Source organism: Burkholderia sp. lig30 (genome assembly GCF_000687455.2).
Taxonomy (GTDB): domain Bacteria; phylum Pseudomonadota; class Gammaproteobacteria; order Burkholderiales; family Burkholderiaceae; genus Burkholderia.
Map to the genome: position 1 here is coordinate 1 of NZ_JGVW01000073.1, position 55,885 is coordinate 55,885.

General features: G+C 69.3%; 53 protein-coding genes and 2 pseudogenes (1 of these 55 cut by a window edge). 38 read left to right on the top strand and 17 right to left on the bottom strand.

The features are described 5' to 3' along the window. Window positions 1-348: 348 nt before the first annotated feature. Window positions 349-708 (top strand): annotated as a pseudogene (tssL, locus tag LIG30_RS11525) (type VI secretion system protein TssL, long form); the annotation flags it as partial. Between the two features lie 89 nt (window positions 709-797). Here the strand turns inward: tssL and LIG30_RS11530 are convergent. From LIG30_RS11530 to fabV, 4 genes are all read right to left on the bottom strand, one after another. Further along, window positions 798-1,283 carry a lytic transglycosylase domain-containing protein gene (locus LIG30_RS11530; RefSeq protein ID WP_038712298.1) on the bottom strand — a complete coding sequence of 162 codons (486 nt, stop codon included), beginning with the start codon at window positions 1,281-1,283 and terminating at the stop codon, window positions 798-800. A gap of 57 nt (window positions 1,284-1,340) precedes the next feature. After that, window positions 1,341-1,703 carry a hypothetical protein gene (locus LIG30_RS11535; protein ID WP_038712210.1) on the bottom strand — a complete coding sequence of 121 codons (363 nt, stop codon included), beginning with the start codon at window positions 1,701-1,703 and terminating at the stop codon, window positions 1,341-1,343. A gap of 4 nt (window positions 1,704-1,707) precedes the next feature. Next, a complete protein-coding gene (locus tag LIG30_RS11540) occupies window positions 1,708-2,085 on the bottom strand; it encodes a hypothetical protein (protein ID WP_038712212.1) in 378 nt (125 codons plus the stop codon). Window positions 2,086-2,481: 396 nt separating this feature from the next. Continuing rightward, window positions 2,482-3,687 carry an enoyl-ACP reductase FabV gene (fabV, locus tag LIG30_RS11545; protein ID WP_038712214.1) on the bottom strand — a complete coding sequence of 402 codons (1,206 nt, stop codon included), beginning with the start codon at window positions 3,685-3,687 and terminating at the stop codon, window positions 2,482-2,484. A 170-nt stretch (window positions 3,688-3,857) separates the two neighbouring features. On the opposite strand from fabV, the gene LIG30_RS11550 reads away from it, so the two are divergent. Further along, the gene (locus LIG30_RS11550; RefSeq protein WP_038712215.1) at window positions 3,858-4,484 is read left to right on the top strand and encodes an HAD family hydrolase; all 627 of its coding nucleotides are present in this window, start codon (window positions 3,858-3,860) and stop codon (window positions 4,482-4,484) included. Window positions 4,485-4,514: 30 nt separating this feature from the next. Here LIG30_RS11550 and LIG30_RS11555 read toward each other — a convergent pair whose 3' ends face one another. Continuing rightward, window positions 4,515-5,393, bottom strand: a complete 879-nt coding sequence (locus tag LIG30_RS11555; RefSeq protein ID WP_038712217.1) for a helix-hairpin-helix domain-containing protein — start codon at window positions 5,391-5,393, stop codon at window positions 4,515-4,517. 289 nt (window positions 5,394-5,682) lie between these two features. Here LIG30_RS11555 and LIG30_RS27240 point away from each other — a divergent pair, with 289 nt between their 5' ends. Continuing rightward, window positions 5,683-5,883 carry a DUF2905 domain-containing protein gene (locus LIG30_RS27240; protein WP_038712219.1) on the top strand — a complete coding sequence of 67 codons (201 nt, stop codon included), beginning with the start codon at window positions 5,683-5,685 and terminating at the stop codon, window positions 5,881-5,883. Continuing rightward, on the top strand, window positions 5,880-7,016 hold the full coding sequence (locus LIG30_RS11565; RefSeq protein WP_051994972.1) for a CapA family protein: 1,137 nt from the start codon (window positions 5,880-5,882) through the stop codon (window positions 7,014-7,016). Before LIG30_RS27240 ends, LIG30_RS11565 begins: the two co-directional genes overlap by 4 nt. A 35-nt stretch (window positions 7,017-7,051) precedes the next feature. On the opposite strand, the gene LIG30_RS11570 is transcribed toward LIG30_RS11565, so the two are convergent. Further along, window positions 7,052-8,575, bottom strand: coding sequence for a sigma-70 family RNA polymerase sigma factor (locus LIG30_RS11570; RefSeq protein ID WP_038712220.1), 1,524 nt, complete (start codon window positions 8,573-8,575; stop codon window positions 7,052-7,054). A 437-nt stretch (window positions 8,576-9,012) separates the two neighbouring features. Here LIG30_RS11570 and LIG30_RS11575 point away from each other — a divergent pair, with 437 nt between their 5' ends. Together LIG30_RS11575 and LIG30_RS11580 are read left to right on the top strand one after the other, a co-directional pair. Next, on the top strand, window positions 9,013-9,450 hold the full coding sequence (locus LIG30_RS11575; protein ID WP_038712302.1) for a hypothetical protein: 438 nt from the start codon (window positions 9,013-9,015) through the stop codon (window positions 9,448-9,450). 129 nt (window positions 9,451-9,579) lie between these two features. Next, window positions 9,580-10,413: an SH3 domain-containing protein gene (locus tag LIG30_RS11580; RefSeq protein ID WP_038712222.1), complete on the top strand. Its 834-nt coding sequence runs from the start codon at window positions 9,580-9,582 to the stop codon at window positions 10,411-10,413. A 39-nt stretch (window positions 10,414-10,452) separates the two neighbouring features. Here the strand turns inward: LIG30_RS11580 and LIG30_RS11585 are convergent, their stop codons facing one another. The 6 genes from LIG30_RS11585 to LIG30_RS11615 form a co-directional block, all read right to left on the bottom strand. Then, a complete protein-coding gene (locus tag LIG30_RS11585; RefSeq protein WP_235510284.1) occupies window positions 10,453-11,073 on the bottom strand; it encodes a hypothetical protein in 621 nt (206 codons plus the stop codon). A 529-nt stretch (window positions 11,074-11,602) separates the two neighbouring features. Beyond that, window positions 11,603-12,136 (bottom strand): cytochrome b, encoded by a 534-nt coding sequence (locus tag LIG30_RS11595; RefSeq protein ID WP_038712228.1) that lies wholly within the window; start codon window positions 12,134-12,136, stop codon window positions 11,603-11,605. Window positions 12,137-12,461: 325 nt separating this feature from the next. Next, window positions 12,462-13,481: an Ldh family oxidoreductase gene (locus tag LIG30_RS11600; protein ID WP_038712229.1), complete on the bottom strand. Its 1,020-nt coding sequence runs from the start codon at window positions 13,479-13,481 to the stop codon at window positions 12,462-12,464. Continuing rightward, window positions 13,474-15,066 carry an aldehyde dehydrogenase (NADP(+)) gene (locus tag LIG30_RS11605; protein WP_038712232.1) on the bottom strand — a complete coding sequence of 531 codons (1,593 nt, stop codon included), beginning with the start codon at window positions 15,064-15,066 and terminating at the stop codon, window positions 13,474-13,476. The genes LIG30_RS11600 and LIG30_RS11605 overlap by 8 nt, the downstream gene beginning before the upstream one ends. A 71-nt stretch (window positions 15,067-15,137) precedes the next feature. Continuing rightward, window positions 15,138-16,763, bottom strand: coding sequence for an APC family permease (locus LIG30_RS11610; protein WP_038712235.1), 1,626 nt, complete (start codon window positions 16,761-16,763; stop codon window positions 15,138-15,140). Window positions 16,764-16,945: 182 nt separating this feature from the next. Further along, window positions 16,946-17,866 (bottom strand): dihydrodipicolinate synthase family protein, encoded by a 921-nt coding sequence (locus LIG30_RS11615; protein ID WP_038712237.1) that lies wholly within the window; start codon window positions 17,864-17,866, stop codon window positions 16,946-16,948. Between the two features lie 250 nt (window positions 17,867-18,116). On the opposite strand from LIG30_RS11615, the gene LIG30_RS11620 reads away from it, so the two are divergent. From LIG30_RS11620 to LIG30_RS11695, 16 genes and pseudogenes are all read left to right on the top strand, one after another. Next, window positions 18,117-19,049: a 4-hydroxyproline epimerase gene (locus LIG30_RS11620; RefSeq protein ID WP_038712240.1), complete on the top strand. Its 933-nt coding sequence runs from the start codon at window positions 18,117-18,119 to the stop codon at window positions 19,047-19,049. Further along, the gene (locus LIG30_RS11625) at window positions 19,031-20,173 is read left to right on the top strand and encodes an NAD(P)/FAD-dependent oxidoreductase (RefSeq protein ID WP_442856853.1); all 1,143 of its coding nucleotides are present in this window, start codon (window positions 19,031-19,033) and stop codon (window positions 20,171-20,173) included. Before LIG30_RS11620 ends, LIG30_RS11625 begins: the two co-directional genes overlap by 19 nt. Continuing rightward, entirely contained in the window at window positions 20,170-20,403 is a 234-nt protein-coding gene (locus LIG30_RS11630) for a 2Fe-2S iron-sulfur cluster-binding protein (RefSeq protein ID WP_038712242.1), read from the top strand. The genes LIG30_RS11625 and LIG30_RS11630 overlap by 4 nt, the downstream gene beginning before the upstream one ends. Then, a complete protein-coding gene (locus LIG30_RS11635; protein ID WP_038712244.1) occupies window positions 20,400-21,821 on the top strand; it encodes an NAD(P)/FAD-dependent oxidoreductase in 1,422 nt (473 codons plus the stop codon). The genes LIG30_RS11630 and LIG30_RS11635 overlap by 4 nt, the downstream gene beginning before the upstream one ends. Window positions 21,822-22,400: 579 nt before the next feature. Next, the gene (locus LIG30_RS11640; RefSeq protein WP_038712246.1) at window positions 22,401-22,592 is read left to right on the top strand and encodes a pilus assembly protein; all 192 of its coding nucleotides are present in this window, start codon (window positions 22,401-22,403) and stop codon (window positions 22,590-22,592) included. A gap of 78 nt (window positions 22,593-22,670) precedes the next feature. Continuing rightward, window positions 22,671-23,141 (top strand): annotated as a pseudogene (locus tag LIG30_RS11645) (A24 family peptidase); the annotation flags it as partial. Window positions 23,142-23,304: 163 nt separating this feature from the next. Then, on the top strand, window positions 23,305-24,285 hold the full coding sequence (gene cpaB / locus LIG30_RS11650) for a Flp pilus assembly protein CpaB (protein ID WP_038712248.1): 981 nt from the start codon (window positions 23,305-23,307) through the stop codon (window positions 24,283-24,285). 21 nt (window positions 24,286-24,306) lie between these two features. Next, a complete protein-coding gene (locus LIG30_RS11655) occupies window positions 24,307-25,728 on the top strand; it encodes a type II and III secretion system protein family protein (RefSeq protein ID WP_083493996.1) in 1,422 nt (473 codons plus the stop codon). 17 nt (window positions 25,729-25,745) lie between these two features. Then, on the top strand, window positions 25,746-26,147 hold the full coding sequence (locus tag LIG30_RS11660; RefSeq protein ID WP_038712251.1) for a CpaD family pilus assembly lipoprotein: 402 nt from the start codon (window positions 25,746-25,748) through the stop codon (window positions 26,145-26,147). A gap of 17 nt (window positions 26,148-26,164) precedes the next feature. Continuing rightward, window positions 26,165-27,391, top strand: coding sequence for an AAA family ATPase (locus LIG30_RS11665; RefSeq protein ID WP_038712252.1), 1,227 nt, complete (start codon window positions 26,165-26,167; stop codon window positions 27,389-27,391). Continuing rightward, entirely contained in the window at window positions 27,391-28,836 is a 1,446-nt protein-coding gene (locus tag LIG30_RS11670) for a CpaF family protein (protein WP_051994973.1), read from the top strand. The genes LIG30_RS11665 and LIG30_RS11670 overlap by 1 nt, the downstream gene beginning before the upstream one ends. Continuing rightward, the gene (locus LIG30_RS11675; RefSeq protein ID WP_038712255.1) at window positions 28,833-29,807 is read left to right on the top strand and encodes a type II secretion system F family protein; all 975 of its coding nucleotides are present in this window, start codon (window positions 28,833-28,835) and stop codon (window positions 29,805-29,807) included. The genes LIG30_RS11670 and LIG30_RS11675 overlap by 4 nt, the downstream gene beginning before the upstream one ends. Beyond that, a complete protein-coding gene (locus LIG30_RS11680) occupies window positions 29,804-30,745 on the top strand; it encodes a type II secretion system F family protein (protein WP_038712258.1) in 942 nt (313 codons plus the stop codon). The genes LIG30_RS11675 and LIG30_RS11680 overlap by 4 nt, the downstream gene beginning before the upstream one ends. 48 nt (window positions 30,746-30,793) lie before the next feature. Beyond that, a complete protein-coding gene (locus tag LIG30_RS11685; protein ID WP_051994974.1) occupies window positions 30,794-31,660 on the top strand; it encodes a tetratricopeptide repeat protein in 867 nt (288 codons plus the stop codon). Window positions 31,661-31,857: 197 nt separating this feature from the next. Then, window positions 31,858-32,211, top strand: coding sequence for a TadE family protein (locus tag LIG30_RS27245; protein WP_235510286.1), 354 nt, complete (start codon window positions 31,858-31,860; stop codon window positions 32,209-32,211). 103 nt (window positions 32,212-32,314) lie between these two features. Then, entirely contained in the window at window positions 32,315-33,295 is a 981-nt protein-coding gene (locus LIG30_RS11695) for a pilus assembly protein TadG-related protein (protein ID WP_038712317.1), read from the top strand. A 22-nt stretch (window positions 33,296-33,317) separates the two neighbouring features. Here LIG30_RS11695 and LIG30_RS11700 read toward each other — a convergent pair whose 3' ends face one another. Continuing rightward, on the bottom strand, window positions 33,318-34,262 hold the full coding sequence (locus LIG30_RS11700; protein WP_038712260.1) for a LysR substrate-binding domain-containing protein: 945 nt from the start codon (window positions 34,260-34,262) through the stop codon (window positions 33,318-33,320). A gap of 275 nt (window positions 34,263-34,537) precedes the next feature. On the opposite strand from LIG30_RS11700, the gene gtdA reads away from it, so the two are divergent. The 8 genes from gtdA to LIG30_RS11740 all read left to right on the top strand — a co-directional run bounded on the left by gtdA (window position 34,538) and on the right by LIG30_RS11740 (window position 40,985). Next, entirely contained in the window at window positions 34,538-35,584 is a 1,047-nt protein-coding gene (gene gtdA / locus LIG30_RS11705; RefSeq protein ID WP_038712263.1) for a gentisate 1,2-dioxygenase, read from the top strand. Window positions 35,585-35,670: 86 nt separating this feature from the next. Continuing rightward, a complete protein-coding gene (locus LIG30_RS11710) occupies window positions 35,671-36,369 on the top strand; it encodes a fumarylacetoacetate hydrolase family protein (protein ID WP_038712266.1) in 699 nt (232 codons plus the stop codon). Between the two features lie 30 nt (window positions 36,370-36,399). Next, window positions 36,400-37,041 (top strand): maleylacetoacetate isomerase, encoded by a 642-nt coding sequence (maiA, locus tag LIG30_RS11715; RefSeq protein ID WP_038712269.1) that lies wholly within the window; start codon window positions 36,400-36,402, stop codon window positions 37,039-37,041. A gap of 24 nt (window positions 37,042-37,065) precedes the next feature. Next, a complete protein-coding gene (locus LIG30_RS11720; RefSeq protein ID WP_038712270.1) occupies window positions 37,066-38,274 on the top strand; it encodes a 3-hydroxybenzoate 6-monooxygenase in 1,209 nt (402 codons plus the stop codon). 69 nt (window positions 38,275-38,343) lie between these two features. Next, complete coding sequence (locus LIG30_RS11725) at window positions 38,344-39,690, top strand: MFS transporter (protein ID WP_038712273.1); 1,347 nt, start codon at window positions 38,344-38,346, stop codon at window positions 39,688-39,690. Window positions 39,691-39,735: 45 nt separating this feature from the next. Next, window positions 39,736-40,086: a metalloregulator ArsR/SmtB family transcription factor gene (locus tag LIG30_RS11730; protein WP_038712275.1), complete on the top strand. Its 351-nt coding sequence runs from the start codon at window positions 39,736-39,738 to the stop codon at window positions 40,084-40,086. Then, window positions 40,076-40,510, top strand: coding sequence for a YeeE/YedE family protein (locus LIG30_RS11735; RefSeq protein ID WP_038712277.1), 435 nt, complete (start codon window positions 40,076-40,078; stop codon window positions 40,508-40,510). Before LIG30_RS11730 ends, LIG30_RS11735 begins: the two co-directional genes overlap by 11 nt. Window position 40,511: 1 nt before the next feature. Then, complete coding sequence (locus LIG30_RS11740) at window positions 40,512-40,985, top strand: DUF6691 family protein (RefSeq protein ID WP_051994975.1); 474 nt, start codon at window positions 40,512-40,514, stop codon at window positions 40,983-40,985. Between the two features lie 81 nt (window positions 40,986-41,066). On the opposite strand, the gene LIG30_RS11745 is transcribed toward LIG30_RS11740, so the two are convergent. From LIG30_RS11745 to LIG30_RS11765, 4 genes are all read right to left on the bottom strand, one after another. Then, window positions 41,067-41,339: a hypothetical protein gene (locus LIG30_RS11745; protein WP_038712280.1), complete on the bottom strand. Its 273-nt coding sequence runs from the start codon at window positions 41,337-41,339 to the stop codon at window positions 41,067-41,069. A gap of 102 nt (window positions 41,340-41,441) precedes the next feature. Beyond that, window positions 41,442-42,680 (bottom strand): cytochrome-c peroxidase, encoded by a 1,239-nt coding sequence (locus LIG30_RS11750; RefSeq protein WP_051994976.1) that lies wholly within the window; start codon window positions 42,678-42,680, stop codon window positions 41,442-41,444. Window positions 42,681-42,927: 247 nt separating this feature from the next. Next, on the bottom strand, window positions 42,928-44,391 hold the full coding sequence (locus LIG30_RS11760) for a metallophosphoesterase family protein (RefSeq protein WP_038712322.1): 1,464 nt from the start codon (window positions 44,389-44,391) through the stop codon (window positions 42,928-42,930). Between the two features lie 157 nt (window positions 44,392-44,548). Further along, window positions 44,549-46,561, bottom strand: coding sequence for a BCCT family transporter (locus LIG30_RS11765; RefSeq protein WP_038712283.1), 2,013 nt, complete (start codon window positions 46,559-46,561; stop codon window positions 44,549-44,551). 343 nt (window positions 46,562-46,904) lie between these two features. Between LIG30_RS11765 and LIG30_RS11770 the strand changes: the two genes are divergently transcribed. From LIG30_RS11770 to LIG30_RS11805, 8 genes are all read left to right on the top strand, one after another. Then, complete coding sequence (locus LIG30_RS11770) at window positions 46,905-47,849, top strand: MurR/RpiR family transcriptional regulator (protein WP_038712284.1); 945 nt, start codon at window positions 46,905-46,907, stop codon at window positions 47,847-47,849. Continuing rightward, window positions 47,846-48,838 carry an isoaspartyl peptidase/L-asparaginase family protein gene (locus LIG30_RS11775; protein ID WP_038712286.1) on the top strand — a complete coding sequence of 331 codons (993 nt, stop codon included), beginning with the start codon at window positions 47,846-47,848 and terminating at the stop codon, window positions 48,836-48,838. The genes LIG30_RS11770 and LIG30_RS11775 overlap by 4 nt, the downstream gene beginning before the upstream one ends. Window positions 48,839-48,865: 27 nt before the next feature. Further along, window positions 48,866-50,806 (top strand): dipeptide ABC transporter ATP-binding protein, encoded by a 1,941-nt coding sequence (locus LIG30_RS11780; RefSeq protein ID WP_038712288.1) that lies wholly within the window; start codon window positions 48,866-48,868, stop codon window positions 50,804-50,806. A gap of 127 nt (window positions 50,807-50,933) precedes the next feature. Continuing rightward, on the top strand, window positions 50,934-52,490 hold the full coding sequence (gsiB, locus tag LIG30_RS11785) for a glutathione ABC transporter substrate-binding protein GsiB (protein ID WP_038712291.1): 1,557 nt from the start codon (window positions 50,934-50,936) through the stop codon (window positions 52,488-52,490). Window positions 52,491-52,554: 64 nt separating this feature from the next. After that, window positions 52,555-53,475: a glutathione ABC transporter permease GsiC gene (gsiC, locus tag LIG30_RS11790; protein WP_038712292.1), complete on the top strand. Its 921-nt coding sequence runs from the start codon at window positions 52,555-52,557 to the stop codon at window positions 53,473-53,475. 7 nt (window positions 53,476-53,482) lie between these two features. Further along, window positions 53,483-54,376: a glutathione ABC transporter permease GsiD gene (gene gsiD, locus LIG30_RS11795; RefSeq protein ID WP_038712294.1), complete on the top strand. Its 894-nt coding sequence runs from the start codon at window positions 53,483-53,485 to the stop codon at window positions 54,374-54,376. Further along, window positions 54,376-55,449, top strand: a complete 1,074-nt coding sequence (locus tag LIG30_RS11800; protein ID WP_051994977.1) for a DmpA family aminopeptidase — start codon at window positions 54,376-54,378, stop codon at window positions 55,447-55,449. Before gsiD ends, LIG30_RS11800 begins: the two co-directional genes overlap by 1 nt. 2 nt (window positions 55,450-55,451) lie before the next feature. Next, window positions 55,452-55,885, top strand: partial view of a M55 family metallopeptidase gene (locus LIG30_RS11805; RefSeq protein ID WP_038712295.1) — the 5' portion only. The gene runs 394 nt beyond the window's last position; 434 of the gene's 828 nt are visible here — the first part of the coding sequence; the start codon lies at window positions 55,452-55,454; its stop codon lies off the right edge, out of view.

Consider the following 55,885-nt stretch of genomic DNA (forward strand, 5'->3'; position numbering starts at 1 on the left):
GCACGACAGCCGCTGCTGGTTTCGCGTGCCGTACTTCCACGAATATACGCCCGGCGGGTACGGCTGGCCGCGCGTGGTGTTCGTCGGCAAGAAACGGGTGTCGTGGCTTGGAGTCGATCCGCTGGCGGTCGCGCTCCATATGTTCGATGCGCCACGGACGGCCGTGGCCTGACACGGGCTTAGCGGCCGTGTTGTCCACGGCTATCGGGGACGGCGTGCTGGCGATGATCCGGTACTTCGATCCCCGCAGTACCGGAGCAGTGTTTCGGGTATGGGGCGATCAGATTCTCGACGTCGTCACCAGGGAGCCGATCGAGCGATGGATGTATCGCGGCCGACATGCCGGCTGCTCGCCGCAGCACGGTGACGCTCCGCGGCGACGCGATGTTCCAGCCCGGCGGCGCGTCCGTTCAGGCAGCGATGAATCCGCTGATCTCGAAGATCGCGGGCGAGATCGTCAGGGTGCCGGGCAAGGTAACGGTCCTCGGCTATACCGACAACGTGCCGATCCGCAGCCGCCAATTCGCATCGAATCAGGCGCTGTTGGAAGAGCGGGCGGCCCGAGTCATGCAAATGCTGCAAGCCGCAGGCGTGCCGGCGAGCCGTCTCGAAGTCGCCGGCAAGGGCGACGCCGACCCCGTCGGCGACAACCGCACCGCGCAGGGGCGCGCGCAGAACCGGCGCGTCGAGATCCGCGTCGCACAGTAAGCCGGATTCCGCGCGAAGCCCGACCGAGTGCTGTTCGGGGTCATGCAGTCCGGCGACGACCGGCGCCCCCTCCGCCCGGGGCGGGTGCCTTACTGCCTCGCCTGCAGCTCGCCCCAGCCGGCGAGGATCTCCTGAATGCTGCGCGCGTACGCGTCGCGCTCTTTCGGCGACTCCGAGTGATAGGCACCGATCGCGCGCCACGTATTGCCGTACTTGACCATTTTCTGCTTCAGCAGCCACGCGGCCACGAAGATGTTCACGCACGAATCTCTGAGCGCGCGGTGCGGTATGCCCTGGCGGGCCAGGTCGGAGAAGTGGATGGAATTGATCTGCAACTCGCCGACGTCGATCGAGCCATTGGCGTTCCGGTTGATCGCCGTCGCGTCTCCTTTCGATTCGCGCCACGACACGGCGCGCAGCACGAGCGGATTGACGCCCTGATACGCGCCCGCCCGTTCGAAGCAGTCTTCGGCGTGCGCGGCGGCGCACGCCAGCGACAGGGCCAGCGCCGCGCATGCGGCCCGGATGTGGCGGACATGCCGCGGCGCGCGTGTCGCGGCCGCAGTGCTTTGCATGAACATGAGTCGCTCCCGTGCGAAGGTGGTCGAATTATCTGCAGCGCGCCGCGGTGTTCATCGCGACAACGCTACGTCGAGCTGGTGCTCGATGTCCTTCAGGTACGCGCGCGATGCATCGGACACCACGAGGCGGGCCACGGGGGCGCTGCCGCCGCCGCCACCGCCGCCACCGCCGCCACACTTGCTGCACTCCGCCACGTGCCGTGCCTTTTTTTTCCGCGAGGCCGGCGCCGAGTGCGACAGCGGCTCCTCGTCGTCACCCGACGAAGGGGGCAGCATCGTCAGCGTCGGCAGAGGGGGGTAGACCTTGTCCGCGGAGGCGCCCGACGGTTGCAGCGATGCGACGGTCTGCACCGTGCCTGCCCACGCGGACGTGCCGAGCAGCAGGCCGGCGCTTATTACGAAAATGCGGCGCATGGTGTCAGCTTCCCGATTGCATCGACTTGATCGACACGCTGTACGACTGGTTGCCACCGGCCGTCAGGTTCTCCAGCGTAATCCTCGCCGCGCGCTGCGCGGGCACGCCTTTCCAGATCGCGTGATTGATGTACGGCAAGTCCTGGCCGAGGGCCGTGACCTGCACGATCGTGGGTTGCTTTTGCGCGGCCGCGAGCGAGCCGGCTTTCGCCAGCAGCGCGCTCAGCTGCGGATCGCGTGCGCCGAGCGCGTCGGCGGGGATGTCGAAACGGATGACCTCGCTTGCCCCCGCCGACCGGTCATTTTGCGCGGTGAAGCTCGCCGGCAATTGCGCGCAGCCGGTCACGGCAAGTAGCGCGAAAGAATAGACTGCCCACTTCACATGCAACTCCCAGGATGATCGTGACTACAGGCGCGTTTTCGGCACGATCCCTGCCAACCTTGATAGCGGGGCCGGAAACGTTTGCCAAATAGGAAGACTTACCTCCGGAACCGGGTCTTTGAGGGAATCCGGCACGCCAATCGGCCGCACACGGGTAGTGAAATGACGCAGGCAATTTGCCGCATGGGGCGGACGCTCGCGCGGGGCGCGCGGATGCGCCGACAGGCAGGGTTGCGTAGGGAGATGATTTGCCGGCCAGCCTGCGCATGCCGTGCAATCGTCGTCGAGAGCTGGGCAAGCGGCGCGATCGTGCGCCGGGAAGGACGCCGGCGCGCGTGCGCCGGCGGCATGTGACTTTCGGTCAGGTCAGGCCGCCGCGCGTCGCGCGCGGCGGCGTTAACCCGCCTGAACCTGCACGAGGTTGGGGATCTGCACGTCCGGATTCACGTCGGCGTCGTAGTCGACGCCCGCGATCTCGAACCCGAAGAGGCGCAGGAATTCGGTCTTGTAGCCGGCGAAGTCCGTCAGGTCGTAGAGATTCTCGCTCGTCACCTGATTCCAGCCTGCCAGCACGCGGGCCTGCACCGCCGGATCGAGTTCCTTCTCGTCCGCGCGCAGGCGGTCCTCGTCGTCCAGATGCGGCGCTGCACCGTACAGGCTGTCCCGGTAGAGCCCGTAGACCTGCTCGATGCAGCCTTCGTGCGTGCCGTTCTCCTTCATCGCCTTGAACAGCAGCGACAGGTACAGCGGCATCATCGGAATGGCCGAGCTTGCCTGCGTCACCACCGCCTTCAGCACCGACACGCGCGCATCGCCGCCCGTGCGCGCCAGCTTCTCGCGGATACCGAGCACCTTCGCGTCCAGATCCTTCTTCGCGGCGCCGATCGAGCCGTTCCAGTAGATGTCGTGGGTGATCTTCTCGCCGAGATAGGTGAAGGCGGTCGTTTTCGCGCCATCGGCCAGCACGCCCGCGTCGAGCAGCGCGTCGATCCACATCTGCCAGTCCTCGCCGCCCATCACGGCGACCGTCGCGTCGATTTCCTCCTGCGTCGCGGGCGCCAGCTCGGCTTCCCGGACGACTTCCTTGTCGGTATCGATGCCGCGCAGGCTGACGGCCTTGCCGATGGGCTTCAGCGTCGAATTGAACACCTCGCCGGTGCGCGGATGGATCCGCCTCGGCGCAGCCAGGCTGTAGACGACCAGATCGACCTGGCCAAGATCGCGCTTGATGGCGTCGATCGTCACGCGCTTGACTTCGTCGGAGAACGCGTCGCCGTTGATGGTGCGCGCGTACAGGCCCTGCGCGGCGGCGCGTTTCTCGAACGCGGCGGTGTTGTACCAGCCGGCGGTGCCGGGCTTGCTGTCGCTGCCGGCGCGCTCGAAGCACACCGCGAGGGTGTCGGCGCCGCAGCCGAACGCGGCGGTGATGCGGGCGGCCAGGCCGTACCCGGTGGACCCGCCGATCACCAGCACCTTCTTCGGGCCGTCGGCGACGCGGCCGCGCGCGGCGACGTAGTCGATCTGTTCCCGGACGTTGGCGTCGCACCCGTCAGGGTGGGTCGTGACGCAGATGAACCCGCGCACACGCGGTTTGATGATCATGAAGGCCCCTTGCGTGAAATGACGAAATCGTCGCTTGGCACGAAAAATTGCGTGCATTGTAATGGAAGCGCGAAACGGCCACTGCCGAGCCGCCCCGTCCGCAGCGACGCGGTGTCGGCGGACGGGCGCGGGGCGATGGCGACGGGCTTCTTCGACACACGAGGGGCGTGATGACCTTACCGATCAGTCTGGTGCTGTTCGACATGGAAGGGGTGCTGTCGCATTACGATCGCGGCGCGCGGGTCGACAGCCTGTCGGCGATGACCGGCAAGCCGCCGGACGCCGTGCGCTATGCGATCTGGGGCTCAGGTCTGGAAGCGCGCGCCGACGCCGGCGAACTCACCCCCGACGAGTATCTGGGCGCGCTCGGCGACCTGCTGCGCTGCAGGATCGACCGCGACGCATGGCTGGCTTCCCGCCACGCGTCGATCACCCCGAACGTCGCCACGCTCGCGCTTGCCGCCCGCGTGGCGCAGCGGCACCGCATCGCCGTGCTGACCAACAACAGCCGCCTCGTCACCGATCACCTCGACTACCTGAATCCTCCGGTCGCGCGGCTGTTCGGCGACGACGTGTATGCGTTGGCTGCGTTCGGCGCGGTCAAGCCGGCGGCGCAGGCCTATCTGGGATGCGTCGCGCATCTCGGCGCGGGCCCCGGCGAAACGCTGTTCATCGACGACACCGACGCCAATGTGGCCGGCGCGATCCACGCCGGCCTTCACGGCTACCGGTTCGTCGATGCCGACGCGCTCGAGGCGGAGCTGACACGCCGCCGGCTGATCGAGCGCGGCCGCTGATCGCGCCCGCAGCGAAGGTTCAGGCGGCGTTCAGACTTCGTAGTACGCGCGGCACTCCATTTCGCGCCCGCGCACGACCCGCTTGCCGATCAGCCCGCCGCGCGTCTCGGTGACGACGGTGCGCTGCTTCTCGGCCTGCATATCGTCATAGAAATAGACGACAACCCAGTCGGCCGTCCGCCCCAGCTCGTGCGCGCGCCCGGTGTTCGAGAACAGCGCGGTGAAGTGCCATCCGCCACGCGTCAGATGCAGCACCGGCAGCCATGCCTTGCCCTCCGGATTCAGCCGCTTCGGCGCGATGGTCGGGAGCGCGCTGGCCGCGGCCTTCTCGCGATAGACGCGATCGACGTACAGCAGCAGTTCGACGGGCGGCTCCTCGTTCGGTGCGCTTCGGCTTGGCGGCCCGTGCCAGCGGCGTCTGCGGCTCAGCACCTCGTCGAGCGCCGCGCGAATCCCCGCCGCGCGGCGCGGCCCGACGCCGCCGACGGCTTCGAGCCGGCCGTCGCGCGCGGCGATCTCGAGGTCTTCGAGGGTGTCGATGTGCAGCGTGTCGTGGATGCGCATCGCCAGTCCCGGGCCGATGCCGGGCACGCTCTGGAACGCCGACGTGAAGCCGGCTTCGCCGCGCAGCCGCTCGAGCTGGCGCCAGCGGCCGGTGATCAGTAGCTCGGCGATCGCCTGCGCGATGCCGGTGCCGATGTGCGGCAGCGCGTCCAGCGCGTCGACGCCGCCCGCGTCGAAGAGCACGCGGATGTTCTGATCGAGGGTATCGACCGTGTCGGCGGCGGCACGGTAGGCGCCGGCCCGGAACGGGTTGGCGCCCTGGTCGGCGAGGCGTTGCCCGGCTTCCCGCAGGCACGCGGAGATCTGCCGGTTGTCGTCGAAAGCACGGGTGGGGGACGTCTGCATGGGCGACGGGGCGCGTGTGGGTGCAACCGGTGACGGGAACGGCGCGCGACGCGCTTGCCGGCTCGTTTTGATTGTCCGGGACGCGATCCCCGGAATGTTGACGCGCGTCAACGGCAGGCGATGCGGGCGGCCCGACGCCGGCCGTGGGCGGGTGCCGGCCACACATGCGCGCCGTGCGGCGGTACGCTAGAGGCTGTTTACATCTGGCGCGGCTGTTCTCGTGGCAATGCATGCACGTTCCACGTGTAAACAGCCCCTGGGCACGAATCGTCATTCGCGAGGAGTTGCCATGCAACGAACGCTTCTGATCTGTGGCGTGCTGCTGATCGCGGCGGGCCTCGGCTGGCGATGGCTCGCGCGGACTCCGTTCGGGCGCCTGCCGGGCGACATCCACATCGTCCGCGACGGATTCAGCTTTTACTTTCCGCTCGCGACGTGCGTGCTGGTGTCGGTCGTGCTGACGATCCTGTTCTGGCTGTTCCGGCGATGAGCACGGGGCATGGTGGGGCGCTGGGCGGCTGCGTGCGGCTGTTTCTGTGCGGGGACGTGATGACCGGCCGCGGCATCGACCAGATTCTTCCGCACCCCGGCGATCCGGCGCTGTACGAGCCGGTGTGCCGCTCGGCGCGCGACTACGTGCGGCTCGCCGAGCGCGCGAACGGCCGGCTGCCGCCGCATCGCGACGACGCGTATCCGTGGGGCGACGCGCTTGCGGTGCTCGAGCGCATGCGCCCGGACGCGCGGATCGTCAACCTGGAGACGGCGGTCACAGCGAGCGACGACCGGTGGCCCGGCAAGGGCGTGCTGTACCGGATGCACCCGGACAACATCGGCTGCCTGACGCGAGCGCGGATCGATTGCTGCGTGCTGGCGAACAACCATGTGCTCGACTGGGGGCGTGCCGGCCTCGATGACACTGTCGCCGCGCTTGAGGGGGCGGGCATCCGGCCCGTGGGCGCGGGGCGCGACGCGCAAGCGGCCGCCGCGCCCGCGATCGTCGCGTGCGCGGGCGGGGTGCGGGTGCGGATCGAGGCATTCGGTGCCGCGAGCGCCGGCGTGCCCGACGCGTGGGCCGCGCGTGCATCGCGAAGCGGGGTGAATCTGCTGCCGGATCTCTCGCCGTCCCGCGCGGAGGCGATCGGGCAGCGCATCGCGGCACAGCGGCGCGACACCGGCGACGTGGTCGTGGTGTCGCTGCACTGGGGCGCCAATTGGGGATTCGAGGCCGACAGCGACGAGCGGGCTTTCGCACATCGGCTGATCGACACAGGCGGCGTCGACGTCGTGTACGGCCACTCGTCGCATCATGTCAGAGGAATCGAGCGCTATCGCGAGCGGCTGATCCTTTATGGCTGCGGCGATTTTCTGAACGATTACGAAGGCATCGCCGGCTATCACGCCTATCGGCCCGACCTGGCGCTGATGTATTTTCCGCTCGTCGACGCGGGCAGCGGCGCGTTGCGCGATCTGCAGATGGTGCCGATGCAGGTCCGCCACCTGAGCGTGCGCCGCGCGCCGGACGACGGCGTGTCGTGGCTCGCGGACACGCTCGAACGCGAGAGCGCGGCGTTCGGCACGCACGTGAAACGCGACGAGGCGGGCGTGCTGTCGCTGCGCGACTGACGGGAAGACGGGCCGACGCTCCGTTCCGGCACCCGTCACACCTCGAGAAACGCATGCGCGTCGCAAGCCTGCGCGGCCGCCCGCAATGCCTCGAGCGCGCGCCGCTCGATCTGCCGCACGCGCTCGCGCGACATGCCCGCCCGCTTGGCGATCGCGTCGTAGGTATCCGGCTCGGTGCCGCCGATGCCAAACCGGCGTCGCAGCACGTCGGCCTCGACCGGCGAGACCGACTTCAGGAGCGCCGCGACGCATTCGCGCATGCGCGCATCGGCCAGCGTGTCGAACGGGCTGCGCGACGACTGGTCCTCGATTAGCTCGCCAAGCCCCACGTCCGCGTCGGGCAGCGGCGTGTCGAGCGACACCGGTTCGCCCGGCAGCGAAAGCAGCGCGCGCAGCTTGTCCTCGCGCAACCCGCTTTCCTCCGCGAGCTGCGCATGTGTCGCCTTGCGGCCGGTTCGCTGGCGGATGCGCTGCGAAGTGCGCCGCACGCGGCTCAGGTCGTCGCCGACGTGAACCGGCAGACGAATCGTGCGTGCGCGATCCGCGACCGAGCGCACGATCGCTTGCCGAATCCACCAGGTCGCGTAGGTCGAGAACTTGAAGCCGCGCCGGTATTCGAATTTCTCGATCGCGCGCATCAGGCCGATGTTGCCGTCCTGGACGAGATCGGAGAGTTCCACGCCGCGGTTCGCGTATTTCTTGGCGACCGACAGCACGAGCCGCAGATTGGCTTCCAGCATCTTGCGCGTGGCTTCGTGCACGCGGCGCTGGCCGTCGTGCAGCGCGGCAGACAGCGCATGTTGCGTCTCGCCGCCCGGCGCGTCGTCGTCCGGCGTGGCTGCGTGCGGCAAACGCGCGGCGTGCGCGTGCGCGATGCGGCACGCATGTTCGACGGCCGGCGTGGGCCACGCGATCGTTTCGAGCAGTGTGGCGAGCCGCGAACAGGCGTTTCGGCATCCTTTCGAATCGAGGCCATGCGCGTGCCGTGCGCGCCGCACGGACGCGACACCCTTTCGCAACGCCGCCTGCGTGGCGACCGCGGGCGAGCCGGCGGCGTCATCGGATGCATCGGCCACATCGGTCGCGCCGAGGTGCGCGATCAGCGCGTCGACCGCCTCCGGGCATCCGGCGAGCGCAATCAGGATCTGCCGGCGACCGGCTTCGAGCGCCTGCGCCAGCGCGATCTCGTCTTCGCGGGTGAGCAGCGGCACCGCGTGCATGCGGCGCACGTAGACGGCGAGCGGGTCGGTCGAGGCGCTCGCGCCGCGCGCGATCGCGTCGAGCAGCGTACCGCCGTCGTCGAGCGCGTCTCGGTCGACGTCGACGGGGGCGGCTTCGGCAAACGGCGCGGCCTGCGGCCGCTCGTCGAGCACGGCAATGCCGATGTCCGCAAGCGCGGCGCGCACCGCGTCGAGCGCGTCCGGCGCGCCGCGCTCGGGCGGCAATGCGTCGATGAGATCCGCGTGAATCAGATAGCCCTGCTCGGTGGCCAGCGCCAGCAGCCGGGCGACTGCGTCGAGATGGTTGTCCGCGCGTGGCGCGCGGCATGGCGTGTTCATGTTGCGTGCGGCATTGCCGCCTTGCTGCGTCGGCGGGGGAACCGCCGTTTCCGGCTGCCGGGTCAGTGCGGACGCCCGTCCGCTCCCGCAAGCCTGTCATCCCCAACGTAAGGGCGGCTGCGCCGACTTCAATGGCGCAGCGCCGGGCCTCGTGGCCGAGGCGCGCGACCGCGGTGGATCGGCCACTTGCGTCGCCGGCGCGTTCGCGCCGATCAAAAGCCGCCCGCATTGATCGAGATCGACGAAGCACGAGCCGTGCGGCGCTACGCTCGAATCGCTTGCCTGCCCGGATGGCCCGGCTGTTGCGCGGTTGCCGGGCGACCCCGGAGCAGGAAACAAACGGTAACGGATCATACCGACGTGATACGTGCCGGAGACGTAAGCTAGAAACATGGACGGATGCGAGATGACCGTTCCGACGCATGCTGGAGCATTACATGAACCCGATTTCCACCGCGAGACTCGCCGCTTTCGCTTTGACCGCATTTGCGCTCGGCGGTTGCTATTACACGAGCCCGTACGGCTATGCGCCGTATTACGCGCCCGCGCCCGCGCCGGCGACGCTGTCGCAACGCGAGGCGCCCGTCACGCCGGGCGATACCGCGTCGAGCCCGCCGCCGGTAGAGGCCGCGCCGTCGTACGCGCCCGCGTATGCCGCGCCGGCAGTCGTGCCGTATCCGTACTACCCGTATTCCTACCGCCCGTACTACCCCGGATATTACGATTACTGGGGCTGGCCGCCGGTGTCGATCGGCTTCGGGTTCTGGGGCGGCCATTGGGGCGGCCACGGCGGGCATGGCGACTTCCGCGGCGGCGGACACGGACATTGGGAGGGCGGGCATGGCGGCGGGCACGGCGGTGGCCGCGGGCATTGACCCGCGCGCGGGCCGCGTGGCGCGCGCGCACGCAGCACGCGCCATGACGGCTGCCCGCGGCGGCGATCGCCGTGCGCCGCCGAATCGGGCGGCGCGCGATGCGACCGTTGCGCCGCGCAGGAGGACATCATGAAGAAAGCAATTCTCCGATGCATCCGCATCGGCTTCTTCGGCCTGCTGGTCAGTGCCGGCACGGCGTTCGCGCAAACCGAGGCGTATACCAACAGTCCCGCAAACCTGCGCGCGGGACCGGCGCCGGACTATCCGCTTGTCGCGCAGATTCCCGAGGGGGTGCTCGTTTCCGTGATCGGCTGCCTGAGCGATTACTCGTGGTGCGACGTCGCGCTGCCGAACCTGCGCGGCTGGATCTATGCCGGGCTGCTCAGCTATCCGTACGACGGCGGCGAAGAGCCGCTGCTCGATTATGGCGCGACGATCGGCTTTCCGGTGGTGACGTTCTTCATCGGGTCGTACTGGGATCGCCATTACCGCGACAGGCCGTGGTATCACGACCGCGATCGCTGGATGAACCGTCCGGTGCCCCGCTTCAGGCCGGGCGGCGTGCCGCCGGCAAGCGAGCATCTGCATGGCGGGCGTCCGGAAGGCGGTGCGGGTGGCAGGCCGTTCGACCATGAACGGGGCGGCCGGCCGCAGGGGCCGCAAGGCGGCGTCGGTGTCCAGCCGTTCATGCCGCAAGGCGGCGGTCGGGCACCGGGTCCGCAAGGTGGCGTGGGCGTTCAGCCGCAGGTGCCGCAGGGCGGCGCTCACGTACCGGGGCCGCAAGGCGGTGCGGTGCATGTGCCCTCGGCGACCGCCGGCGGGGCGATCATGGTCGTGCCGTCACCGGGGCGCGGCGGGGGCAGCGGGGGAGGCGGTAGTGGAGGCAGTGGTGGCGGCAGCGCGCATGGCTCCAGCCGGGAAGGCGGCGCGGGCGGCCACGGGATGGAGATGCGGCATGATTGAGCGGACGCCCGGCTCCGGGCGAGCGTATGGCCAGGCGACCTATTTGCGGGACAGCGCGGGGAATTGCGGGTTCGTCACGATCTGCTTGAGCAGTTCCTGCACGGCGGGGCCGAATGCGTCCGCGACGTTCTTGCACGCGCCCGTGGCAGTAAAGCTCGTGCTGAACGGATACTTGACCGAGACCTTGTAGCCCTCGTCCACGGGCGACTTCACGGCCATCGTGATCTGCCAGTACGCAGGGGACACCGAACTGAATCTCAGTTCCTCGATGCGGCCCTCGATCGGGGTGCCCTTTACGTCATAGGCTTGCGCCATCAGGAGTTCTTCCTGGAAGGCGTCCTTGATGTACTGCGACGGCGTCTTGCCCGGCGCCACCTTTACCGGCCCCATCAGACGGCACAGTGGGCTGTCGTCGATGCCCGGCGCCATCCCGATGTCACCAACGCTGACCTTGTTCGACTGCAGGCTCTGCTGGATGGCGATGACGTTAGCGGCTGAGGCCTTGTATGGGATCGAATTCGTCGTCTCGCATCCGGCCAGGAGAACGCCCGCTGCGCAGAGGGCCGCGATGAGAGCAATCTTGCCTTGCGCCATTTTCTTCTTCCAGTTGGGTGAATGGCCTGACGAGAGCCGGCAGACGCTGGAAATGCCCGTCAACATCGGCAACAGTTCGTCACGACGGGATGGACTGCAGCAAATATCACACCGCTTTTCAGCAGAAGCAGGTCCGGCTTTTTGGGAATGATCAGTTTAAAGCCGCCAAGCCGTGTGTACGTGGCACGGAGTACTTCGGCGGGCTGACCACGTCGGCACCCCCCTGCCTCTGCAATCAACTTTATATAGACGCCTTCCAATTGCCAAGGGAACTGGATGTCTGCCAAACAACGAAGGTTGTCGTTTTATCCGGCCAGTGGTGCAGGTCGAACCTGCTGGCCCCGATGGGATTCTGGCTCATCAGCCATTGATCGGCCGCTCTCCTCAAAGCGGCGTTGGGACTTGCCCAAAGACAGCAGCGCACAACGGTCATTCAATAAACGAAATGCGAAGGTCCGCAATGAGTGCGCAAGCGACACCCATGGAAATCCACAAAGAAAAAAAGCCCGGCAAGGCCGGGCTGAAAGCGGGCGACACGTCCGGCAGGCTCTGTATGCCGGCCGGTCACCGCATCGCTTCGCGTGGAGCGATACCGTCAGATCATCCGTTCGAGCACGTCGTCCTTGAAGACGAAGCGGTGCGCGAGCGCCGCGCACGCATGCAGGCCGATCAGGATGACGAGCGCGGTGGCCCATGCGCTGTGCAGCTCGCCGATCGATGCGCCGAGCGAATGGGGCGTGGCGAGCGCGGGCAGGGGAATCCACCCGGCGAGGCCCACCGTCCAGCCGCGGCCGTTCGCGTTCAGCCAGCCGAGCAGCGGCACGGCGACCAGCGACGCGTAGAGCAGCTTGTGCGTCGCGCTCGCGATGAAGGCGAGCGCCGGATGCTGGCGCACCGCGGGGACCTTGCGGCGTGCGCCCGACCACACGAGGCGCGGCACGGCGACCAGCAGCAGCAACACGCCGAGATCGACGTGCAGCAGCATCAGCCCGAGCGGCGACGTCATCGCATCGGCTTCGGGCATCGTCCAGCCGAGCGCGAACTGCACGGCGATCAACACGACCGTGCACCAATGGAACAGGCGGGTCGGCAAGTCATAGCGGGGTGTCTGGCGCACGGTATCGGACATGATCGTCTCGTCGGGACAATGAATGATGGGGGCGGAACGATGCGCGTCGGAACAGGCGTAGCGCAAACGTATCGCGGGTGAGCGCATCATCGGGCAGCCCGCCTTATGGGAACCTTAAGGTGTGCGAGAGAGGGCGGGGCGCGTGCGTGGCGGCGTCAGTGCGCGACGCGACGGCAGGTATTGGCGGGCGTGGGCCGAAGTTTGCCAGGAAACGGCGCCGTTCCCGTGCGCGGCGAGCGGAAACGCAAATGGAAGCGAGAATGAAAAGCAGCTGCGCGTCGCATCGTCCGCGGGCGTCATCACCCGCGGACGATGCCGCCGCGCGTCAGTCGAGCAACGTCAGGATTTCTTCATACAACGGCCGGGGAATCCGCACGCCGTTCGCGATGCTGCGCGCCCGCGCGTCGAAGCGCCGTTGCGACGGCAGCCGCGCGCCTTGCGCGACGATCGCGTCGAGCATGCGTTCGCCGCGCGCGAGCCCGGCGTCGAGCGCGTCGCCGAGGAACAGCTTCGGATCGAGCGCGATCACCAGTTCGCCGTGGCACGGCGTCGCGCCGACGCCTTCGTCGAATTCCATCGACTCCAGGCTCGTCATGTCGCCGATCAGCGCGCCGCCGAGCAATTCGACCATCGCCGCGAGCGCCGAGCCCTTGTGGCCGCCGAACGTGCGCATCGCGCCGTGCAGCGCGGCCTTCGGATCGGTGGTCGGCTGGCCGTCGGCATCGATCGCCCAGTGCGGCGGAATCGGCTTGCCCTGTTTCGCGTGCAGCTCGATGTCGCCGCGCGCGATCGCGCTCGTCGCGAAATCGAACACGAACGGCAGCCCGTCCGGACGCGGCCACGCGAACGCGATCGGGTTGGTGCCGAACACCGGCTTCGCGCCGCCCTCCGGCGCGACCCAGCTATGGCTCGGGTTCATCGCGATGCCGACGAGGCCTTCGGCGGCGATCGCCTCGACTTCCGGCCACAGCGCGGAGAAGTGATAGCAGTGGTTGATCGCCATCGCGGCGATGCCGTGCTGCTTCGCCATCTCGACGAGCACCGGCAGGCCCGTCTCGAAGCTCAGCAGCGAAAACCCGCGATGCGCGTCGACCGAGACGATGCTCGACGACAGCCGGCGCAGCGTCGGCACCGCCTGCGGATCGACCTTGCCCTTGCGCAGCGATCGCACGCAGACGAGCAGCCGGTACACGCCGTGCGAGTGACATTCGTCGCGCTGGCCCTGGGTGATCACGTTCGCGATTGCATGCGCGTGCGCGTCGGACATCCCGTGACGGGTCAGCACGCTGAATGCGAGCGCACGCACGTCGTCGAGCGACAGGACGACTTCCGCCTGATCAGACATGGCGAGCCTCCCGCGGCGCGAGCACGCCGTCGATACGTTGCGGAACGTTCAGCGGGTTGCCGTCGCGGATCGCTTCCGGCAGCAGCGCGGCCGGCAGGTCCTGATATGACACCGGGCGCAGGAAGCGTTCGATCGCGCGCGCGCCGACCGACGTCGTGCGGGTGTCGGAGGTCGCCGGGAACGGCCCGCCATGCACCATCGCGTGACCGACCTCGACGCCCGTGCCGAATCCGTTGACGAGAATGCGTCCCGCCTTGCGTTCGAGCGTCGGCAGCAGCGCGCGGAACAGCGGCGCGTCGTCGGCGCCGAGATGCGCGGCGATCGTCAGTTGCCCTTCGAGCGATTTCAGCACGCGATGCAGCGTGTCGGCGTCCGGGCAGCGCACGATCAGGGAAGCCGGACCGAACACTTCCTCGCGCAGCTCGGCGCGTGCAATGAACGCTTCCGCCGACGTCGCGAACAGCGCGGCGCGGGCCTGATGCGCGTTGCCCGCGACACCTTCGGCGAGCGTGTCGACCGCGGCGTGCGCGCGCAGCTGTGCGACGCCGCCGCAGTAGCTCGCGTGGATCGGCGGCGTGAGCATCGTCGCGGGCGCGGCGGCTTCGACGGCGGCGGCCGCCGCCTGCTCGAACGCGCGCAGCGCGGGGCCGTCGATGCCGAGCACGAGGCCCGGATTGGTGCAGAACTGCCCGGCGCCGAGCGTCAGCGATGCGACGAACTGCTGCGCGATCGTGTCATGCCGCGCGGCGAGCGCGTCGGGCAGCAGCAGCACCGGGTTGATCGAGCTCATTTCCGCATAGACGGGAATCGGCTCGTGGCGCGCGGCCGCGATGTGCATCAGCGCGACGCCGCCGCGGCGCGAGCCGGTGAAGCCGACCGCCTTGATGCGCGGATCCGCGACGAGCGCCTGGCCAACTTCGCGCGACGCGTCGAACAGCAGCGAGAACACGCCGTCGGGCAGCCCGCACTCGCGCACCGCCTGCTGGATCGCGTGGCCGACCAGTTCCGACGTGCCGGGGTGCGCCGAGTGCGCCTTGACGATCACCGGGCAGCCGGCCGCGAGCGCCGACGCGGTATCGCCGCCGGCCACCGAGAACGCGAGCGGGAAATTCGACGCGCCGAACACGGCGACCGGCCCGATCGCGACGTTGCGCAGGCGCAGGTCGACGCGCGGCAGCGGCTTGCGGTCCGGCCGCGCCGGGTCGATCCGCGCGTCGAGGAAGCCGCCGTCGCGCACGACCGACGCGAACAGCCCGAGCTGGCCGACGGTGCGGCCGCGCTCGCCCTCGACGCGTGCGCGCGGCAGGCCCGATTCGGCGACGCAGCGGTCGATCAGCGCGTCGCCGAGCGCGAGGATCTGACGGCCGATCGCGTCCAGAAATGCCGCGCGCGCGTCGAGGCTCGTTTCGCGGTACGTGTCGAATGCCGCGTCGGCGAGCGCGCAGGCGGTTTCCAGGTCGTGCACGCTCGCGCCGCCGAACGCGGGTTCGAGCGGCTCGCCGGTGGCGGCCTCGATGGCACGGAATTCGCCGTTCTGCCCGGACACGGCAGATTGACCGATCAGAAGCTGGCCTGAAATTCGCATGGTTATCCTCAGGATGTGCGGGCCGGGCGTTGCGGTCCCGGCCGTTTGGAAAAAGGGAGCGTGGCGGGCTGTCAGCACTCGTCGTCTTCGAGCTGCAGCTTCTCAGGCCGCACGCCGGTGTTCGCGCCCCAGTAGTAGATGGCGAGCGCGACGAGCGCGACGACGAGCGTGTCGTACGGGTGCGCGAGTTCGCCGGTACCGCCGAAGCCGCCGAAATACGACGCGACGATCATCGCGACGTAGAATGCGATCAGCCAGGCGGACGAGCGCACCTGCTCGGCGAGGCTCAGGTGCGCGGTCGGCACCCAGCGGCGGCAGGCGAGATAGATGACGAACATCACGATCTGCAGGCCGAGCAGCCACGACACGGTGTGCCAGCCGGACCAGTAGACGATCAGCGCGGCGATCACGAACGATGCCGGGCCGGTGATCGCGAACGCGCTCGCGCGGAACGGCCGCGGCAGGTCGGGCGCGTTGCGGCGCAGCGCGGCGACCGACACGGGCGCGACCGCGTAGCTCAGCACGAGCGCGGCCGACACGATGTTGATCAGCGCTTCCCACGACGGGAACGGCATCGTCCAGAACACCGCGAGGCCGAAGGTCAGCCACAGGCCGGCGCGCGGGATGCCCGACGCCTCGTCGACGCGCGTGAAGACCTTGAAGAACGTGCCGGTCTTGGCCCAGCCGTAGACGACGCGCGGCGTCGCGTTCATGTAGATGTTGCCGCAGCCGCTCGGCGAGATCATCGCGTCGGCGACGACCATGTACGCGAGCCAGCCGACGCCGAGCGCCAGCGCGATGTCGCGGTACGGCAGCGAGAATGCCTTGCTGACGTCATGCCAGCCGCCGGCGAGCATGGCGGTCGGAATGCTGCCGAGGAACGCGACCTGCAGCAGCACGTAGATCAGCGTCGACAGCAGGATCGACAGGATCAGCGCGATCGGGATCGTGCGCTGCGGGTTGCGGACCTCGCTCGCGACCGACACGATCGGCGTGAGCCCCAGGTACGCGAAGATGATGCCGCCCGCCGACACGGCCATCTCGATGCCGGGCAGGCCGAACGGCGCGAAGCCCGCGACGGTCAGGTTGGCGGGCTTGAAGAACGTGAACAGCACGCCGATCACCGCGAGCGGCACGACGAACTTGAAGATGCTGATGATGTTGTTCGCCTTCGCGAACGTCTTCACGCTCGAATAGTTCAGGTAGAAGAAGAAACAGAGCAGGGCGGCCTGCACGAGCCAGCCAACGGTGGTCGGATCGCTCGACCCTTCGACGGTCAGGCCCGGAAACCACGCCGCTGCGTACTGGCGCGCGGCGACGACTTCGATCGCGATCAGGCTCGAAAAGGCGATCAGCGTGATGAAGCCCATCAGGTAGCCGAGCAGCGGGCCGTGCGAAAACACCGGGTAGCGCACCACGCCGCCCGCGCGCGGCAGCGCGGCGCCGAGCTCGCAGTAGACGATGCCGAGCAGCAGCACGGCGAACCCGCCGAGCAGCCACGAGAAGATGCCGGCCGGGCCCGCGATGGTCGATACGTGCGATGCGGCGAACAGCCACCCCGATCCGAAAATGGCGCCGAGACCGATGAACGTGAGATCGGTCAGCGACAGCTGCTTCTTGAATTTGCCCTGGCCCGCGTCGGGGTGCGCGGCGCGCGAAAGCGGCATCGATTGTTGGGCATTGCCTTGGCCAGGCATAGGCGTGTCTCCGATGGGAATGTAAGCGCAGGCGAGCCGCGCCCGGGTGGGGTGCGGCGCACGTCTGCCGGCCGGCGACGCCCGGTTCGAACGACCGGGGCGGGCCCGTGGCGGGCCATGCCGAGCCGGAAATGGCGGCGGGGCGAAACGGAAAACCGGCGCCGCGCCGCCGGGGGAGTCGATCAGAGACCGACGTCAGGCAGCGTCGGACGCTCGGCGAGCGCCTTCGCGACGATCGCCTTCACCTCGGCGAGCGTGTCGCCCTGCAGCGCGAGGCGCGGCGGGCGCGTGATCGCGCTGCCGCGGCCGACCAGCTCTTCGCACAGCTTGATGCACTGCACCAGGTCCGGGCGCGCGTCGAGGTGCAGCAGCGGCATGAACCAGCGGTACAGCGCGAGCGCTTCGTCGTAGCGCTTCTGCTTCGCGAGGCGGAACAGCGTCTCGCCTTCCTTCGGGAACGCGTTCGACATGCCCGACACCCAGCCCTCGGCGCCGACCGCGAGGCTCTCGACGACGACGTCGTCGAGGCCCGCGAACAGCACGAAACGGTCGCCGACTGCGTTGCGCAGGTCGATGAAGCGGCGCGTGTCGCCCGACGAATCCTTGAAGCAGACGATGTTCTCGCAATCCTGCAGCGCGATCAGCACGTCCGGCGTCACGTCGTTCTTGTAGATCGGCGGGTTGTTGTAGACCATCACCGGCAGGTCGGTGCTCGTCGCGACCGCGCGGAAGTGCGCGGCGGTCTCGTGCGGCTTCGCCGAGTAGACCAGCGCGGGCATCACCATCACGCCGTCGACGCCGACGCGCTGCGCTTCACGCACGGTGTTGCGCGCGAACTCGGTCGTGAATTCGGCGATGCCGGCGATCACCGGCACCTTGCCGTCGGCTGCGTCGCGCGCCGCTTCGATCACCGCGAGCTTCTCGTTCGTCGACAGCGACGTGTTCTCGCCGACCGTGCCGCAGACGACGAGGCCCGACACGCCGTCCTTCACGAGGTTCTTCACGACGCGGTGCGTGGCATCGATATCGAGGGAAAAGTCGGGCTTGAACTGGGTGCTGACGGCGGGAAAGACCCCGCTCCACTGAATCGCTTTACGGCTCACGGAAAAATCTCCTACGTAGGTGTCGGTCGGCCGACAGGTGTCGGTGTGGTGACCAGTATCGCCGCGCAAACGGCCGCCCGGCTTGAGTCGTTTCCCGGTTCAAAAAGACGAAATCGGCACAATTGCCCAAGGGTGTCCGGGCCGTCCGCAACGCTGTGCCGATTTCGTCGCCGTCCTCATCGAAAACCCACAAGCGGCGGGACGCCGCACAGGGGAAGCTATGCTCCTTTCCACCTATTCCAGACGGCAGATGAAGCACATCCACATCATCGATTCGCACACGGGCGGCGAACCCACGCGCCTCGTCGTGTCCGGTTTTCCCGCGCTGGGCAACGGCTCGATGGCCGAGCGGCGCGAACGGCTCGCGCGCGAGCACGACCGCTGGCGCACCGCGTGCATGCTCGAGCCGCGCGGCAACGACGTGCTGGTCGGCGCGCTGCTGTGCGAGCCGGTCGCGCCCGACGCGGCGGCCGGCGTGATCTTCTTCAACAACACCGGCTATCTCGGCATGTGCGGGCACGGCACGATCGGCCTCGTGCGCACGCTGCATCACATGGGGCGCATCGTGCCGGGCGTGCACAAGATCGAAACCCCCGTCGGCACCGTCGAGGCGACGCTGCACGACGACCTGTCGGTCAGCGTGCGCAACGTGCTCGCGTACCGGCATCGCCAGGACGTCGTGGTCGACGTGCCGGGCCACGGCCCGGTGACGGGCGACATCGCATGGGGCGGCAACTGGTTCTTCCTCGTCAGCGGGCACGGCCAGCGCATCGCCGGCGACAACGTCGCGGCGCTGACCGCCTATGCGTCCGCGGTGCGCGCGGGGATCGAGCGGGCCGGCATCACCGGCGCGGACGGCGGCGAGATCGACCATATCGAGCTGTTCGCCGACGATCCCGAGTACGACAGCCGCAACTTCGTGCTGTGCCCGGGCCTCGCGTACGACCGCTCGCCGTGCGGCACCGGCACGAGCGCGAAGCTCGCGTGCCTCGCGGCGGACGGCAAGCTCGCCCCCGGCGAGGTGTGGCGACAGGCGAGCGTGATCGGCAGCACGTTCTCCGCGAGCTACGCGCCGGCGGACGGCGGCATCGTGCCGACGATCCGCGGCAGCGCACACCTGAGCGCGGAAGCGACGCTGCTGATCGACGACAGCGACCCGTTCGCATGGGGCATCGTGTCGTGAGCGGCATGCGGACCGACGCGATCGTGATCGGCGCGGGCATCGTCGGCGCGGCCTGTGCGCACGAGCTGGCGCAGCGCGGGCTGCGCGTGCTGGTGCTCGACGACGCGAGCGGCGGCGCGACCGGCGCCGGCATGGGCCACCTCGTCGCAATGGACGACAACGCCGCCGAGCTCGCGCTCAGCCATTACTCGATCGGGCTGTGGAACGGGCTGCGCGTGCAGATGCCGGACGCGTGCGCGTACCGCAACTGCGGCACGCTCTGGCTCGCGGCCGACGCGCACGAGATGGATCTCGCGCGCGAGAAGCAGGCGACGCTCGCCGGGCGCGGCATCGCGGGCGAGCTGCTCGGCGCGGATGCGCTCGCGGCGCTCGAGCCGATGCTGCGCGCGGGGCTGGGTGGCGCGCTGAAGATTCCGGGCGACGGCATTCTCTATGCGCCCGTGACCGCCAACTGGCTGCTGCATCGCCATACCGGCGTCACGCTGCGCCGCGCGAAGGCGGTCGCCGTCGCGGGCGGCAGCGTGACGCTCGCCGGCGGCGAGATGCTGCGCGCGGAGCGGGTGGTGGTCGCGAACGGCGTCGCCGCGCGGGTGCTGCTGCCCGAATTGCCGCTGCGGCCGAAGAAAGGCCACCTGCTGATTACCGACCGCTATCCGGGGCAGGTGTCGCACCAGCTCGTCGAGCTCGGTTATGCGGCGAGCGCGCACGCGAGCGACGGCACGTCGGTCGCGTTCAACGTGCAGCCGCGCCCGACCGGCCAGCTCCTGATCGGCTCGTCGCGGCAATTCGACACCGAGGACCCCCGTGTCGAGGCGCCCGTGCTCGCGCGCATGCTGCGACGCGCGGTCGGCTATCTGCCGGCGCTCGCGGACCTGAACGGCATCCGCGCATGGACCGGCTTCCGGGCGGCGAGCCCGGACGGGCTGCCGCTGCTCGGCGAGCATCCGGCGCAGCCGGGCCTCTGGCTCGCGGTCGGCCACGAGGGGCTCGGTGTCACGACCGCGCCGGGCAGCGCGCGGCTGCTCGCCGCGCAGATGTTCGGCGAGCGCCCCGAGATCGACGTCGAACCTTATTTGCCGGGACGCTTCCTGTCGGCGTCCCCTGTAGCCGGAGAGCTTGCATGATCATTTATCTGGATCGACGCGCGCTGACCGTGCCCGACGGCGTGACCGTCGCGGCGGCGGTCGCGGGCAGCGGCGACGACACCACGCGCGTGTCGTGCACGGGCGCCGAGCGCGCGCCGTTTTGTGGAATGGGCATTTGCCAGGAATGCAGAATGACGATCGACGGCCGCCGCCGTCTCGCGTGTCAGACGCTGTGCCGCGAAGGCATGCAGGTGGAGCGGACCCGATGAAGCACGCGCATGTCACGGTCGATGTCGCCATCGTCGGGGCCGGCCCGGCCGGCCTGTCCGCCGCGCAGGCGGCCGCGCGCAGCGGCGCGTCGGTCGCGATCGTCGACGACAACCCGCGCGCCGGCGGGCAGATCTGGCGACAGGGGGCGGGCGTCGCTCCGGATGGGACCCGAACCGGCACTGAAGGGTCAACCCGGGGCGCTGAAGGGCCAATCCAGGCCGGAGCTTTGCATGGGACCCGGGTAAGCGCTAAAGCGCCAACTCGGGTCGAAGCTTTGCATGGGACCCGAGTAAGCGCTAAAGCGCCAACTCGGGTCGACACTACAGCCGCCGCGCGCCTCGCGGTGCTGCGACAGCCGAACATCCGCCATTTCGCGGCCACACGCATCGTCGCCGAGCCAAGCCCCGGAACGCTGCTGCTGGAGGACGACGAACGCGCGCTGCTGCTCGAGTACCGGACGCTGATCCTGTGCTGCGGCGCGCGCGAGCTGCTGCTGCCGTTCCCGGGCTGGACGCTGCCGGGCGTCACCGGCGCGGGCGGGCTGCAGGCGCTGATCAAGAACGGCCTCGACGTGCGCGGGCAGCGCACGGTGATCGCGGGCAGCGGGCCGCTGCTGCTGGCGAGCGCGGCGACCGCGCGGCACGCCGGCGCACGCGTGCTGCGCGTGCTGGAGCAGGCGGCGTGGGCGGACGTGGCCGGCTTCGGCGCGGGCCTGTGGCGCTGGCCGTCGAAGCTGGCGCAGGCGGCAGGATTGGTGACGGCCGCGTACCGGCCCGGCTCGCACGTCGTCGAAGCGTTCGGCGACAAGCGGCTCGAAGGCGTGCGGATCAGGCAGGGCGATCGCACGATCGACATCGACTGCGACCGGCTCGCGTGCGGTTTCGGGCTGGTGCCGAACACCGGGCTCGCGAGCCATCTCGGCTGCGCGCTCGACGACGGCGCGGTGGCGGTCGACGCGCAGCAGCGCACAAGCCGCGAAGGGCATTTCGCGGCGGGCGAGTGCACGGGCGTCGGCGGCAGCGAGCTGGCGATGGTCGAAGGCGAGATCGCCGGATGCGCGGCGACCGGGCAGGTGGAGCGGCTCGCCGAGCTGGTCGAGCGGCGCGCGCACTGGCGCGCGTTCGCCGACGCGGTCCGGCAGCGTTTCGCGATCCGCGAGCCGATCCGCGCGCTGGCGCGTCCCGATACGCTGGTGTGCCGCTGCGAGGACGTGCGCTACGACGCGATTGCGAACGCGAGCGGCTGGACGGCGGCGAAACTGCAGACCCGCTGCGGGATGGGCGCGTGCCAGGGGCGCGTGTGCGGCACGGCGGCGCAGGCGCTGTTCGGCTGGGCGCCGCCCGCGCCGCGCTCGCCGCTGGTGCCGGCCCGGGTCGGCACGCTGCTGCTGGACGGCGCCGCCGATCGCGACGCGTGAAGTAGGCGGATCGCAAGCATCCTTTCGGCGATGCTTGCGATCCGGATGCGATTTTCAGCCTCGATCTCGTCGGCCGACGCCTGTGCGTCGCGCTGGCGCTCGACGACCCAGAGGGCGCTGCGGCCTTTCCCGGCCCGTCCTCAACTGCATGCCGGGCGGGCGCGGCGTTGCTGTTCGGCGGCATCGCACGGCGCCCCGCAGCGTCGCAGCGCATCCTCGATCCCGCGTTGAAAGCAGAAAGGAATCCATACGAGTCAGCGAATGGCAAGTGTGCCGTAAGGTGAATTTCATGCGAATTTCATTTCTTTCAAATACAGTCGGAATTAAGTAATTCGTCTGACTTTTTCATGATTTCCCGCCTTGCCCCCGTGCATCAGTCGACACACAAAAATATGACAAGAAACTGCGTCGATTCGAGCATTTCCGCGCAATAAACCATTTCTTAAAATCGGGTCAGGCGCAGATAAAGTCGCGCAAACGATTGCCGTAAACCCCGGTGGAAGGAAGCGAACTTCCATGTATCGGGCGGCTTTCCCTATTGGGGCCGAACGTTTCTGTCAACCTCTTTAGGAGAATTGAATGATCCGCTTCATCCTGTCCTTGTCGCGTGACGAGCGCGGTGTCAGCGCACTCGAGTATTCGGTGCTGGCCGGTATCGTGGTTGTCGCGGTTGCCGCAGCGGGCGCGATCTTCGGCGCCGACACCGGGCTGCCGGGCCTGTTCAAGAGCATGATCGACAAGGTGACGAACGTTCAGACAAACGGCCACTGATCGCAGGCGTGCCGCGCGTGGCGGAAACGCCCGTGCGCGGCGCCTTGCCGTCGGGCGGCGGCTATCACCATGGTGAACATGCTGGACTGGGTCAATCTTGCGGCGAGCGGCGTGCTCGTCGCACTCGCGGTGTCCGATCTGCGTGTCCGGCGCTTGCCGAACGCGATGGTCGCCACGCTTGCCGTGCTGTACGGATTGCATGCGTTCGCCGCCGGCGGGGCGAACGCGCACACATTGAGCGCGCACGCGGCGATGGCCGTCGCCGCAGGCGTGCTGGCCGCGTTGCTTGCCCGCCTCGGGTGGATCGCCGGCGGAGACGTCAAGCTCGCCGCGGCCGTGTTTTTGTGGGCCGGGCCGACGCACGCAATGCCGGTATGGGTCTTGGTTTCCTTCATCGGGTTCGTGGTGGGGCTCGGCGTGCTGGGCGCCGGCGCCGTCATGCGGCTCGATGCGCGCGCATCGCGCCGGGTCGCGTGGCTCGCCCCCGAGCGCGGCGTGCCGTACGGCGTCGCGCTGGCATCGGGCGGCGCGGCCGCGGTCTGGTGGCCCGTCGATGCGATGTCATCTGCCCGTGCAGTCATCGGCCGCGTGTTGATGGCGACCGACAGTCGCGGGTTTCTCGCGTTTGCGCATGGCGTGCAGCGCATCGCCGTTCAACAGGCGGCGCTGTCGTTCGCGCGTCATTTAGGGCTCGCGTAGTAAAGGGAGCGTCGTGTCCAACATTCTCAAACTCGCTGCGCTGGTTCTCGTTGCGGTGCTCGGTGCACTCCTGCTGCGCGCGATGTATGTCGCCGCGTCGCGTCCGCGTCCGTCGGCGCCGCCGCCGATCGAGCACGTCCGGGCCGCGGCCGCCGACCTGCCCGACGGCCTTCTGCTGCGGGACAGCGATCTCGTGTGGAAAAGCGTGCCGCGCAGCGACGTGCCGGCCGGCGCGCTGATCCAGGGGCAGCAGGACGGCGACGACCTGAAGGGCGACCTGCTGCGTCACGCGGTGACCGCAGGCACGCCGCTCCGGCGCGCCGACGTGATCTCGCCCGACGCGCCGGGCTTTCTCGCGGCGGCCCTCAAGCCCGGCATGCGGGCGATTTCGGTCGCGATCGACGACGTGTCGGGCAATGCCGGCCTGATCCAGCCGGGCGACTATGTCGATGTGCTGCTGACGCAGCAGATCGCGTCGCCGAACGCGAGCGCGCTCGCGTCGGATCATGCGGTCGAATCGGAGACGGTCGCCAACCGGGTGCGCGTGCTGGCGGTGGGGTCGGCATTCCAGCGCGCGAAGGACGACGCCGCGCAACCCCAGGCCAATTCGCGCGCGCGCACCGTGACGTTCGAAGTCACGCCGCGCACGACGCAGGTGATCAACGTCGCCGCGCATCTCGGCTCGCTGTCGCTCGCGTTGCGCAGTTTCGCGACCCGTGACCGCCGCCCGCCCGCCGCAGAGGAAAGCACCGAGTCCCTCCCGCCGCCGGTGTGGGCCGGCGACGTGTCGCGCGCGCTGCGCGCGGCCGCGCCCGCGCGGACGGCGTCCGCCCGTGCCGTGGCGAGCCAGGCGCCGGTGATCGTCTATCGCGGCGCGAAAGTCAGCGAGGGCGCCGCAGTCGGCGGTGCGCCGGCAGGCGTGCCCGCGTTGCCGCCGCTGCCGCCGGAGCACGCCGCCGGCGCGGCAGCCCCTTCCGTTTCACCCGGCGCATAGGTGTGCCGACAGGAAAAGATCATGTTGCATGTCCGTGATTCCCTGGCGCGCGCGTGGCTGCGCGCCGCGCCGCTCGCGTTCGCCCGCGCCGCGCTGCTCTGCGCGCTGGCGTTCGGCATTTCACGGCCCGCCGTCGCGGGCCCGGGCACGGTGAGCTCGGTGAACGCGGAGCTTGCCGTGCCGGCCGGCGGCGGCGAGATGCTCCGGCTGCCGGAAGCCGCGGTCGCGGTATTCGTCGCGGACCCGGAGGTGGCCGACGTGCACGTGCCGACGCCGCAGACCGTGTTCGTGCTCGGGAAGAAGGCGGGCACGACCACGCTGTTCGCGCTGGGCCCGAACAACCGGACGATCCTGCGCAAGACCATCGTCGTCTCAGTCGACACGCAGTCGATGCAGCGCATCCTGGACGCGCGTTTCCCGCAACTGCGCCTGACGGTCACCGGCGCGCCCGGCTCGCTGATGGTGTCGGGGAGCGTGCCGAGCGCCGCCGAGGCGGACGCGGTCGTGCAGACCCTGAAGCCGTACCTGCACGCACCGGAAACGCTGGTGAACCGCATGACGCTCACGCGGCCGATCCAGGTCCATCTGCGTGTGCGCATCACCGAGGTCGACCGCAACGTGACGCAGCAGCTCGGCATCAACTGGAGCGCGCTCGGCTCGAACGGCAATTTCGTCGCCGGCCTGTTCAACGGGCGCGCGCTGATCGATCCGGCGTCGAAACTGTTCAACCTGCCGTCCAATGGCGCGTTTTCGGTGCTCGGCGGTTTTCACTCGTCGCACTATTCGATCGACGGCGTGCTCGACGCGCTCGATCAGGAAGGATTGATCTCGATGCTCGCTGAACCGAACCTGACGGCCATGTCGGGCGAGACGGCGAGCTTTCTCGCGGGCGGCGAGTTTCCGATTCCGGTCGCGCAGGACACCAGCGGCGCGATCACCATCGAATTCAAGCCGTATGGCGTGTCGCTCGACTTCACCCCGACCGTGCTGGCCGACAACCGGATCAGCCTGAAGGTGCGCCCGGAGGTCAGCGAGATCGACCCGACCAACAGCGTGACCACCGGCAGCGTCAAGGTGCCGGCGCTCACGGTGCGGCGCGTCGAGACGACGGTCGAGCTGTCCAGCGGGCAGAGCTTTGCGATCGGCGGGTTGCTGCAGAGCAAGACGAGCGACGTGCTCGCGCAGTTTCCCGGGCTCGGCCGGCTGCCGGTGCTCGGCAAGCTGTTCTCGTCGAAGAATTACCTGAACAACAAGTCGGAAGTGGTCGTCATCGTCACGCCGTACGTCGTGCAGCCGGTGGCGGGCGGCCAGTTGCGGGATGCGCTCGACAGCGTGATGCGGCCGAGCGGCGACGTCGAGTACGCGCTGCAGCGCTCGCTCGGGCTCGACCCGTTGTCCGGCTCGGCGCCGCGCCTCGTCGGCGCGGCGGGTTTCGTCTATTGATCGCCTGGGAGGCGCCGATGAAGGGCAGCGTGTTCGAACCGGTTCGCGGGTATGCGGCGCTGATCGTGGCGGCGATCGGCCTCGGCGGGTGCATGTCCGCGCATCCGCCGCTGGGCATGCCCGATGCGTCATCGATCGGCTATGACGCGCGCGGTGGCCGCGCGGTGCCGCCCGCCTGCGCGCCGCTCGACCAGCCGTCGCACATGGCCGATGCGGGCGCCGGCCGGCCGGGCGTCGCGTTTGGCTGCGCGACTTACACGAATCTTGCCGCGATGCTCGCGCGGCCGGCGGATCTGGTGGCGCCGCTGCCGTATGCCGGCGCCGATGCGGGCTACGCGGCGAGCGCGGTTCGCCGCTTCGACGAAGGGAAGGTCAAGGCGCTGAACCCGACCTCGACCACCGCGCCGGTGTCGCACTGAACGGAGAACTGCCTGCGATGGGTGCTTTTGATCTTTCCAGCCCGGCCCGCCGCGCTCGCGCGACGTCCGCCGAACGCTTCATCGCGGTGGTCGCCGACGCGGGCAGCGAAGAGGTGATCCGGAACCTGATCCTCGACCAGGCCATCGAGGGCGCGCACGTCGAGCGCGGCACGCTCGACGACGCGATCGGCCTGATGGGGACGCTCGGGCATTCGCCGCGGCATCTGATCGTCGACCTGTCCGGCGCCGCGATGCCGCTGTCGGACCTGGTGCGTCTTGCGGACGTCTGCGATCCGTCGGTGACGGTGATCGTCGTCGGCGACCACAACGACGTCGGCCTGTACCGGAGCCTGTTGCGCCTCGGCGTGCAGGACTACCTCGTCAAACCGCTGACCGTCGAACTGGTCCAGCGCGCGCTCGCCGCGACGGATTCGGTCGCGGCCACGCGCGCCGGCAAGGCGATCGGCTTCGTCGGCGCGCGCGGCGGGGTCGGCGTGACCACGATCGCGACCGCGCTCGCGCGCCATCTCGCGGACGAGACGCGCCGCCGCATCGCGTACGTCGATCTCGACTTGCATGGCGGCGGCGCGTGTCCGATGCTCGGCGTGACGAGCAACAACGGGCTGGTCGAACTGCTGCAGAACACCCGGCGGCTCGACGCGCAGCTCGTCAACCAGGCGACCGTCGCGCAGAGCGACCGATTGTTCCTGCTGTCGGCCGAGCTGCCGCTCGACAACGATTTCACGCCGCCGCCCGGCGCGGTCGCCGAACTGATCGGCGTGTTGAAACACCATTTCCACTATGTCGTGCTCGACCTGCCCGGGCGCGCAGGCCGGGTCGTCGACGAGGCGCTCGACGCGTGCGCGTCGATCCATGTGGTGACGGACCGCTCGGTTCACGGCGCGCGCGAGGCCGCGCGGCTGTGCCGATTCGTGGAGCGGCGCGCGGCGGACCCGACGGTCTCGCTGCTGATCAACAACGCGCAGCCGCCGGCGCGGGGCCGTGCCGATCCGGCCGACATCGTCCAGGCGCTCGCGCGCGCGTCGGTCCACGAGTTCCCGCATGAGCCGCAGGCGCTCGCGCTCGCGGAAAACCTCGGCGAAGCGATCGCGGATCGTCACCGTTCTGCGTTCGCACAGGCGATCGTCGGGCTGGCTCACGCATTGACGGGTGGCGACGCGAACGCGGGCGCGTCGCCCCAGCCGTGGTACGCGAGGCTCGCGATGAAGTTCAGGAGGGGCTGATGTTCGGCCGCCGCGATACGATTTCCGCCGCGTCGCCGCTGGTCGAGGCTGCGCCCGCACCGGCAGACGAGCCGGGCCTGTCCGCGCGGTCCGGCAACGCGCAGACGGCCGGCCCGGCAGCGCCCGAGGCCCTTGCGGAGCGGGCCTCGGCGCCCGCCGCGCCGGCCGCTGACGGCCACGAGGCGCTGATCCGCTCCGACACCTTCAGGACGATCCGCACGACCGTGTTCTCGTCGATGAACATGTCGGCGGCGCTGGTGATGTCGCGCAGCCAGGTGCGCGAAGGCATCGAGAAGATCGCGGCGGACGTGATCCTGCGCGAGCGGCTCGCGGTCACGCTCGCCGAGCAGACCCTGATCGTCGACGAGATTCTCAACGACATGTTCGGCGTCGGGCCGATCGAGCCGCTGCTGGCCGACGAGAAAGTGACCGACATCCTCGTGAACGGCCCCGACCAGGTCTACGTGGAGCGCGGCGGCCGGCTGGAGCTGACCGCGCTCAAGTTCCGCGACAACGCGCACGTGATCAACGTCGCGCAGCGCATCGCCGCGGCGATCGGCAGGCGGGTGGACGAGAGCAGCCCGATGGTCGACGCGCGCCTCGCCGACGGCAGCCGCGTCAACGTGGTGCTGCCCCCGATCGCGATCCGGGGCGCGTCGATCTCGATCCGCAAGTTCGCGAAACGCAACATCACGCTGGCGCGCATGGCGCAGCAGGGCAATCTGTCGCCCGCGATGGTCGAGGTGCTGAAGATCGCCAGCGCGTGCCGGCTCAATATCGTGATTTCGGGCGGAACGGGCTCGGGCAAGACCACGCTGATGAACGCGCTGTCGCACTTCATCGATGCGGGCGAGCGCGTCGTGACGATCGAGGATGCGGCGGAGCTGCAGCTGCAGCAGCCGCACGTCGTCAGTCTCGAAACGCGGCCGGAGAACAGCGAGGGTCTGGGCGGCGTGTCGCAGCGCGACCTGGTCCGCAACGCGCTGCGGATGCGGCCGGACCGCATCATCCTCGGCGAAACGCGCGGCACCGAAGCGTTCGACGTGCTGCAGGCGATGAACACCGGCCACGACGGCTCGATGACGACGATCCATGCGAACACGCCGCGCGACGCCATCACGCGTCTCGAGAGCATGGTCATGATGGCCAACGGCAACCTGCCGCTCGTGTCGATCCGCCGGCAGATCGCGAGCGCGGTCCACATGATTCTCCAGATCGAGCGGATGCGCGACGGCATGCGACGGGTCACGCGCGTCACCGAGATCGCCGGCATGGAAGGCGACGTCGTGATCACCCAGGACCTGTTTGCGTTTCGCTACGACGCGAGCGCCTTTCAGGAACAGGTGCGCGGCGCGTTCGAGTCGTCGTCGCTGCGGCCGGTGTTTGCGCAGCGCGCGGCGTATTACGGCCTGGAAGACGCGCTGATCGGCGCGATGCAGTCATGACGCCGGCGGACGTGGTCGCGGCGGGCGGCTTTTTCGCGATCGTCGTCGCCGGGCTGATCGTGCGCGCGCTGCGCCAGATGAGACGGCATCGCCCCGGCCCGCGCATCAGGCAGCGCGTCGGCGCGCTGCACGATCAGCGCCGCGCCGCGAAGCCGGAGACGGCGTCGCCGCACCAGCTGTTCAGCCGCGAACTGACCGATCACGGCGCGTTCCTGGCGTGGCTCGACGCGCGCCGCGAGCGCTTGCGAACGGTCGGCGGGCGCGGCGGCGCCCGGTTCGTCGCCGGGGTTTTCCTGCTCACGTTCGTGGTCGCGCTGGTCGTGACGTCCGTCTCGCATCTGCCGGTCTGGGCGTGCGCGCCGATCGACCTGCTGGCGCCGCTGTTCGCGGTGCGCATCGCCTACAACGCGCTGATCGCGCGATTCAGGCAGCGCTTCCTGACGGTGTTCCCCGATACGCTCGACCTGATCATCCGGGCGGTGCGCGCGGGCATTCCGGTCGTGCAGGCGATCGTCACCGCCGGCATCGAGAGTGAGGAGCCGGTGCGCACCACGTTCCGCACGATGGGCGACGGGCTGCGGGTCGGCGCGGAGCTCAAGGACGTGCTCGAACAGGCGGCGCAGCGGCTGCAGCTCGCCGATTTCTCGTTTTTCTCGGTGTGCCTGATATTGCAGCGCGAAACGGGCGGCAACCTGACCGAAACGCTGGAGAACCTGTCCGGCATCATCCGCACCCGGCGCGACATTCGCATGAAGACCAAGGCGCTGACCGCCGAAGGGCGCATCGCCAGCAAGATCATTTCGGCGGTGCCGTTTTCGATCATGGGCTTCCTGTACATCGTCAACCGGCCCTACGTCGCGCTGCTGTTCCACACGCGGGCCGGCCACAAGATCCTGATCCTCGCCGCGGTCCTGCTGACGATCGGCCTCACCGCGATACGAAAGATCGCCAACCTGGATACCTCCCGATGAATACCGCGGACATGACGATCGACGCCGCGCTGTTCGGCCTGCTGGCCGTCGGCCTCGCATGGTTCGTGCGGCGCGCGACGGGCGCTCGCCAGCGTATCGCGCAGCGCGTGCGGCACGGCGTCGCGCGCGCCGCCGCCGAGGATGCGGCGGGCGACGCGGCGGGGAACATGCCGCAGCGGGTCGCGCGTCGCGTGGCGTCGCTCGGCGAGCGGGTGCCCGTGGTCGACGCCAGCCAGCGAATGAAGCTCGCGGCCCGGCTGGCGAGCGCGGGGTTCAGGGAGCGCCGCGCGGTATCGGTGATGGCGGGATTGAAGGTGGTCGGCGGCGCGTGTCTCGCGTTCGGCGCGATCGCCGCGGGCGCGCATCTTCCGCGTGTCGGCGAGTATGTCGTGTTCCGCGTGCTGTTCATGGCCGCCGCGTTCGTGATCGGCATGATGCTGCCCGAGCATGCGCTCGGCATCGTCGTCAGCCGGCGCCAGAAGACGATCGCCGCCTACCTGCCCGACGCGCTCGATTTGCTGGTGATCTGCACGAACGCCGGCAACAGCCTCGTCGTGGCGATCAAGCGGGTGTCGGCCGAGATGCAGTCGATCTGCCCGCCGCTGTCGGATGAATTTTCGGTCGCCGCGGACGAAATGCAGTTCGGCGCCGACAGCGCGGGCGCACTCAACGCGATGGCCGCGCGAATCGGCCTGCCGTCGATGCGCGCGCTCGTGACGACGCTCGTGCAGTCGCAGCAGTACGGCACGCCGATCACGCAGTCGCTGCGCGTGCTGTCGCGCACGGAGCGTTCGACGCAGATCATCGCGCTCGAGGAAAAGGCCGCGAAGCTCGCGGCGAAGATGACGCTGCCGATGATGCTGTTCGTGATGCCGACCGTCGCGCTGATCGCGGCGGGGCCGGCGGTGATCCGGCTCATCGCGGTGTTCCGCAAGTGACGCGGCGCGCGTCGAGCGCCGGCCCATGAGAATGCAGAGGGGAGTTCCATGAAATCGTTGTCCGTATCGTTCCGCTCGTTTGCCGCCGCGCTGGCGGTGCCGGCGCTGCTGTCAGGCCTGCTTGCCGGATGTGCGGGCGGCGGCTTCGACCTGCACCCGCTCGCGTCGCACCCCGGCCACGATGCAGCGAGCGACCTGCGGGTAGCCGAGAGCGCGCTGACCGCCGGGGACACCGAGCTTGCGGTCACGCTCTTCGAGCGCGCGCTGAAGGCCGATCCCCGCTCGATCGGCGCGCAGATCGGGCTGGGCGACGTGATGTACCAGAACAATGATCTGCCCCGCGCGGGCGTGCTGTACGCGCAGGCCGCCGCAGCCGCGCCGGACGATCCGCGCGCGCAGCTCGGGCTCGCACGCGTCGCGCTGCGCGAGCGTCGGCTCGACGACGCGGTGGCGCGCTACGGCCGGCTCGCGGCCGCGTACCCGGACAACCCGGTGGCCGCGGAGGGGCTTGGCACCGCGCTCGATCTGCAGGGGCGGCATGACGAAGCGCAGGCGGTGTATCGCACGGCGCTCGGGCGCCACCCGGAGGCCCAGGGGGTGCGCAACGATCTCGGGCTGTCGTTGATCCTCGCCGGGCAGCCGCGCGAAGGCGCCAACGTGCTGCTCGATATCGCCGCGTTGTCCGGCTCGCCGGCCCAGGCGCGCCAGAATCTCGCGTTCGCGTATGGCGTGCTCGGCAACGACGAAGCGGCGCGGCGCATCCTGCTTGCCGACATGCCGTCCGCTTCGGTCGACGACAACCTGCGGTTCTATGCGCGCGTGCGCGCCGCGTTGCCGGCCGGGGGCGGCGGCGAGGCGGCGCGCGCCGACGCGAAAGCGGGGGAGCGCGGCACGCGCGGCGGAGCGGACAAATGAAGCGTTCAGGGGGATTCGGGCGTCTCGGGTATCTCGGGTATCTCGGGTATCTCGGGTGTCTCGGGTGTCTCGGGTGTCTGGCGAATCTCGGGAATCTCCGGAATCTCGGGCATTTCGAGCGTCTCAGGCATTTCGGGCGTTTGGCGCGCGACGAGCGCGGCGTGGTCGCGCTGGAGTTCGTGCTCGTCTTTCCGTTCATGATCCTGTTGCTGTTCGGGATCGTCGACGCCAGCCTGATCCTGTGCGACAAGGCGGTGATCACGAACGCGAGCCGCGAGGCGGCGCGCGCGGGAATCGTCGTGCGCGTGCCGCAACTGACGCCCGCCGAGGTGACGAGCGTCGCGCTCGCGTACGCGCAGAACAATCTCGTGACGGGCGGCACCGCGACCACGCCGACCGTCACGGTCGACCAGTCGGGCGGCACGTCGCCCGGCAGTCCGCTGAAAGTCACGGTCAGCTACACGTACGACGGCCTGGTCCTCGGTTCCGCGGTCAGCGCGATCACCGGCGCGATCACGCTGACCGCGGTGACGGTGATGAACTATGAGTGAGCACGCCGTGCGAACCGCGTGTCAGCCGCGTCGCGGATCGCGGCCCGCGCCGCATCGGGCCGCGTGCCGCGGACCCCGGCCGGCGCGCGAGCAAGGCTCGGTCGTGCTCTGGTTCCTGCTGATGGTGATCGTGCTGATGACCTTCGGCGCGTTCGCGATCGACGTGCCGCGCGCGTCGACGGTGCGCAACGAGCTGCAGAATGCCGCGGACGCCGCGGCGCTCGCGGGGGCGGCGGCGCTGACGTCGGGCATCAGCGGCCCGGCATGGGCGAACGCGGCGAGCGCGACCGCCGCGGCTGTTTCGCTGAACGCGTCGGACGGCGTGACCTTGTCGAGCGCCAGCGTGCAGACCGGATTCTGGAACGTCGGCGGCTCGCCGTCGACGCTTCAGTCCGAGACGATCACGCCGGGCCTCTATGACGCGCCGGCGGTGCAGGTCACCGTCATGCGCGCGCCGAACCAGAACGGCGGCGCGATCGCGCTGCTGATGGGCGGCTTTCTCGACCTGCTGAGCGCGCCGGGCGGCGCGACCGCGGTCGCAGTGGCCGCGCCGCCGTCGAACGTCGGCACGGGCGGGCTGTTCCCGGTGGTGATCGACCAGTGCGTGCTGAATCTGTACTGGAACGCGCAGACGAACGCGCCGACGATCGATCCGTCGACCGGGCAGCCGTACGAATTCGAGGTCGGCAACGGGCACACCTACGGCGGCAGTTGCTTCGCCGGGCAATGGACGTCGTTCCTGACCAACGCGAACGACGTGCCGACCGTGCGCGGCCTGATCGCCAACGGCAATCCGACGCCGCTGTCGATCGGCGACAGCATCTGGATCCAGCCAGGTGTCAAGGACGCGATTTATCGCGACGTGCCCACGGGCGTCACGGTCATCCTGCCGGTCGCGCAGCAGATCATCAGCAAGACCTACGTGCCGATCGTCGCGTTCGCGGCATTCCGGATCGATGCGTCGGTGGGCGGCAGCGGCAAATATCTGCAGGGGCACTTCGTCGGCGGATTCAGGATTCCGGCCGCGTCGTCGGGCATCGGCCCGAACTACGGCGCGTACGTCGCGCCGCGGCTGGCGTACTGACGGGCTCCGAAGCAGCGCGTCATCAGGCGTCATTCTCCTTTTCCCGCTCGCCGGCCCGCGGCGTCGCGCAGGCCCGCAGGCACTCGATCGCGGTGGCGACCGCCGCGCGGTTCAGGTTGTCGGGGTGCCAGTACATCGACACCGATCCGAAGCCTTCGAGCTGCATCGGCAGGATGCGGAGCGCGTTCAGCTCCGCGAAGCGCCGCGCCGCCCGGTGCGACGCGACGCCGAGCAGGTCGGTGTGGTTGAGCAGCGTGATATTGAGAATCGACGAATTCGATTCGACGCAATGACTCGGCAGCGTGCGCCCGGCTGCCGACAGCGCGGCCTCGAGCGCGGTGCGAACCGGTGTGCCCGGCGGCCAGATGATCCACGAACAGGCGAGCACGTCGTCCCAGTCGAGCGACGTCTTCGCGCCGAGCGGGTGGTCCGGCCGGGCGACGAAATCGATCGGCTCGACGTACAGCGTTTCGACCCGCAACTGCGGATCGTTGTATTCGGGGCTCGAACGGCCGACAACGATGTCGAGCTCGCCGCGCGCCAGTTGCGGCATCAGCTGGTTCATCGTGCTTTCGGTGAGCCGCACCTCGGCGCGTGGCATCTGCTGCAACAGCCGGGACACCGCGATCGGCACGGTGTCCGCCGCCGCGACCCCCGACGTGCCGATCGACACGAGGCCGCTGCCGCCTTCACGCAGCGCCGCCATGTCGTCCCGCGCGACGTCCAGGTGCGCTTCGATCCGGCGCGCGTGCTCGATCAGCGCTTCGCCGTACGGCGTCGGCCGCAGCCCCCGCGCGTGCCGTTCGAACAGCGGCAGGCCGATGTCCTCCTCCAGTTCCTTCAGCCACTTCGACAGCGCCGGCTGCGTCGTCGCGAGCGCCGACGCCGACTGGCTCAGGTTGCCGGTGCCGGCCAGGCTCAGCAGCACCTGCAGGTGCCGCAGCCGAAGGCGGTGGGTCCAGTCCATCGCAGGTTCCTCAAGAGGGTCGAGATATATCCATAAACATATGGATTAGATGATTTTGCCATTTTACCGGGTATGCCTGACTCGAATATAAATCATGCAACGGGTCTATGAACGCGATCCGGGACGTGACCGTAGCGAGCCGACCCCGATCGACCGAATCGAACTTTGTATGGAATCCGGGTAAGCGCTAAAGCGCTAACTCGGGTCGACCGCCTTGCATGGGACCCGAGTAAGCGCTAAAGCGCTAACTCGGGTCGACAGGAGACACAGACACTATGTCAAATCAACATCCGAACGCCTCGCGCGCAGCCTATTACGCGCGAATCGCCGAGCAGCGCCTGACGCCGCTGTGGGAATCGCTGCACAACCTCGTCCCGAAACAACCTCAGCCGAAGGCGCTTCCCGCGATCTGGAAGTACGCGCAGGTGCGCGACCTCGTGATGCAGGCGGGCGACGTGATCAGCGCCGAGGAAGCGGTGCGCCGCGTGCTGGTGCTCGAAAACCCCGGCCTGCCCGGTAAGTCGAGCATGACGCCGAGCCTGTACGCCGGCCTGCAGCTGATCCTGCCCGGCGAAATCGCGCCGAGCCACCGGCATACGCAGTCGGCGCTGCGCTTCATCGTCGAAGGGCGCGGCGCCTGGACCGCGGTGAACGGCGAGCGCACGACGATGCACCCGGGCGACTTCATCATCACGCCGTCGTGGACCTGGCACGACCACGGCAACCCGTCCGTCGAAGCGGGCGGCGAGCCGGTCGTGTGGCTCGACGGCCTGGACATCCCGCTGATCGCGTTCCTTGACGCAGGCTTCGCGGAGAACTACCCGGAAGCGACGCAGCCGATCAGCCGCCCGGAAGGCGACAGCTTCGCGCGCTTCGGCCACAACATGCTGCCGGTGCGCCATCGCGTGACCGATCCGACCTCGCCCGTGTTCAGCTATCCGTACGAACGCAGCCGCGAAGCGCTCGACGCGCTGTACCGCAACGGTGAACTGGATGCGTGGGACGGCGTGAAGCTGCGCTATGTCAACCCGACCACCGGCGGCTGGCCGATGCCGACGATCGCGACCTTCATGCAGTTCCTGCCCGCCGGTTTCCAGGGACGCACCTACCGCAGCACCGACGCGACCGTGTACTGCGTCGTCGAGGGGCGCGGCACCGCGCACGTCGGCGACGACGCGTTCCCGTTCGAGCCGCACGACATCTTCGTCGCGCCGTCGTGGGCGCCGGTGCGGCTCGTGTCGGAGTCGGACAGCGTGCTGTTCAGCTACTCCGACCGGCCGGTGGTGTCCGCGCTCAACCTGCTGCGCGAGGCGCGCGACTGACGCGCAGCGCATCCCGCATCGATTCGTCTTGCGCGCCGTCGCGGCGGCGCGTTTCCTTCTCTTTTCCTGCTGGAGCCGTACCCATCATGACTTTCGTCTTTCCGCCCGAAGCGCCGACCGCGCTGCCCGTCGTCGGCAGCGACGCCAAATTCGCCGTGCGCCGCGTCTATTGCGTCGGCCGCAACTACGCCGCCCATGCGCGCGAGATGGGCTTCGATCCCGATCGCGAGCCGCCGTTCTTCTTCTGCAAGCCGGCCGATTCGGTCGTGCCGGTCGCCTACGGCGAGACGCTCGATCTCGCGTACCCGTCGCAGACGCAGAACTATCACTACGAGGCCGAGCTGGTCGCGGTGATCGGCAAGGGCGGCGCCGACATTCCGCTCGAGCGCGCGCTCGAGCACGTATGGGGCTATGCGGTCGGCCTCGACATGACGCGCCGCGACCTGCAGATGAAGATGCGCGAGATGGGCCGTCCGTGGGAGATCGGCAAGGCATTCGACCGTTCGGCGCCGGTCGGCCCGGTGCATCCGGCGAGCGCCGTCGGCCATTTCGACAACGGCGGCCTGTGGCTGACCGTCAACGGCGAGACGAAGCAGAAGAGCGACGTGTCGCACCTGATCTGGTCGGTCGCCGAGACGATCGCCGATCTGTCGAAGTTCTTCCGTCTGGAACCGGGCGACGTGATCTTCACCGGCACGCCGGAAGGCGTCGGCGCGGTGCGCCCGGGCGACGTGATGAAGGTCGGCGTCGAGCGCCTCGGCGAACTGACGGTGCGTGTGGTGTGACGCGCCGCGTCCTTTTCGGAAGGTGCCATCGTGCAATTGCATAGTTTCTTCAACAGCTCGACGTCGTATCGCGTGCGCATCGCGCTCGCGCTCAAGGGGCTCCCGTACGACACGCTGCCCGTCAACATCCGCACCGGCGAGCATCGCGCGGCGGGCTACGTCGCGGACGTCAACCCGTCGGCGGCGGTGCCCGCGCTCGTCGACGGCGATTTCCGGCTCGGCCAGTCGCTCGCGATCATCGACTATCTCGACCAGACGCATCCCGAGCCGCGCCTGATCCCGCTCGAGCCGCCGTTGCGCGCGCGCGTGCTGGAACTGGCGACGCTGATCGCGTGCGACATCCATCCGGTCAACAACCTGCGCGTGCTGCGCTATCTGGAAAGCGAACTGGGCGTCAGCGCGCAGCAGAAAAGCGCGTGGTACCGCCACTGGGTCGCCGAAGGGATGGCGGGCGTCGAGCGCCTGCTCGAACGCAGCGCGCAAGGACCGTGGTGTTTCGGCGCGCAGCCGACGCTCGCCGACGTGTGCCTCGTGCCGCAGGTCGCGAACGCGCTGCGGATGGAGTGCGACCTGAGCGCCTATCCGCGCAGCCTCGCGGTCTACGCGCACGCGCTGCAGCATCCGGCATTCGACGCGGCGCAACCGCAGCGTCAACCCGATTACATGGCTTGAAGCAGGACAGAACAGGAGACAGACATGAGTGAGACCCAACCAACAGGCCGGCGCGTGCTCGTGATCGGCGGCGGAATCGGCGGGCTGGCGGCGGCGCTGGCGCTCGCGCGCCAGGGCATCCGCGTGCAGTTGCTCGAACAGGCCGCGGAAATCGGCGAGATCGGCGCCGGCATCCAGCTCGGCGCGAACGCGTTCAACGCGCTGGACGCGCTCGGCGTCGGCGAAGCCGCGCGCAGCCGCGCGGTGTTCACCGATTGCCTGCGGCTGATGGACGCGCTCGACGGCAAGGAGATCGTCCGCGTCGATACGGGCGCGCCGTATCGCGCGCGCTTCGGCAATCCGTATGCGGTGATCCACCGCGCGGACATCCATCTTTCGATCTTCGAGGCCGTGCAGCACCATCCGCTGATCCAGTTCCGCACCGACACGCACGTCTGTGCGTTCGAGCAGGATGCGAACGGCGTGACCGTCACCGACCAGCGCGGCGAGCAGTATCGCGCCGACGCGGTGATCGGCTGCGACGGCGTGAAATCGGTGATCCGCAACGCATTGATCGGCGACACGCACCATGTGACCGGCCACGTCGTCTATCGCGCGGTGGTGGACGTCGAAAACATGCCGAAGGATCTGCAGATCAACGCGCCAGTGGTCTGGGCGGGCCCGCATTGCCATCTCGTCCACTATCCGCTGCGCGGCGGGCGGCAATACAACCTCGTCGTCACGTTCCACAGCCGCGAGCAGGAGGAGTGGGGCGTGCGGGACGGCAGCAAGGAGGAAGTGCTGTCGTACTTCGAGGGTATCCATCCGCTGCCGCACCAGATGCTCGACCGGCCGACCTCGTGGAAGCGCTGGGCGACCGCCGACCGCGACCCGGTCGAACGCTGGAGCGACGGCCGCGCGACGGTGCTCGGCGACGCGGCGCACCCGATGACCCAGTATCTCGCGCAAGGCGCCTGCCAGGCGCTCGAGGACGCGGTCACGCTCGGCGCGGCAGTCGCCCGGACCGACGGCGACTTCGCGGCGGCGTTCGCGCTCTACGAGCAGGCGCGGATTCCGCGCACTGCGCGCGTGCTGTATTCGGCGCGCGAAATGGGGCGGATTTATCACGCGAAGGGCGTCGAGCGTCTCGTCCGCAATTCGCTGTGGGTCGGCCGCACGCAGGAGCAGTTCTACGACGCGCTGGCCTGGCTGCATGGCTGGCGCGCGGAAGACTGCCTGAACGGCGTCGCGTGACGTGACATGAACCGGCGAGGCGCGCAGACACAATACAACGCGCGCCCGCCACTCTGGAGGAGACACACCATGGCAGAGACCACGCCCATCGATATCACTGAATGGATCGACCGGCATCGCGTTTCGCCGTTTCAGGCCGCGATCGTCGTCCTGTGCTTTCTGATTGTCGCGATCGACGGCTTCGATACCGCGTCGATCGGCTTCATCGCACCCGTCATTCGCGCGGAGTGGGGGCTGTCGCCGGCGCAGCTCGCGCCGGTGTTCGGCGCGGGGCTCACCGGGCTGATGGCGGGCGCGCTCGTGTTCGGGCCGTTCGGCGACCGCTTCGGCCGCAAGCGCCTGCTGCTCGCGTGCGTGCTGTGCTTCGGTATCGCGAGCGCCGCGTCGGCATGGTCGGGCGGGCTGCACGAACTGATCGCGTGGCGCTTCCTGACCGGCCTCGGGCTCGGCGGCGCGATGCCGAACGCGATCACGCTGACGTCCGAATACTGTCCGTCGCGGCGCCGTTCGTTGCTCGTGACGACGATGTTCTGCGGCTTCACGATCGGCTCCGCGGTGGGCGGGCTCGCCGCCGCCGCGCTGATCGAGCATGACGGCTGGCGCGCGGTGCTGCTGGTCGGCGGGATCGCGCCGCTGCTGCTCGTGCCGCTGCTCGCCTGGCGGCTGCCGGAATCGGTGCGCTATCTGGTGAACACGGGCAAGGAGCCGGCACGGATCGCGGCGATGCTCGCGCGCATCGCGCCGCACGACGTGCCGTCGCACGCGTCGTTCGCCGCGCCGCGCGGCAAGGCTTCCGCTTCGCCGCTGCGCCGCCTGTTCGGCGCGGATCTGCTGCGCGGCACGCTGCTGCTGTGGCTGACGTTCTTCATGAGCCTGCTGGTGATCTACCTGCTGTCGAGCTGGCTGCCGACGCTGTTGCGCACGACCGGCGTGACGCTGCACACGGCCGCGCGCGTGACGGCGATGTTCCAGATCGGCGGCACGGCGGGCGCGATCGCGCTCGGCTGGCTGATGGACCGCTTCGATCCGCATCGCGTGCTCGCCTGCAGCTATGCGGCCGCCGGCGTGTTCGTCGCGGCGATCGGCGCCTGCGCCGCGTCGCCGTGGGGCGCGGCGCTCGTGGTGTTCGCGGCGGGCTTTTGCGTGTCCGGCTCGCAGGTCGGCGCGAATGCGCTGTCCGCCGCGTTCTATCCGACCGAATGCCGGACGACCGGTGTCAGCTGGGCGAACGGAATCGGGCGCAGCGGCTCGGTCGTCGGCTCGATGGCGGGCGGCGCGATACTGTCGACGGGGCTGCCGCTGCAGACGGCGTTTGCGCTTGTCGCCGCGCCGTGCGTGATCGCCGCGCTCGGGGTGTTCGTGCTCGGCTGCGTGCGCGCGAAGGCCGCGCGCGCCGCAGCGGCATCGCTTGCATAAAATATATCAATCAATATAATATTAAAAAATATATTGATTGATGCGATGCCCCCCGATCCTTCTTCCCCATCCCCCAGTCCCGAGCAGATGCGCGCGGCGGCCGAGTCCGCCTGCGCGCTGCTGAAGGTGCTGTCGAATCCGGACCGATTGCTGCTGATGTGCGCGCTGTCGCAAGGCGAGCGCTGCGTGAGCGATCTCGAAGCGCAGCTCGACATCCGTCAGCCGACGCTGTCCCAGCAGCTTGGCGTGCTGCGCGACAATGCGCTCGTGCGCACGCGCCGCGACGGCAAGAACATTCACTATTCGCTCGACAGCGACGCGGCGATAGCCGTGATGGCCGTGTTGTACGAGCAGTTCTGCGGCGCGGCCGCGAAGGAGAAACCGGATGCAGATTGACGCGTTGCATTTCACGCCCGTGCTGTCGCTGGCGGGCGGTGTGCTGATCGGGCTCGCGGCGGCATGGCTCGCGCTGTTCAACGGGCGGGTGGCCGGCATCAGCGGGATTGTCGGCGGCCTGCTGACGCCCCGCGCGGGCGAAACGGGCTGGCGCGCCGCGTTCGTCGCGGGGCTGATCCTCGCGCCGGTCGTCATGCGCGTGGCCGGGGAGGCGACGATGCCGCAGATCGACGCGAGCTGGCCCGCAGTCGGCGTGGCCGGGTTTCTGGTCGGCATCGGCACCCGCTACGCGAGCGGCTGCACGAGCGGGCATGGCGTGTGCGGGCTGTCGCGCGGCTCGGTGCGCTCGCTCGTCGCGACGGCGACGTTCATGGCGGTCGCGTTCGTGACCGTCTTCGTCAAACGCCACGTTCTGGGAGCTTGAGATGGCGGCATGGTTTGCATTCATCGCAGGGCTGGGGTTCGGCTGCGGCCTGATTGTCTCGGGGCTGGCCAACCCGAGGAAAGTCCTCGGCTTTCTGGATCTCGCCGGGGCCTGGGATCCGTCGCTCGCGTTCGTGATGGCGGGCGCGATCGCCGTCGGCACGCTCGCGTTCATGGTCGCAAAGCGCCGCACGCGGTCATGGCTCGGCTTGCCGATGCAACTGCCGACGGCCCGCGCGATCACCGTGCGGCTCGTCGGGGGCAGCGCGCTGTTCGGGCTCGGCTGGGGGCTGGCGGGCATCTGTCCCGGCCCGGCTGTCGTGTCGGTCGGATTCGGCTCGCTCAAGGGCATCGGATTCGTCGTCGCGATGCTCGCCGGCATGGCGGTGTTCGAATGGATCGAGCGGCGCCGCGCCGCGCCCCGCGCAACGGCGGGCGTGATCAGCGAACCGTCACGGACGGACTCGGCGCGCTAGCGGCTGTTCACGATCGTCGCATTCTTCGCGCTCGGCCGCTTTTGGCGGCCAGCGCAAGCCCGTTATGAGCGGGAACGGGCCCTAACGGCCGGCGTGCGACGCGAGGTGCAGGCGGATCAGCCGCAGATAGCGGTCGCCCACCGAATGATCGCGCGGCGGGCCGGACCGTGCCGCATGGCGCAGCGTGGCCGGCACGCTCACGCCGAGATACCGGCAGACGGCGGACAGGTAGGGCTTGCGGGTGTGCCCGAGTTGCCGCGCCGCGCGCTCTACCCGCGCATCGCCCACCTGCGCGCGGAGCCACGCCAGCACCTGGCGGTCGGTGTCGTTGACGATCTTGATCAGATGTTCCATCGCCCACCTCACTGTTTATAAATACAGTGCTGTAAATATAACCAGTATTTTGGGCGGTCGCAAGCAGGATTCGGTATGTCTTTTGGTTAACGTGCCCGGATGTCAGCGCGGCGTGGTTGGCGTGCGCGGTTCGGCCCCGGCGTAGCGCGCGTCGGTCAGCGTACGCAGGAACGCGACGAGGTCGTCGATGTCCGCGTCGCTCATCGCGGGCGGCATGCCGGGGCGGCGGTTCATCGGCGTCGAGTTGACGTTGATGTTGCCGAGACAGGCGGGCGGCACGTCGTCGAACGTTGCCGCGCCGTGATACCAGCGGCGCGGATCGGTCGAGCGCGTGTTGTAGAACGCGACCGCGTCGCGCAGCGACGTGAACACGCCGTTGTGCATGAAGGTCTGTTTCAGCGCGACGTTGCGCAGGCCGGGCGTGCGCAGGTAGCCGCACCATTGGTCCGGGTCGGGCCAGCGCAGCCGGCGCGCGGTGTTGCCCAGCCCGGTGTCGAAATGCCGCCGATCGCGGTTGGCCGGCAGCGCGCGGTTGCGCGGGACCGCGATCGCGTCGTAGCCGAAATCGGTGAACAGCGATCGCTCTGGCCGGCTCGACGTGTCGGACAGCGTGTGGCAACTCATGCAGTTGCCCTTGTCCGGGTTCCTGAACAGCGCGAGACCGCGCATCTCCTGCGGCGTGAGCGGCGTGCGGTCGCGCAGGTATGCGTCGAACCGCGACGTGAACGGCGCCATCTCGTCGCTCTGCAAATACGCTTCGACCGCCAGTCCGAGCCCACGCGTCATCCGTTCGGGATCGCGCAGCACCGCCGGGCCGAAGCGCGCGGCGAGCGCCGGCGCGAGTTCGGTGGCGTCGATCTTGCGCAGCAGCGCCGCGGGCGAGCGATTGTTCATCTCGTCGGGATCGAACAGCGGCCCGCGGATCTGCTCGGCGAGCGTATCGGCGCGGCCATCGCTGAACAGGCCGCCGAACGGCGACGGCATCGGCGCATCGTCATCCTGATAGAAATGGCGGCGCGGCACGTACCGCACGTAAAGCAACGACGGCGCGTTGCGCTGGCTGAAGCGGCCCGGGCGGCTGCCTTCCGGCACGCCGGGGCCGGCGAGCGCGGCGGCCGTCAGCGTCGGCGCGAACGCGCGGCCCGGATCGTGGCACCCGGCGCACGACACGCCGCGCGGCTCCGACAGCCGCGGATCGAAGAAGATGCGGCGGCCGAGCGCGGCGAGCGCAGGGTCGGGCGCGAAGCGCGCGGCGGACGGATCGACCTTCGCCGCGACCTGCGGCGTGCCGTCGCCGATCGTGCCGACCACGCGGGCGGGCGCCGTGCCGGGTAGCAGCACGGTGTCCGCCGTTGTCGCGCGTCGGTCGGCGTGCCGGGCAGCCGCACGTTGTCCGTCGTCGCCGCGTGGTCGGGGAGCGAGCCGGGCAGCGGCACGGCATCCGTCGTCACCGCGCGGGCAGGGGGCGCGCCGGCGGCGAGCAGCGCGAGCGCGGCGCCGGCGCGCGCAATGGCGAGGACCGTGCGAATTGTCCGGCTGGCGCGGCCGGCATGGCCGGCGTAAGGTCCGCCGCGTCGACGCAGCCCGCTCACGGCGCGATGAATCCCGTCTTGTCGCACGCGAGCGTCGTGCCCGACTGGCTGCACGACGCAAGCAGCTTGCCGGCCGCCGAGTACGCGCTGAAGATCCAGCCTGTCTCGGGAGCAGGGCGGCGCTCCATCATCAGGAAGCCGAAGCTGTTGTTGTGCGACAGCCGGTCGATGACCGCACCCGGCGCGGGCGTCAGTCCGGCGGGGAACGGATCGGGCAGCGCGACGTCGAGGTTGTCGCCGCCGTTGCCCGAGACGATCGTCGCCGGATGGCCCGACGCGAAATTGATCGCCTGGAAGTCGTGCACGTGGCCGTGCAGCGCGACGTGGACGCCCGGCGGATAGTAGGCCCGCGCGTTGAGGCTCGACATCACCGATTGCAGCGCGCGGTTGCCCGGCGCGGGCGTGCTGCCCGCGATCGGCGCGAACGCGAGGATCGGATGATGGTTGGTGAAGATCGTCGTCGTCATACCCGGCTTCGACGCGAGCGCGGCGACCGTCTGGAACTGCTTCCGGTAGATCCGGAACTGCGCGTCGGTGGTCTTCAGCGCGGCGCGGCCGACCTTCGCGCTATCGAACACGATCACCTGCGAGCCGCCGCCGAGCGACACCGCGTACGGCTCCGAATAGTTCGCGTCGCCGTCGTTGGCCGGATCGTCGCACGAGCGCGCGTCGCTGTACGGTCGCGGATCGAGGAAGCGGAACCAGCCCTGGCCCGCGCGCGCGCATTCCTCGTGGTTGCCGCGCACGACGACCCACGGCGCCGTCGCGAGCAGCGGCGCCGCGGGGCGGAACAGGTCGGCCTGCCACGCGTCCCAGCCGTAGCCCCACGGGCTGTCCTTGCATCCGGCGATGTCCGGCGGGCAAGCGTTCTCGCGGTAATGGAAGTCGCCGACGTGCAGCACCAGATCGGGCGACAGCTTCGCGATGCTCGCGGCGATTGTCGCGAGCGGCCAGACGGTCGTGTCGCTGCAGGCCTGGAAGGCGTTGTCCGCTTTCTTCATGCGGCAGCCGGTGTCGGCGACGATCGCGATGCGTTGCGGTTGCGCGATCGGCAGCGGCAATGCGCGCCCGGCGACGCTCGCACTGTGCGCGCCGGCGGGCAGCGTCGCCTCGCAGACCGAGACCGGGAAGCTCGACGGCTTCGAGTCCGCCGGGTCGCTCGCGGTCGGGCGCAGCGGCAGCGTCGCGGCGCCCGCGCGCAGCGTCATGCGCGACACGAGGCCGTCGACGACGACCAGCGGGCAGACCGGATCGCCGTTCGATGCCGGCGCGTAATTCGTGATCGCGCGGGCGATCGCCTGATCGGCGTCGCCGATCTCGACCCAGGCGGCCTGGAGGTTGATCGCGGCGCTGGCCGGGTCGACGCGCGTATCGATGCGGGTCGAGCACGCGGAGAGCGCCGCGATGCCCGCGAGGGCGGCGAAGCGCGCGGCAGCGGCGCGGGAAAGGAGTCGTCGCATGAGGGTCACCGTCTGAAAGCCGTCAACGTACGGCATTGTGCATGCAGGAAATGTGAAGGCGACGCGATCGCGCCACCCCCGCGAATCCGGATTCTTGCCGGATCATAAACTGAAGTTCCGACGGGGCGCCGCATGCGCGCCCCGCATCCGGCTCACGTCACTCCATCTCGCCCGCATGCCCCGGCGCGCGATTCAGCAGATGCGTGCGGGTGTCCGCCGCGAGCGATATGTAGCGCTCGTATTGGCGCAGCACGTCGGCGATCACCTCGTCGCCGCGCAGGTACTCGATGTCGTAGCCGAGCCGCCCGTCCTCGAAGAACGTGATGATCCCGTACACGTGCTCGCGCGGCGTCGCGGCCTCGCGGATCACGAACGCGGGCGCGGCCTTGCGCGTCACGCGCGCGCCGTACACGAAGTCGCGCTGCTCGGCGGTCGGTACCGTCAGACGCACCGCGTTCGCGTCGTCGCGCCGCACGTGCGCGTCGACGCCGCTCGCCTGCAGCTCCCGTGCGACCGTCTGCAGCGCGGGCAGCACGGTTTCGGCGACGAACTGGCGGGCCTGCGCGTCGGTCGTCTGGCGCAGGATGTGCGACAGGCGGAGACGCCAGTGCTGGCCGGTCCAGAAGTTCGTCGCGGGCGCCATGTCCTGCGAATAATGCGCGCGGTCCGCGACGAGCCCGCGCCAGAGCCCGTAGCACAGCGCGAGCATGATCAGCGCGACCGGCAGCGCCGCGATCAGCGTCATCGCCTGCAATGCGCCGAGCCCGCCCGCGACGAGCAGCACCGCCGCCGTGACGCCGAGCAGCGCGGCCCAGAACAGGCGCTGCCAGACCGGCGAATGCGGCGCGCCGCGTGTCGCGATCGCGTCGATCACGAACGCGCCCGAATCCGCCGACGTGACGAAGAACACCGCGATCAGCGCGATCGCCGCGATCGACAGCAGCTGCGAGAACGGCAGGTAATCGAAGAAGCGGAACAGCAGCGCGTCGACGCTGGACGCGGTCTGCGCGAGCGCGCCGGCCGCGCCGTGCGCGTCGAGCCAGATCGCGCTGTTGCCGAACACGGTCATCCAGACGAGGTTGAACGCGGTCGGCACGAGCAGCACGCCGATCACGAACTGGCGGATCGTGCGGCCGCGCGAGATGCGCGCGATGAACATGCCGACGAACGGCGACCACGACACCCACCACGCCCAGTAGAGGATCGTCCAGCCGCCGAACCAGCCTTCCTCGCGCGGCGGCGCGTACGCATAGGTGCGGAACGACAGGTCGACGAGGCTCGACAGGTACTGGCCGACGTTGTCGCCGAACGCGCGCAGCAGGAACGACGTCGGGCCGGTCGCGAACACGAACGCGAGCAGCGCGAACGCGATCAGCAGGTTCAGCTCGGACAGGCGCTTCACGCCCTTGTCGAGCCCGGACGCGGCGGACAGGCCCGCCATCAGCACGACCAGCGCGACGAGGCCGATCCGGAACAGGTTGCCGCTCGTGTCCCAGCCCGCGACGGTGTGCAGGCCCGCGCTGATCTGCATCACGCCGTAGCCGAGCGTCGCGGCGATGCCGGCGATCGTGCCGACCAGCGCGAACGCGTCGACCGCATGCCCGATCCAGCCGTCGATGCGCTCGCGCAGTACCGGGTACAGCCCGGAGCGCAGCGTCAGCGGCAGGTTGTAGCGAAAGCCGAAGTACGCGAGCACGAGGCCCATCACGCCGTAGATCGCCCACGCGTGAAAGCCCCAGTGGAAGAACGTCATCAGCATCGCCTCGCGCGCGGCCGACGGCGTGCCGGCGTCGGCCACCGGCGGCTTCAGGAAATGCTGCATCGGCTCGCCGACGCCGAAATACATCAGGCCGATGCCCATGCCGGCCGCGAACAGCATCGCGGTCCATGACAGGAAGCTGAATTCGGGCTCGGCATCGTCGGGGCCGAGCTTGATGTGGCCGAAGTCGCTCGCGGCGATCAGCACGAGGAACACGAGGAACGCGGTGACGGCGAGCACGTAGAACCAGTCGAAGTGCGCGATCACCCATTGCTGGCCGGCGGAGAACAGCGCGCCGGCTTCGCCGGGCCGCAGCGCGCAGACGGCGAGCAATGCGCCGATCACCGCGAGCGACGGCAGCACCACCTGCGGCTTGAACGTCGTGTGTAACGTAGGTCGGGAGTCTGACATGTAGGCATCCGGAAGGGGGCTCCGCGAGCCGGAACGCCGCTCGCCGCGCGTTCGCGCGGCACGCCCTGATGCGGCGGGCTCGGGTCGGAGGACCCGGTGGAAGGACTGCAATGGAGGGCAATGCAGGCAAATCAGCTGCTAATTGTAAGCTATTTGACAGAATGTCCGGTTAATAGGGGGCAGAGGGGATTGCGGAGGGCGGCTGCGCGACCGCGCGAGCGCACCGGGCGGCGCACCGGAATCGGCCCGCGGATCGGGAAATCCCGAGGTCGATGAAAATTTATTTTTTTCCTACGATGGGATACGTAAATTTACTTTCATCGACCGAACCGAGTGCCGCCGCATGTCGCTGAACCGTCCGCCCGCCGTGCCTGACGCCGAACCGGCGATCGCCGCGCGCATCGCGCAGGCGATGCCGTCGCTGACGCCGATCCACCGGCGCATGGGCGAATACGTGCTCGCGAATCCGTTCCGCGCGGCGACGATGCGGATCGACGAGCTGGCGCATGCGGTCGGCGCGTCGATCGCGACGGCGAACCGCTTCGCGAAGGCGCTCGGCTTCGACGGCTACCCGGCGATGCGCGCGGCGCTCGTGCGCGGCTTCGAGGCGACGATCGCGCCGGTCGAGCGGCTGCGTTCGGCGCAGGAACAGTCGCCCGGCGAGCGCGGCGGCGCATGGATCGACGCAGTGTTCGACCAGGCGGTCGCGAACCTCGAAGGCACGCGCGCGTGGCTCGACCGCGCGAACGTCGAGGCGGTGGTCGACGCGATCGTCGCGGCGCGCCGCGTGCTGATTCTCGGCGCAGGATCGAGCGCGTTTCTTGCCGGGCTGATGGAGCACGGCCTGTCGGCGTGTCACGACCTGGTCGAGTCGCTCGCGCTGCCGGGGGGGCCGTCGCATGCGGCGCGGCGGCTCTTCACGGCGGACGCGCGCGACCTGGTCGTCGCGATCGCGTTTCCGCGCTACGTCGAGGACACGATCGAGCTGGCCCGCCGCGCGGCCGCGCGCGGCGCGCGGGTGCTGGCGCTGACCGACGGCCCCGATTCGCCGCTCGTGCCGGTCGCGTCGCTGACGCTGTACGTGTGCGCCGAGCGGCGCTTCGCGGCGACGTCGGAAGCCGCCGTGCTCGTGATGATCGAGGCGCTGATCGACGCGGTCGCGCTGCGTACCCGGCGCTCGGCGAAGGCTGCCGCCGAGATGACCGAATTCGTGCTGCCGTGGCTCACGCAGCCGCAAGCGGCGCTGCCCGCGGCCGAACCTTCCTGTTCCCGTACGGACCCGTCATGACTCCATCCCCTATCGTCGCGATTCACGGCGGCGCCGGCACGATCCTGCGCGAGGCGATGAATACCGAAACGGAAGCGCAGTATCGCGCGGAACTGACGGCGATCCTGCGCGCCGCGCAGTCGGTGCTGGCCGACGGCGGCAGCGCGCTCGACGCGGTCAGCGTCGCGGTGCGGCTGCTCGAGGATTGCCCGCTGTTCAACGCCGGGCACGGCGCGGTCTACACCGCCGAAGGCCGGCACGAACTCGACGCGGCGATCATGGACGGCGCGACGCTCGCCGCCGGCGCCGTGTGCTGCGCGACGCGCGTGCGCAACCCGGTGCTGGCCGCGCGGCGGGTGATGGAAGCGAGCGAGCACGTGATGTTCGCGGGCGCGGGCGCGGACGCGTTCGCGGCCGCGCACGGGCTGGAGATGGTCGAGCCCGGCTATTTCGACACGCCGTTCCGCCACGCGCAGTGGGTGAAGGCGCGCGACGCGGCCGGCACGATGCTCGATCACGACGCCGCGACATTCGCGTTCGGCGACGGGGTGCCGCCTGCGCCGGCGCCGCTCGATCCCGACCGTAAGCACGGCACCGTCGGCGCGGTCGCGCTCGATGGCCGCGGGCACCTCGCGGCGGCGACCTCGACCGGCGGGATCACCAACAAGCAGCCCGGTCGCGTCGGCGACACGCCGATCATCGGCGCGGGCTGCTATGCGGACGACGCGACGTGCGCGGTGTCGTCGACCGGCACCGGCGAGATGTTCATCCGGCTCGCGACCGCGCACGACGTCGCCGCGCAGATCGCATACCGTGGCGTGTCGCTCGGCGAAGCCGCGTACGACGTGGTGATGAACAAGCTGCCGCGCATCGCGGGGCGCGGCGGAATCGTCGCGGTCGACGCGCACGGCAACGTCGCGATGCCGTTCAACACCGAAGGCATGTATCGCGGCTACGCCCGCGTCGGCGAAACGCCGGTCACCGCGATCTATCGCGACGACACGGCCTGATTTCGCCCGCTATCCGGAGACGCCCGCATGACATCGAGCCGAACCCCGTCCGATCTCGCGCTGCCCGAGCAGCGGGTCGTCGCCGTCGACGATCTGTCCGTGACGTTCCGCCGCGAGGGCGCCGCGTTCGACGCGGTGTGCGGCGTGTCGTTCCACGTCGAGCGGGGCGAGACGCTCGCGATCGTCGGCGAATCCGGTTCGGGCAAGTCGGTCACGTCGCTCGCGCTGATGCGGCTCGTCGAGCATGGCGGCGGGGCGATCACGCGCGGCCGGATCGCGTTCCGGCGGCGCAACGGCACGCTGCTCGATCTCGCGCGGGCGAGCCAGGCGACGATGCGCACGGTGCGCGGCGCGGACATCGCGATGATCTTCCAGGAGCCGATGACGTCGCTGAACCCGGTCTTCACGGTCGGCGACCAGATCAGCGAGGCGATCGCGCTGCATCAGTCGAAAAGCGCAGCCGGCGCGCGCGCCGAGGCGCTGCGCCTGCTCGACCTGGTGCGGATTCCCGAGGCCCGCCGCGTGTTCTCGCGCTATCCGCACCAGTTGTCGGGCGGCATGCGGCAGCGCGTGATGATCGCGATGGCGCTGTCGTGCCGTCCGGCGCTGCTGATCGCCGACGAGCCGACGACCGCGCTCGACGTGACGATCCAGGCGCAGATCCTGCAACTGATCCGCGGCCTGCAGGACGAGATGAACATGGGCGTGATCTTCATCACGCACGACATGGGCGTCGTCGCGGAAGTGGCCGATCGCGTGCTCGTGATGTATCGCGGCGAGAAGGTCGAGGAGGGCGAGTCGGAGCGGATTTTCACGGCACCCGCCCATCGCTATACGCGCGCGCTGCTCGCAGCGGTGCCGCGTCTCGGCTCGATGCACGGCACCGACGTGCCGGAGAAATTTCCGCTGCTGAAGGTTGAGGCGGCCGCGCCGGGGAACGGCGTGGCGCCGGCGAGCCCGGCCGGCGCCGAAGCTGCGGGAGAGGCGCCCGCGCCCGCGCCCGTGCCCGCCCAGCCGCGCGTCGATCCGCATGCGCCGCCGATCCTGCGCGTGCGCGACCTCGTCACTCGGTTCCCGGTGAAAAGCGGCGTGTTCGGCCGCGTGTCGCAATACGTGCATGCGGTCGAGCGGGTCAGCTTCGAGCTGCGCGCGGGCGAGACGCTCGCGCTCGTCGGCGAATCCGGCTGCGGCAAGTCGACCACCGGGCGCTCGCTGCTGCGGCTCGTCGAATCGCAGGGCGGCTCGATCGAATTCGACGGGCGCGACATCGGCGCGATGAAGGGCCGCAGCCTGCAGGCGTTGCGCCGCAACATCCAGTTCATTTTCCAGGATCCGTTCGCGTCGCTGAATCCGCGCCTAACGGTGGGCTTCTCGATCATGGAGCCGCTGCTGGTGCACGGCGTCGCGCGCGGCAAGGCCGCGCAGGAGCGGGTCGACTGGTTGCTGGACAAGGTGGGCCTGCCCGCCGACGCCGCGCGCCGCTATCCGCACGAATTCTCCGGCGGCCAGCGCCAGCGGATCGCGATCGCGCGCGCGCTCGCGCTGAACCCGAAGGTCGTGATCGCCGACGAGTCGGTGTCGGCGCTCGACGTGTCGGTGCAGGCGCAGATCGTCAACCTGATGCTCGACCTGCAACGCGAGCTCGGTGTCGCGTACCTGTTCATCTCGCACGACATGGCGGTGGTCGAGCGCATCAGCCACCGCGTCGCGGTGATGTATCTCGGCCAGATCGTCGAGATCGGCCCGCGCCGCGCGGTGTTCGAAGCGCCGCAGCATGCGTACACGAAAAAGCTGATGAGCGCGGTGCCGGTCGCCGATCCGGCGCGCCGGCACGCGCCGCGCCAGCTCGCGGCGGACGAGATTCCGAGCCCGATCCGCGCGCTCGGCGACGAGCCGGTGGTCGTGCCGCTCGTCGCCGTCGGCCCGGATCATTTCGTCGCGACGCATCGCGTCGGCGGCGCGTATTGACGCGCGAGGGGCGACGATGGACCGCAGTTGCGCGCGCGCCAGGCAGAGACGGTTTTATCCCGAGCGGGTGCAGTCACCCCGTGAATTCCACCACGCGTTACCGAACCCTCCACAGGAGCCAGGCAAAATGAGCAAGCCGCATTCGTTCCCGATGTTCCGTCCGCGCGCGCTGGTCGTCGCGGGCGCGTTCGCGCTGTCGGCCGCGCTGCCCGCGTTCGCGCAGCAGACGGCGATGATCGCAGTCGGCGAGACGTTCACGACGATGGACCCGTACGACGCGAACGACACCGTGTCGCTGGCCGCGGCGAAGTCGTTCTACGAGGGATTGTTCGGCTTCGACAAGGACATGAAGCTCGTCGACGTGCTCGCCACCGGCTACACGGCATCGCCCGACGCGAAGGTCTACACGGTCAGGCTGCGCCAGGGCGTGAAGTTCCAGGACGGCACCGACTTCAACGCGGACGCGGTGAAGCTGGTGTTCGACCGCGTGACCGATCCGGCGAACAAGCTCAAGCGCTACAACCTGTTCCGCGTGATCGAGAAAACCGAGGCCGTCGATCCGTACACGGTGAAGTTCACGCTGCGCGAGCCTTTCTCCGCGTTCGTCAACACGCTCGCGCATCCGTCCGCGGCGATGATCTCGCCGGCGGCGCTCAAGAAGTGGGGCCGCGAGATCGGGCTGCATCCGGTCGGTACCGGGCCGTTCGAGTTCGTCGAGTGGAAGCAGACCGACGACATGAAGGTGAAGAAATTCGCCGGCTACTGGAAGAAGGGCTACCCGAAGATCGACATGATCGACTGGAAGCCGGTGATCGACAACAACACGCGCGCGGCGCTGATGAAGGCCGGCCAGGCGGATTTCGCGTTCCGGATTCCTTATGAGCAGGTTGCCGATCTGCGCGGCAATCCGAAGATCGACGTGGTCGAGCGGCCGTCGATCGTGGTGCGCTACATCTCGCTGAACACGCTGCAGAAGCCGTTCGACAATCCGAAGGTACGCCAGGCGCTCAACTACGCGATCAACAAGGACGCGCTCGCGAAGGTCGCGTTCTCCGGCTTCGCGGTGCCGTCGCCGGGCGTCGTGCCGCCGGGCGTCGACTATGCGGTCAAGACCGGCCCGTGGCCGTACGATCCGGCGAAGGCGCGTGCGCTGCTGAAGGAGGCCGGCTATCCGAACGGCTTCGAATCGACGCTCTGGTCCGGCTACAACAACACGACGTCGCAGAAGGTGATCCAGTTCGTGCAGCAGCAGCTCGCGCAGGTCGGCGTGAAGGTGCAGGTGCAGGCGCTCGAATCGGGCGAGCGCGTCGCGAAGGTCGAGAGCGCGCAGGACCCGGCGACCGCGCCGGTGCGGATGTTCTACATCGGCTGGTCGTCGTCGACCGGCGAGGCGAACTGGGCGCTGTCGCCGCTGCTCGCGTCGGCGTCGAAGCCGCCGAAGCTGTTCAACACGGCCTACTACCAGAACGGCCTCGTCGACGACGATCTGGAGAAGGCGCTCGGCACCGTCGACCGCGCGAAGAAGGCCGGGTATTACGCGGCGGCGCAGAAGCAGGTGTGGGCCGACGCGCCGTGGATCTTCCTCGTGCAGGAGAAGATCGTCTATGCGCGCAGCAAGCGCCTGCAAGGCATGTACGTGATGCCGGATGGCGCGTTCAGCTTCGACGAAATCTCGCTGAAGTAAGCGCGTTCGCGCGCCGGCGCAGCGATGCGATCGCGCCGGCGCGCCGCCACGATTCGGTGCCCTCATGCTGAATTTCATCGTCAAACGCCTGTTCGGCCTGCTGCCCACGCTCGCGCTCGTCGCGCTGCTGGTGTTCCTGTTCGTGCACTTGCTGCCGGGCGACCCGGCGCGGCTCGCGGCGGGGCCGGAGGCCGACGAGGCGACGGTCGCGCTGGTGCGCGCCGATCTCGGCCTCGACCAGCCGATGCCGACCCAGTTCGCGAACTTCTTCGTGAAGATCGCGCACGGCGACTTCGGCAAGTCGACGCGCAGCAAGCGGCCCGTCTCCACCGAAATCGGCGAGCGCTTCATGCCGACGCTGCTGCTGACGCTCGTCAGCATGGTGTGGTCGACGCTGTTCGGGATGGCGATCGGCATCGCGTCGGCCGTGTGGCGCAACCGCTGGCCGGACCGCATCGGCATGACGCTCGCGGTGTCGGGGATCTCGTTTCCCGCGTTCGCGCTCGGCATGCTGCTGATGGAGATCTTCTCCGTGAAGCTCGGCTGGCTGCCGGTCGTGCCCGACGGCTCGTGGCGCAGCTACGTGCTGCCGTCGCTGACGCTCGGCGCGGCGGTCGCGGCGGTGATGGCGCGCTTCACGCGCGCGTCGTTCGTCGAGGTGCTGAACGAGGATTTCGTGCGGACCGCGCGCGCGAAGGGCGTGCACGAGCCGACGGTGGTGCTCAAGCATTGCCTGCGCAACGCGATGATTCCGGTCGTCACGATGATGGGGCTGCAGTTCGGCTTCCTGCTCGGCGGCTCGATCGTCGTCGAGGCGGTGTTCAACTGGCCGGGCCTCGGCCGGCTGCTCGTCGACGCGGTGACGATGCGCGATTACCCGGTGATCCAGGCGATCGTGCTGCTGTTCTCGCTCGAGTTCGTGCTGATCAACCTGACCGTCGACGTGCTGTACGCGGTCATCAATCCGACCATCCGTTTCAAGTGAGGCGCGCATGAACACGACCGCCCAATCCGCGCCGGCCGCCGTACCGGCCGCGATCCGCACGCCGTGGAGCGAATTCTGGCGCAAGTTCAGGAAGCAGACCGTCGCGCGCGTGGCGGGCGGCTTCGTGCTGCTGCTCGTCGTGCTGGCGTTCGTCGGCCCGCACATCGTGCCGTTCGACCCGGAAAACTACTTCGACTACGACGCGCTGAACGCCGGGCCGTCCGCCGCGCACTGGTTCGGCGTCGACGCGCTCGGCCGCGACATCTTCAGCCGGATCGTCGCCGGCACGCGGATCTCGCTCGCGGCCGGCTTCTTCTCGGTCGCGCTCGGCGCGTTCATCGGCACCTTCTTCGGCTTGCTGGCCGGCTACTACGAAGGCTGGTGGGACCGCATCACGATGCGCGTCGCCGACGTGCTGTTCGCGTTCCCGGGCATCCTGCTCGCGATCGGCGTGGTCGCGATCCTTGGCAACGGCATGATCAACGTGATCTGCGCGGTGGCGATCTTCAGCATCCCGGCGTTCGCGCGCCTCGTGCGCGGCAACACGCTGATGCTCAAGCACATGACCTACGTCGAGGCGGCGCGCAGCATCGGCGCGCCCGACCGGACCATCATCATGCGGCACATCCTGCCCGGCACCGTGTCGTCGGTCGTCGTGTACTTCACGATGCGGATCGGCACGTCGATCATCACGGCGGCTAGCCTGTCGTTCCTCGGGCTCGGCGCGCAGCCGCCGACGCCGGAGTGGGGCGCGATGCTCAACGAGGCGCGCGCCGACATGGTCAGCGCGCCGCACGTCGCGATCTTTCCGAGCCTCGCGATCTTCCTGACCGTGCTCGCGTTCAACCTGCTCGGCGACGGGCTGCGCGACGCGCTCGACCCGAAACTGGAGCGCCGCTGATGCCGCATCAAACGGGACTCGCCGCCGCGTGGCGCTGCGGCACGCTGCCCGCCGGGCCGCGCGGCACGATCGCCGACGTGCCGGGGGTGACGGTCGGCCACTGCACGCTCGACGACGGGCCGGTGCAGACCGGCGTGACGGTCGTGAAGCCGCATCCGGGCGACCTGTACCGCAGCAAGGTGCCGGCCGGCGCGGCCGTCGTCAACGGCTTCGGCAAGAGCGCGGGGCTCGTGCAGGTTGACGAACTGGGCGTGCTCGACACCCCGATCGCATTGACCAACACGTTCGGCGTCGGCGCGGTGGCCAACGCGCAGATCCGCGCGGCGATCGCCGCGAATCCGCGGATCGGCCGCGACTGGCCGACCGTCAATCCGCTCGTGTTCGAATGCAATGACGGCCATCTGAACGACATCCAGGCGTTCGCGGTGAACGCCGCGCATTACGACGCCGCGTGGCGCGACGCGTCGCGCGACGTCGCGCGCGGTTCGGTCGGCGCGGGGCGCGGGATGTCGTGCTTCGACCTGAAAGGCGGGATCGGTTCGGCGTCGCGCATCGCCGTCGCCGCTGGCCGGCCGTACACGGTCGGCGCGCTGGTGCTCGCGAATTTCGGACGGCTGCCGATGCTCACGCTCGGCGGGGCGCCGGTCGGACGCATCGTCGCGGCCCGCGAAGCCGGGCACGCGGCGCCACCCGAGCAAGGCTCGATCATCATGCTGCTCGCGACCGACGCGGCGCTCGACGCGCGGCAGCTCGCCCGGCTCGCGCGCCGCGCGGCGGCCGGGCTGGCGCGCACCGGCTCGGTCTACGGTCACGGCAGCGGCGACATCGCGCTCGCGTTCTCGACCGCGTATACGATCGACCACGATGCCACCTATGTCGCGCTGCCGGCGCTGCTCGCCGATGCGTCGCTCGATCCGCTGTTCCACGCGGCGGCCGACAGCGTCGAACAGGCGATCGTCGACGCGCTGCTGCAGGCGGCGACGGTCACCGGGCGCGACGGCCATACACGGCGGGCGTTGCGCGACGCCGTGCCCGATCTCGAGCGCCTGGTTGGCGAAGCCCACCTTTTATGACCATGAACGTCCTCATCTCGACCGATATCGAAGGCGTCGCCGGCGTGTTCGCCGCCGAGCAGACCCGCCCCGGCAATCCCGAATACGAGCGCGCGCGGCGCTGGATGACCGCCGAGGCGAACGCGGCGGTCGAAGGCGCGTTTGCGGGCGGCGCACAGGCGGTGTGGGTCAACGATTCGCACGGCGGCTTCCGCAACCTGCTGCCGGACGGGCTCGATGCGCGTGCGCGCGTCGTGCTCGGCAAGCCCCGCACGCTCGGGATGATGGCCGGCCTCGAACGGCGGCCCGACCTGGTGTTCATGATCGGCTATCACGCGAAGTCGCAGTCGCGCGGGGTGCTCGCGCACACGGTCAACAGCTTCGCGTTCACGCAGCTCTGGCTGAACGGCAGCGAAGTCGGCGAGGCGGGGCTGTACGGCGCGCTCGCGCAGGAGTA

What these genes read in the sequence shown, in the direction of transcription:
- LIG30_RS11530 (WP_038712298.1), bottom strand. Translation starts at nt 1,283, where the DNA reads ATGCAAAGCACTGCGGCCGCGACACGCGCGCCGCGGCATGTCCGCCAC.
- LIG30_RS11535 (WP_038712210.1), bottom strand. Translation starts at nt 1,703, where the DNA reads ATGCGCCGCATTTTCGTAATAAGCGCCGGCCTGCTGCTCGGCACGTCC.
- fabV (WP_038712214.1), bottom strand. Translation starts at nt 3,687, where the DNA reads ATGATCATCAAACCGCGTGTGCGCGGGTTCATCTGCGTCACGACCCAC.
- LIG30_RS11550 (WP_038712215.1), top strand. Translation starts at nt 3,858, where the DNA reads ATGACCTTACCGATCAGTCTGGTGCTGTTCGACATGGAAGGGGTGCTG.
- LIG30_RS11555 (WP_038712217.1), bottom strand. Translation starts at nt 5,393, where the DNA reads ATGCAGACGTCCCCCACCCGTGCTTTCGACGACAACCGGCAGATCTCC.
- LIG30_RS27240 (WP_038712219.1), top strand. Translation starts at nt 5,683, where the DNA reads ATGCAACGAACGCTTCTGATCTGTGGCGTGCTGCTGATCGCGGCGGGC.
- LIG30_RS11565 (WP_051994972.1), top strand. Translation starts at nt 5,880, where the DNA reads ATGAGCACGGGGCATGGTGGGGCGCTGGGCGGCTGCGTGCGGCTGTTT.
- LIG30_RS11570 (WP_038712220.1), bottom strand. Translation starts at nt 8,575, where the DNA reads ATGAACACGCCATGCCGCGCGCCACGCGCGGACAACCATCTCGACGCA.
- LIG30_RS11575 (WP_038712302.1), top strand. Translation starts at nt 9,013, where the DNA reads ATGAACCCGATTTCCACCGCGAGACTCGCCGCTTTCGCTTTGACCGCA.
- LIG30_RS11580 (WP_038712222.1), top strand. Translation starts at nt 9,580, where the DNA reads ATGAAGAAAGCAATTCTCCGATGCATCCGCATCGGCTTCTTCGGCCTG.
- LIG30_RS11585 (WP_235510284.1), bottom strand. Translation starts at nt 11,073, where the DNA reads ATGTTGACGGGCATTTCCAGCGTCTGCCGGCTCTCGTCAGGCCATTCA.
- LIG30_RS11595 (WP_038712228.1), bottom strand. Translation starts at nt 12,136, where the DNA reads ATGTCCGATACCGTGCGCCAGACACCCCGCTATGACTTGCCGACCCGC.
- LIG30_RS11600 (WP_038712229.1), bottom strand. Translation starts at nt 13,481, where the DNA reads ATGTCTGATCAGGCGGAAGTCGTCCTGTCGCTCGACGACGTGCGTGCG.
- LIG30_RS11605 (WP_038712232.1), bottom strand. Translation starts at nt 15,066, where the DNA reads ATGCGAATTTCAGGCCAGCTTCTGATCGGTCAATCTGCCGTGTCCGGG.
- LIG30_RS11610 (WP_038712235.1), bottom strand. Translation starts at nt 16,763, where the DNA reads ATGCCTGGCCAAGGCAATGCCCAACAATCGATGCCGCTTTCGCGCGCC.
- LIG30_RS11620 (WP_038712240.1), top strand. Translation starts at nt 18,117, where the DNA reads ATGAAGCACATCCACATCATCGATTCGCACACGGGCGGCGAACCCACG.
- LIG30_RS11625 (WP_442856853.1), top strand. Translation starts at nt 19,031, where the DNA reads ATGGGGCATCGTGTCGTGAGCGGCATGCGGACCGACGCGATCGTGATC.
- LIG30_RS11630 (WP_038712242.1), top strand. Translation starts at nt 20,170, where the DNA reads ATGATCATTTATCTGGATCGACGCGCGCTGACCGTGCCCGACGGCGTG.
- LIG30_RS11635 (WP_038712244.1), top strand. Translation starts at nt 20,400, where the DNA reads ATGAAGCACGCGCATGTCACGGTCGATGTCGCCATCGTCGGGGCCGGC.
- LIG30_RS11640 (WP_038712246.1), top strand. Translation starts at nt 22,401, where the DNA reads ATGATCCGCTTCATCCTGTCCTTGTCGCGTGACGAGCGCGGTGTCAGC.
- LIG30_RS11655 (WP_083493996.1), top strand. Translation starts at nt 24,307, where the DNA reads ATGTTGCATGTCCGTGATTCCCTGGCGCGCGCGTGGCTGCGCGCCGCG.
- LIG30_RS11660 (WP_038712251.1), top strand. Translation starts at nt 25,746, where the DNA reads ATGAAGGGCAGCGTGTTCGAACCGGTTCGCGGGTATGCGGCGCTGATC.
- LIG30_RS11665 (WP_038712252.1), top strand. Translation starts at nt 26,165, where the DNA reads ATGGGTGCTTTTGATCTTTCCAGCCCGGCCCGCCGCGCTCGCGCGACG.
- LIG30_RS11670 (WP_051994973.1), top strand. Translation starts at nt 27,391, where the DNA reads ATGTTCGGCCGCCGCGATACGATTTCCGCCGCGTCGCCGCTGGTCGAG.
- LIG30_RS11675 (WP_038712255.1), top strand. Translation starts at nt 28,833, where the DNA reads ATGACGCCGGCGGACGTGGTCGCGGCGGGCGGCTTTTTCGCGATCGTC.
- LIG30_RS11680 (WP_038712258.1), top strand. Translation starts at nt 29,804, where the DNA reads ATGAATACCGCGGACATGACGATCGACGCCGCGCTGTTCGGCCTGCTG.
- LIG30_RS11685 (WP_051994974.1), top strand. Translation starts at nt 30,794, where the DNA reads ATGAAATCGTTGTCCGTATCGTTCCGCTCGTTTGCCGCCGCGCTGGCG.
- LIG30_RS27245 (WP_235510286.1), top strand. Translation starts at nt 31,858, where the DNA reads ATGATCCTGTTGCTGTTCGGGATCGTCGACGCCAGCCTGATCCTGTGC.
- LIG30_RS11700 (WP_038712260.1), bottom strand. Translation starts at nt 34,262, where the DNA reads ATGGACTGGACCCACCGCCTTCGGCTGCGGCACCTGCAGGTGCTGCTG.
- gtdA (WP_038712263.1), top strand. Translation starts at nt 34,538, where the DNA reads ATGTCAAATCAACATCCGAACGCCTCGCGCGCAGCCTATTACGCGCGA.
- LIG30_RS11710 (WP_038712266.1), top strand. Translation starts at nt 35,671, where the DNA reads ATGACTTTCGTCTTTCCGCCCGAAGCGCCGACCGCGCTGCCCGTCGTC.
- LIG30_RS11720 (WP_038712270.1), top strand. Translation starts at nt 37,066, where the DNA reads ATGAGTGAGACCCAACCAACAGGCCGGCGCGTGCTCGTGATCGGCGGC.
- LIG30_RS11725 (WP_038712273.1), top strand. Translation starts at nt 38,344, where the DNA reads ATGGCAGAGACCACGCCCATCGATATCACTGAATGGATCGACCGGCAT.
- LIG30_RS11730 (WP_038712275.1), top strand. Translation starts at nt 39,736, where the DNA reads ATGCCCCCCGATCCTTCTTCCCCATCCCCCAGTCCCGAGCAGATGCGC.
- LIG30_RS11735 (WP_038712277.1), top strand. Translation starts at nt 40,076, where the DNA reads ATGCAGATTGACGCGTTGCATTTCACGCCCGTGCTGTCGCTGGCGGGC.
- LIG30_RS11740 (WP_051994975.1), top strand. Translation starts at nt 40,512, where the DNA reads ATGGCGGCATGGTTTGCATTCATCGCAGGGCTGGGGTTCGGCTGCGGC.
- LIG30_RS11745 (WP_038712280.1), bottom strand. Translation starts at nt 41,339, where the DNA reads ATGGAACATCTGATCAAGATCGTCAACGACACCGACCGCCAGGTGCTG.
- LIG30_RS11760 (WP_038712322.1), bottom strand. Translation starts at nt 44,391, where the DNA reads ATGCGACGACTCCTTTCCCGCGCCGCTGCCGCGCGCTTCGCCGCCCTC.
- LIG30_RS11765 (WP_038712283.1), bottom strand. Translation starts at nt 46,561, where the DNA reads ATGTCAGACTCCCGACCTACGTTACACACGACGTTCAAGCCGCAGGTG.
- LIG30_RS11770 (WP_038712284.1), top strand. Translation starts at nt 46,905, where the DNA reads ATGTCGCTGAACCGTCCGCCCGCCGTGCCTGACGCCGAACCGGCGATC.
- LIG30_RS11775 (WP_038712286.1), top strand. Translation starts at nt 47,846, where the DNA reads ATGACTCCATCCCCTATCGTCGCGATTCACGGCGGCGCCGGCACGATC.
- LIG30_RS11780 (WP_038712288.1), top strand. Translation starts at nt 48,866, where the DNA reads ATGACATCGAGCCGAACCCCGTCCGATCTCGCGCTGCCCGAGCAGCGG.
- gsiB (WP_038712291.1), top strand. Translation starts at nt 50,934, where the DNA reads ATGAGCAAGCCGCATTCGTTCCCGATGTTCCGTCCGCGCGCGCTGGTC.
- gsiC (WP_038712292.1), top strand. Translation starts at nt 52,555, where the DNA reads ATGCTGAATTTCATCGTCAAACGCCTGTTCGGCCTGCTGCCCACGCTC.
- gsiD (WP_038712294.1), top strand. Translation starts at nt 53,483, where the DNA reads ATGAACACGACCGCCCAATCCGCGCCGGCCGCCGTACCGGCCGCGATC.
- LIG30_RS11800 (WP_051994977.1), top strand. Translation starts at nt 54,376, where the DNA reads ATGCCGCATCAAACGGGACTCGCCGCCGCGTGGCGCTGCGGCACGCTG.